At 49.0% G+C, this 46277-nt stretch carries 36 protein-coding genes, 1 pseudogene and 2 riboswitches; of the genes and pseudogenes, 17 read left to right on the forward strand and 20 right to left on the reverse strand.

What is annotated here, in order from left to right:
- Positions 1-296 precede the first annotated feature (296 nt).
- Positions 297-677: a glycine cleavage system protein GcvH gene (gene gcvH, locus NK638_RS03345; RefSeq protein WP_075101105.1), complete on the reverse strand. Its 381-nt coding sequence runs from the start codon at positions 675-677 to the stop codon at positions 297-299.
- A 67-nt stretch (positions 678-744) separates the two neighbouring features.
- Positions 745-1929: a glycine cleavage system aminomethyltransferase GcvT gene (gene gcvT, locus NK638_RS03350; protein ID WP_274631941.1), complete on the reverse strand. Its 1185-nt coding sequence runs from the start codon at positions 1927-1929 to the stop codon at positions 745-747.
- A gap of 178 nt (positions 1930-2107) precedes the next feature.
- Positions 2108-2265: riboswitch (glycine riboswitch) on the reverse strand.
- A 50-nt stretch (positions 2266-2315) separates the two neighbouring features.
- Positions 2316-2494, reverse strand: a riboswitch (glycine riboswitch).
- Between the two features lie 248 nt (positions 2495-2742).
- On the opposite strand from gcvT, the gene NK638_RS03355 reads away from it, so the two are divergent.
- The 5 genes from NK638_RS03355 to NK638_RS03375 all read left to right on the forward strand — a co-directional run bounded on the left by NK638_RS03355 (position 2743) and on the right by NK638_RS03375 (position 7900).
- Entirely contained in the window at positions 2743-3063 is a 321-nt protein-coding gene (locus NK638_RS03355) for a YcgL domain-containing protein (RefSeq protein WP_274631942.1), read from the forward strand.
- A 243-nt stretch (positions 3064-3306) separates the two neighbouring features.
- Complete coding sequence (locus NK638_RS03360; protein WP_227526412.1) at positions 3307-3957, forward strand: hypothetical protein; 651 nt, start codon at positions 3307-3309, stop codon at positions 3955-3957.
- 257 nt (positions 3958-4214) lie between these two features.
- Positions 4215-5069: an AAA family ATPase gene (locus tag NK638_RS03365; protein WP_105245130.1), complete on the forward strand. Its 855-nt coding sequence runs from the start codon at positions 4215-4217 to the stop codon at positions 5067-5069.
- A gap of 92 nt (positions 5070-5161) precedes the next feature.
- Positions 5162-6364 (forward strand): vWA domain-containing protein, encoded by a 1203-nt coding sequence (locus NK638_RS03370; RefSeq protein WP_274631943.1) that lies wholly within the window; start codon positions 5162-5164, stop codon positions 6362-6364.
- Positions 6365-6691: 327 nt separating this feature from the next.
- Positions 6692-7900, forward strand: a complete 1209-nt coding sequence (locus tag NK638_RS03375; protein WP_192992978.1) for a globin domain-containing protein — start codon at positions 6692-6694, stop codon at positions 7898-7900.
- A 187-nt stretch (positions 7901-8087) separates the two neighbouring features.
- Here NK638_RS03375 and NK638_RS03380 read toward each other — a convergent pair whose 3' ends face one another.
- The 3 genes from NK638_RS03380 to NK638_RS03390 all read right to left on the reverse strand — a co-directional run bounded on the left by NK638_RS03380 (position 8088) and on the right by NK638_RS03390 (position 11831).
- Positions 8088-8900 (reverse strand): phosphodiester glycosidase family protein, encoded by an 813-nt coding sequence (locus tag NK638_RS03380; RefSeq protein ID WP_274631944.1) that lies wholly within the window; start codon positions 8898-8900, stop codon positions 8088-8090.
- Between the two features lie 57 nt (positions 8901-8957).
- Entirely contained in the window at positions 8958-10760 is a 1803-nt protein-coding gene (locus tag NK638_RS03385) for an FMN-binding glutamate synthase family protein (protein ID WP_274631945.1), read from the reverse strand.
- Between the two features lie 243 nt (positions 10761-11003).
- Entirely contained in the window at positions 11004-11831 is an 828-nt protein-coding gene (locus NK638_RS03390; protein ID WP_274631946.1) for an IclR family transcriptional regulator, read from the reverse strand.
- Positions 11832-12019: 188 nt separating this feature from the next.
- Between NK638_RS03390 and NK638_RS03395 the strand changes: the two genes are divergently transcribed.
- Both NK638_RS03395 and NK638_RS03400 read left to right on the forward strand, forming a co-directional pair.
- Positions 12020-13204 (forward strand): acyl-CoA dehydrogenase, encoded by a 1185-nt coding sequence (locus NK638_RS03395; RefSeq protein WP_274631947.1) that lies wholly within the window; start codon positions 12020-12022, stop codon positions 13202-13204.
- A gap of 182 nt (positions 13205-13386) precedes the next feature.
- Positions 13387-14586, forward strand: coding sequence for a CaiB/BaiF CoA transferase family protein (locus tag NK638_RS03400; RefSeq protein ID WP_446739804.1), 1200 nt, complete (start codon positions 13387-13389; stop codon positions 14584-14586).
- A gap of 61 nt (positions 14587-14647) precedes the next feature.
- On the opposite strand, the gene NK638_RS03405 is transcribed toward NK638_RS03400, so the two are convergent.
- Entirely contained in the window at positions 14648-15418 is a 771-nt protein-coding gene (locus NK638_RS03405; protein WP_274631949.1) for an IclR family transcriptional regulator, read from the reverse strand.
- A 284-nt stretch (positions 15419-15702) separates the two neighbouring features.
- On the opposite strand from NK638_RS03405, the gene NK638_RS03410 reads away from it, so the two are divergent.
- From NK638_RS03410 to NK638_RS03420, 3 genes are all read left to right on the forward strand, one after another.
- Entirely contained in the window at positions 15703-17178 is a 1476-nt protein-coding gene (locus tag NK638_RS03410) for an NAD-dependent succinate-semialdehyde dehydrogenase (protein WP_274631950.1), read from the forward strand.
- Between the two features lie 179 nt (positions 17179-17357).
- Positions 17358-18587 (forward strand): aspartate aminotransferase family protein, encoded by a 1230-nt coding sequence (locus NK638_RS03415; protein ID WP_274631951.1) that lies wholly within the window; start codon positions 17358-17360, stop codon positions 18585-18587.
- 344 nt (positions 18588-18931) lie between these two features.
- Entirely contained in the window at positions 18932-20374 is a 1443-nt protein-coding gene (locus tag NK638_RS03420) for an APC family permease (protein ID WP_274631952.1), read from the forward strand.
- A gap of 128 nt (positions 20375-20502) precedes the next feature.
- Here NK638_RS03420 and NK638_RS03425 read toward each other — a convergent pair whose 3' ends face one another.
- The 6 genes from NK638_RS03425 to NK638_RS03450 form a co-directional block, all read right to left on the reverse strand.
- A complete protein-coding gene (locus NK638_RS03425) occupies positions 20503-21876 on the reverse strand; it encodes an NAD-dependent succinate-semialdehyde dehydrogenase (protein ID WP_274631953.1) in 1374 nt (457 codons plus the stop codon).
- A gap of 65 nt (positions 21877-21941) precedes the next feature.
- Complete coding sequence (gene aguA / locus NK638_RS03430; protein ID WP_274631954.1) at positions 21942-23057, reverse strand: agmatine deiminase; 1116 nt, start codon at positions 23055-23057, stop codon at positions 21942-21944.
- A gap of 68 nt (positions 23058-23125) precedes the next feature.
- Complete coding sequence (aguB, locus tag NK638_RS03435; RefSeq protein ID WP_274631955.1) at positions 23126-23995, reverse strand: N-carbamoylputrescine amidase; 870 nt, start codon at positions 23993-23995, stop codon at positions 23126-23128.
- A gap of 237 nt (positions 23996-24232) precedes the next feature.
- Positions 24233-25726, reverse strand: a complete 1494-nt coding sequence (locus tag NK638_RS03440; protein ID WP_274631956.1) for a Na+/H+ antiporter NhaC family protein — start codon at positions 25724-25726, stop codon at positions 24233-24235.
- A gap of 234 nt (positions 25727-25960) precedes the next feature.
- Positions 25961-27325, reverse strand: a complete 1365-nt coding sequence (locus tag NK638_RS03445; RefSeq protein WP_274631957.1) for an NAD(P)/FAD-dependent oxidoreductase — start codon at positions 27323-27325, stop codon at positions 25961-25963.
- Position 27326: 1 nt separating this feature from the next.
- Positions 27327-28670 carry a glutamine synthetase family protein gene (locus tag NK638_RS03450; protein WP_274631958.1) on the reverse strand — a complete coding sequence of 448 codons (1344 nt, stop codon included), beginning with the start codon at positions 28668-28670 and terminating at the stop codon, positions 27327-27329.
- Positions 28671-28917: 247 nt separating this feature from the next.
- On the opposite strand from NK638_RS03450, the gene NK638_RS03455 reads away from it, so the two are divergent.
- Together NK638_RS03455 and NK638_RS03460 are read left to right on the forward strand one after the other, a co-directional pair.
- Positions 28918-29658, forward strand: a complete 741-nt coding sequence (locus NK638_RS03455; protein ID WP_274631959.1) for a gamma-glutamyl-gamma-aminobutyrate hydrolase family protein — start codon at positions 28918-28920, stop codon at positions 29656-29658.
- Entirely contained in the window at positions 29633-30424 is a 792-nt protein-coding gene (locus NK638_RS03460) for a cupin domain-containing protein (protein ID WP_274631960.1), read from the forward strand. Before NK638_RS03455 ends, NK638_RS03460 begins: the two co-directional genes overlap by 26 nt.
- Before the next feature lie 13 nt (positions 30425-30437).
- Here the strand turns inward: NK638_RS03460 and NK638_RS03465 are convergent, their stop codons facing one another.
- From NK638_RS03465 to carA, 7 genes and pseudogenes are all read right to left on the reverse strand, one after another.
- Positions 30438-31904 carry a glycosyltransferase gene (locus NK638_RS03465; RefSeq protein WP_274631961.1) on the reverse strand — a complete coding sequence of 489 codons (1467 nt, stop codon included), beginning with the start codon at positions 31902-31904 and terminating at the stop codon, positions 30438-30440.
- Positions 31905-31944: 40 nt separating this feature from the next.
- Positions 31945-32817 carry a TIGR03915 family putative DNA repair protein gene (locus tag NK638_RS03470; RefSeq protein ID WP_274631962.1) on the reverse strand — a complete coding sequence of 291 codons (873 nt, stop codon included), beginning with the start codon at positions 32815-32817 and terminating at the stop codon, positions 31945-31947.
- 12 nt (positions 32818-32829) lie between these two features.
- On the reverse strand, positions 32830-34098 hold the full coding sequence (locus NK638_RS03475) for a putative DNA modification/repair radical SAM protein (RefSeq protein WP_105245142.1): 1269 nt from the start codon (positions 34096-34098) through the stop codon (positions 32830-32832).
- A 206-nt stretch (positions 34099-34304) separates the two neighbouring features.
- Entirely contained in the window at positions 34305-35171 is an 867-nt protein-coding gene (locus tag NK638_RS03480; RefSeq protein ID WP_274631963.1) for a hypothetical protein, read from the reverse strand.
- Positions 35172-35582: 411 nt separating this feature from the next.
- Positions 35583-36062, reverse strand: coding sequence for a transcription elongation factor GreA (gene greA, locus NK638_RS03485; protein ID WP_274631964.1), 480 nt, complete (start codon positions 36060-36062; stop codon positions 35583-35585).
- Positions 36063-36470: 408 nt separating this feature from the next.
- On the reverse strand, positions 36471-39734 hold the full coding sequence (carB, locus tag NK638_RS03490) for a carbamoyl-phosphate synthase large subunit (RefSeq protein WP_274631965.1): 3264 nt from the start codon (positions 39732-39734) through the stop codon (positions 36471-36473).
- A 167-nt stretch (positions 39735-39901) separates the two neighbouring features.
- Positions 39902-41069: pseudogene (gene carA / locus NK638_RS03495) on the reverse strand (glutamine-hydrolyzing carbamoyl-phosphate synthase small subunit).
- Between the two features lie 466 nt (positions 41070-41535).
- On the opposite strand from carA, the gene NK638_RS03500 reads away from it, so the two are divergent.
- A complete protein-coding gene (locus NK638_RS03500) occupies positions 41536-42072 on the forward strand; it encodes a gamma carbonic anhydrase family protein (RefSeq protein WP_274631966.1) in 537 nt (178 codons plus the stop codon).
- Between the two features lie 98 nt (positions 42073-42170).
- On the opposite strand, the gene NK638_RS03505 is transcribed toward NK638_RS03500, so the two are convergent.
- Positions 42171-42617: a hypothetical protein gene (locus tag NK638_RS03505; protein WP_153045425.1), complete on the reverse strand. Its 447-nt coding sequence runs from the start codon at positions 42615-42617 to the stop codon at positions 42171-42173.
- A 153-nt stretch (positions 42618-42770) separates the two neighbouring features.
- On the opposite strand from NK638_RS03505, the gene NK638_RS03510 reads away from it, so the two are divergent.
- The 4 genes from NK638_RS03510 to NK638_RS03525 all read left to right on the forward strand — a co-directional run.
- The gene (locus NK638_RS03510) at positions 42771-43478 is read left to right on the forward strand and encodes an HAD family hydrolase (RefSeq protein WP_075101135.1); all 708 of its coding nucleotides are present in this window, start codon (positions 42771-42773) and stop codon (positions 43476-43478) included.
- Positions 43479-43583: 105 nt separating this feature from the next.
- A protein-coding gene (prfB, locus tag NK638_RS03515; protein ID WP_201586389.1) for a peptide chain release factor 2 occupies positions 43584-44679 on the forward strand; the annotation gives its coding sequence in 2 pieces (ribosomal slippage) (positions 43584-43655 and positions 43657-44679; 1095 coding nt in all).
- 43 nt (positions 44680-44722) lie between these two features.
- Entirely contained in the window at positions 44723-45007 is a 285-nt protein-coding gene (ppnP, locus tag NK638_RS03520; protein WP_274631967.1) for a pyrimidine/purine nucleoside phosphorylase, read from the forward strand.
- Positions 45008-45197: 190 nt separating this feature from the next.
- Positions 45198-46277 (forward strand): DNA topoisomerase IB (locus NK638_RS03525; protein WP_274631968.1); only part of this gene is annotated, 1080 nt, incomplete at its 3' end.

Genomic DNA, 46277 nt, shown 5'->3' on the forward strand with positions numbered 1-46277 from the left:
TGTCCTCAATTCAATCGATAGCCATCTAAATGGGCTAAAAATGGCCAAATCTGGTCAAACGGTATCAAATAGCTGATTAATATCTCGATATTATCTGCGCTATTTTCCTTGTTTGGCGGTGATTTATCTCATTTTTATCGCCATTTTTAACATGAGGACACACTCTAGCAGTCGTGTTTTTGCCGCTGTGTTTTTCAAAGCGGCTTAAAAACGGCCTAACAGTAGGATAAACAGATACCTGCTGCCGCCAGTATCCGCCGTGTTGCTTATATAAATTTAAACAAAGACTGAGTAGATTACAGCTCGTTTTCGTACTCTTCAGCGGTCATCAATGCTTCGTAATCGGCGATGTTGTCTGGTTTGATTTTAAAGAACCAGCCTTCGCCGTACGGGTCAGAGTTGATGATTTCTGGATCATCTTCTAGTGCTTCGTTGATCGCAACCACTTCACCTGAGATAGGCGCATAGACGTCAGAGGCTGCTTTTACAGACTCGACCACAGAGATTTCGTCGTCGACGGCGAGGATATCGCCAACGTCTGGCAATTCGACAAATACCACGTCGCCGAGTAGGTCTTGAGCATGGTCAGTGATACCAACAGTGATCGTACCGTCTTCTTCTAAACGCAGCCACTCGTGACTGGCGATGTATTTTAGTTCTGCTGGGATGTTGCTCATGGGGTCTCTCCTAAGTGAGGATGGTGAATAAAATAATGGATGTTAATGATAAAATTTATCAGGGATATCAGTCAAACTGCTGTTTGCCGTTACGGACAAAAGGGAGTTTTACGACGCGCACATCGACGAACTTGCCTTTGCCGCGCAGGTCGACCTGTACGCTATCTTCATCTGATAAGCTGGCAGGCACGCGTGCAATTGCGATCGAGTTTTTTAGGCTAGGGGAGAAGGTACCGCTGGTGATGATACCGGTTTGCTCATTGTCTGTGCCTTGGTTGATGGTCACGGTCATGCCCTCACGCAAGACACCGCGGGTGGTCAGTAGTAAGCCGACTTGTTTCATGGCGGTGTTGTCGTCTTTTGCTTGTTGACGCTTACTGACTAAGGCATCACGACCGACAAAGGCACGATCGTCTTTTAGCCCCAGCGTCCAGCCCATGTTGCACTCATACGGGCTGGTTTCTTCGTCCATGTCGTGACCGTAGAGGTTCATGCCCGCTTCCATACGTAGTGTATCGCGCGCGCCGAGGCCAGCAGGCTTAATACCATTAGCTTTTAATTGCTCAAAGAACGCTGGCGCATTATCGCCATGCATGATGACTTCGACGCCATCCTCGCCTGTATAACCGGTACGAGCGACAAACCAATCTGTGCCTTCGATGTCGGTCAAATCAGCACCGACAAAAGGCTTAAGACCTGATAGTGTCTCTGACCAGCTTGGCTTGGCTTTGGCTAGTTTTTCAACCGCTTTTGGACCTTGTACCGCAATCATGGCAAGCTCTGGGCGCTCGGTGATGCTGATGTCAAAACCTGCTGCGACTTTATTAAACTGTGCTAAGTCTTTGTCACGAGTGGCGGCGTTAGAGACGATGCGGTACTCAGTTTCGGCCTCATTCATTAGATAGACGATTAAATCATCAATAATACCGCCTTGCTCATTTAGCATCGGCGAGTACAGCGCTTTACCCGCGGTTTTGAGTTTAGCAACATCATTCGCCAGCAGCTTTTGTAGCCACGCTTTAGCGTCAGCGCCGCTGATATCGACGACGACCATGTGTGAGACGTCAAACATACCGGCATCGGTACGTACCGCTTCGTGCTCTTCGATTTGTGAGCCATAATGGATGGGCAGCTCCCAACCAGAAAAATCCACCAGCTTACCATCGCTATCGACGTGAGACTGATAAAGGGGCGTGTGTTTGGGGGCTGCGGTGTTTGTGCTTGGAGTGCTGGTATTGTGAGTATCGGTCATAACAAATCCTTATGGAACATCAGCCGCATTTGATAATCAGTCATAACTTATCAAAGTTGCAGGGCAGAGGTACATTATCATAGTGAGTAGCGATATTGCAGGGCGCAAGTATCGCAACCAAGGGTGGTACAAAAAATAGAGCAATCAGCCAAACAGACGCCAAACGTCGGTTTAAGCAAAAGCCCTATCTGTCCTGTCACCTGAGATTTTCAATACGGCACATCGTCGTGGTCTCTAAAGCCTTTGCTTTACTCTTGCCATCACGATGCTGTCGCATTTTCTCCCCTTCGGTGGGTAAGGCGTCGTCCGTCCTTACCGCTCTCCAGATTTGTTATGCCTTATGTTTGTAGGCCACGCGTTAGGTGTCGCCGCAAAACAATCATGACATGTGTTTTTCAGTCCTTTTACCTGAGCGATTGGCAGGGTGGATGCGCCTTCGGTGGTCTGTGGATAATGCTCAATAGGACATTACCACGATGGGCTGATACGTATCGTTGCCGGTCTTTTATTTCAATGACCTGATAGCAGATAGGCACGCCTACAGACTCTCTCCTGAAAAACGTTTTTATTATGAAAGGTTCACCGCGCTTTTACAAGCCATCTGCGCCATTAAAGTCGATAATTTTGGCAAAAAGTCTTTTTTGTCCCAGCGATTGTCAGTAGTAAGGCATGGTGGCAGCGTTATATTGGTGTTTGTCCTCTTGAGTGCGTTGTTAGTTTTTAGTCGGTTTACCATAGCAGAACGTAAAGCGACTACTGATGTTTGCCCGAAATATGCTAACCTATGGCGATAGATTTTGATAGGTTGTTTTTATGCATTGCGATATTTATAAGTTTCCCAAACATGATGATATGTACATCTACATTGCGCGTCCTGATTATCCAGATGATACCGATGAGATTAAAGACTGGCTGGGGGTGTTGCCCAAAGAGTTTCGTGCGGGGCTAGGGCGTAGTCAGTTTGTCATGCATCTGGATTTGGCCGCCACCTCGAAGCTGGCTCGCGTCGATAAAGAAGAGGTGCTGGCAAAGCTCCAAGCACAAGGGTACTTTGTGCAATTGCCGCCGCAAGATGTCATGCGCCGCCAAGCAGAGCTACGCGCCCGCGAAGCACAAGATAGTATTTATGAATGATGGCATTCAAAGCTAATGGCACTTAAGGCTAAAGGCATGCAAGACTCAGACGCTTGTCTTTGCCTTTATCGTGTCGATTGAGGACATATCCTAGGAAGTCGTGATAAACTGATCTTCTGTTAAGTGCAGATGTCTATTATATATTTTGTCATATTGAGGACACGCCCTAGTACGGCAAAACTTACCCACTACCACTAGACGCTGCTGGCGCTACTGGTGATAAACGCAGGTAATAAAACACGCATGGACTGGTTAAAAAACATATTGCATCGCTTACCGCTTGAGAGTATCAGTGATATCTTAGGAGAGATTGCTATTTGGTGGGGACAGCTGGTAAAAGATGTCCCACCCGCCGATCTGCCCATGTATGCCTATCTGGGGGGAACGGTGATCGTACTGATATTATGGCTGCTGGTGGCGCGCATGTTGCCGCGTCCACTCGGCGGTATGAGCTGGATGGTGTTGTTTGCCGTATTGCTCGCGCCCGGTACCGCGCTCGATGACCCTAGCGAGATTGCTCCTGCCAGTATCAGTGTGGTGTATGCGATTATGATGAAAGACTACACAAGTGCCATTGCCAATATGTTGCCCATTATGGTGGTGCTGGTGGTGGGCTTGTTTGTTGGGTTTGTCTGGCAGCTGATACGCGGTGCTTTTGAGTCGAGCCTAGACAAAGCGCGGAGCCGCACCGCCGCAGATACGCAGGCGACCATGCAGCTGACCACAGGCAATTATCTGGCCGAAAACACTGATATAACTGAGCATGCGAAGGTTCATGCTCCCGCACCAGTAGCTGAGACTGACGAAACGCTGGATCTCAAAAAGCGCGGTGCCAAAAATGAGGGCATACTGTCTAAACAGGCCAATCCCAACGATACGATAGACAAAGGGTGAAGAGATGGGCGTCAATAGCGGCATGGTTTAATTTGCTCAATGACTATAAAGTGACTATAAAAAAGACACCATGTGTGTCTTTTTTTATGGCTAATCATTATGCACCATATTTAGGGCGTAAGAAGCGCTGATCGGAAGGATGACGAACGCATGAGTATTTTGGCAATCCATCAGCCTATGCTACTCTAATTTGTGAGTGCTATTTTATAAAATACTTTATTGATAACGATAACTGAGACTTTACTATGACGACCAAGATGGACAAGACTAACCATACCTTTACCGGCACGCAAAGCTATATCGCCACCGATGATTTACAACTGGCAGTCAATGCAGCGATGACACTACAAAAACCGCTACTGATCAAAGGTGAGCCTGGCACTGGTAAAACGCTGCTAGCCGAGGAGGTGGCGCAGAGTTTGGGGATGCCGCTGATTACTTGGCATATCAAGTCAACCACCAAAGCTGAGCAAGGGCTGTATGAGTATGATGCGGTCTCACGCTTGCGCGACTCGCAGCTCGGTGACGACAAGGTGTATGAGATTGGCAATTATATCAAACCCGGTAAGCTTTGGGAGGCTTTTACCAGTCAAGAGCGCAGTGTTCTATTGATTGATGAGATCGACAAAGCCGATATCGAGTTCCCCAATGACTTGCTGCATGAGCTTGATAAAATGTCGTTTTATGTTTATGAGACAGGCGAGACCATCACCGCCGAGCAGCGCCCAGTGGTAATTATTACCTCAAACAACGAAAAAGAGCTGCCCGATGCATTTTTGCGCCGCTGCTTTTTTCACTACATCGACTTCCCTGATGAGCATACCATGCGTCAAATCATTGAGGTGCATTTCCCCAATATCCAAGAAAAACTGGTCAATGATGCGCTGGATATCTTTTATAAGCTGCGCGGTATTCAAGGGCTTAAAAAACCACCATCAACGTCGGAATTGGTCGATTGGTTAACGTTATTGCTTGCCGATGATATGGCGCAACAAGAGCTAGAAGAAAACTTGCGCGGTGAAAAATCGATCCCGCCGCTATACGGCGCGCTACTCAAAAACGAAGCGGATGTGAGCTTGTTGCAGCGTTTTGCCAACATGATGCGTCGTTAGGCGTATGGACTGACAGCGTTGTCTGGTGTCATATCGCTGTCAGCATGATGGTGCCAATCAAATCTTATCAGCCAATAAGTGATGCGTATTTTATGTTTATCAAATTATTCTACACCCTGCGGACTTACGGCGTGCCAGTCAGCACGCGCGAGCTGCTCGATCTAAACGCTGCGCTCGAGCAGGGGCTGATGATGCAGCCGCATCCTGAAAACCCAGCGCTGTCTACCTTTGCCAGTCGCGAGGATATGTACCGACTGATTCGCCTCTGTATGGTCAAAGATGAGCGTCATTTTGATAAGTTTGACCGTGCCATGGCTGATTATTTTGAAGGTATCGATAGCCTAGATATCGATGAGCTGATGAGCAAGCTGACAGATATCCCAAAAGAGTGGCTCGATCTCAAGCTAGATCCCAAAAATTTGACCGAAGCGCAGCGGCGTTTGCTCAAAAAATACGGCTCGCTTGAGGAGTTGATGAAGGCACTTGAGGAGCGTCTAAAGGAGCAAAAAGAGCGTCATCAGGGCGGAAGCAAATGGGTTGGCACTGGCGGCACCTCACCGTTTGGCGCTTATGGTGATCATCCTGAAGGGGTGCGCGTCGGCGGTGAGTCGCGTAAACGCAGTGCGGTCAAAGTTTGGGAGCAGCGCAAATATCGTAACCTCGATGACGACAATCAGCTGGGTACGCGTCAGATTCAGATGGCGCTACGCAACCTGCGCCAGTTTGCCCGTACTGGTAGCGCCGATGAGCTCGATATCCATGAGACCATCAAGCGCACGGCCAAAAAAGGCGTACTCGATATTCATATGCAAGCTGAACGCCGCAATCGCGTTAAAGTATTGATGCTGTTCGATGTCGGCGGTAGTCTAGAAAAACTGTTTTCGGCGGCAAAAAACGAATTTAAGACCTTAGAGTTTTTTTATTTTCATAACTGTCTGTATGACTACGTCTGGAAGGACAATAACCGTCGGCACAGTGCCCCGATACCGACTTTTGAGCTGCTCAATACCTATGGCCGTGAGTATCGCGTCATCTTTGTCGGCGATGCGTCGATGTCACCCTATGAGCTGTTTTCGGTAGGCGGTAGCGTCGAGTATATGAATAACGAAGCGGGGGTGGTATGGCTAAAACGTGTACTTGAGCACTTTGATAAAGTGGCGTGGCTCAACCCAGAAAACCCCGCGTACTGGCAATATACTCAGACCATCGGTGAAATCAAAAAGCTATTTGAGCATAAAATGTATCCGATGACGCTGCATGGGGTTGAAGAAATGACCGACTATATGGCGCGTTGATTTTATAGTAGGGTGTTGATATATATGGTTTTTTAAAGATAGTGAGCGGCTTTCAATGCTGATATTTGTCTTTATAAATCATTAGTATAGCTGGAATTAGTGTTTTTTCATAAGCAGTCATTGATATCATCATGGCTGCTTTTTTTTGCTTAAAAAACGGCTGAATAGCGATAGCGCATTGGTATACGTAATAAAATGTGTTAACATTCATTTAAAATGAATCTTATAAAGTAAGTCAAGCAATCTTTAATCACTTTATAAACATTTGTGAAAAGACTCATTTATCAGTAGCAACCTTTTTATATAGCAATCACTAAGAGAGTTATCATGGCTTCACCAAAAACCCTAGAAATCGTCACCGCCACCGTACCTGTACTCGAAGAGCATGGCACCGCCATCACCACGGTGTTTTATAAAAACATGTTTGCTGAGCATCCTGAGCTGCTGGATATCTTTAATGAAACCAATCAAAAGCTTGGGCGTCAGCAGACGGCGCTGGCGATGACAGTGCTGGCGGCAGCAAAGCATCTGGACAAGCTGGCAATGCTACTGCCGCAAGTCACCCAAATCAGCCATAAGCATCGAGCCCTGCAGATTTTACCTGAGCATTATCCTATCGTTGGCAAGCATCTCATCGGCGCGATAAAAGAAGTGCTGGGTGAGGCGGCAACGGATGAGATTATCCATGCTTGGACAGAGGCTTATGATGAGATTGCTTCGGTGTTTATCCAAATCGAGCAAGACATGTATGAGTCTGCGCTGTGGCAAGGCTTTGCGCCATTTACCGTAACAAAAAAGACCGCGGTGGCGACGGATATTGCCGCCTTTACCGCGGTGCCCAGCAATGAGTATAAAGACGGCGATACGGCAAACCATCAAGCGATTGATTTACATAAAATGCGTTTGAGTGCTGGACAATACATCACTGTAAAAACAGAACCCAAAGACAGCGATCACACCGCTTTGCGTCACTATTCTCTGTACTCAGCAAATACCGAAGAGGGCATCAAGTTTGCAGTCAGACGCGACAATCGCAACGCGCATCATGGTTTGGTCTCAAACCATCTGCATGACCACATAAACGTCGGTGATACGATTTTGTTATCTGCACCAGCTGGCGACTTTGTGCTTGAGCAACACCTGATGACCCAAAACGAGGTGCCACTGGTACTGATGAGCGCGGGCGTAGGGGTGACGCCTGTACTGGCTATGTTGGAGGCGCAGATTATGGCCAATCCAAAGCGGCCGATCATCTGGGTATATGCCTGCCAAAACAAAGCCCATCACGCCTTTGCAGACAAGGTCGAGGCACTGCTAGCGAAAGCTGAAACGGTAGAGAGGCATGTTTTTTACTTTGAGTCAGGACAGCTATTGGACGCCGCATGGCTTGCCAACCTACCTAAGCCTGCGGACATTTATGTCTGTGGCTCAATGCCATTTATGGAGAGTATGATCGATGGGCTCATGACGCTCGATCATGGCGTGGATAGTGTACATTATGAGCCGTTTGGCCCCAAAATGAGTTTGGGTAGCTAATCCTGCATCGACTTTGACCAGTGGCGGCTTGGTCAATAAAATGTTAACGTCCAGCGCAGTCATGGGCGTGTCACATACAAAAGCACCTAAATATTTTTATTATTTAGGTGCTTTTTTGCGTTTGTAGTTTAGGTGTATCCTCATTTAGATGGCTAGCGATTGAATTGAGGATACGCCCTAATAGGGTCTAGTCAGAGCTGTCGACCAGTCCAATCATCACACCCATCTGTTTTTTATCGTGCCGATTGATGCTGGGCGCGTATAGAGCCGAGGCCACGCCGCCATCTAAAAACAAGGCATTCGGGCAGCCCAAGTATTCCTTAAACAAGGTCGCAAATTGATAAAAGGTCACAGGCTCGTCGCTATGGACAAACCGAATGCGACCATCACGACAAACGCCAGCCCCGTTTCTGATTTTAGCGGATTGGCTTTCGGGGTTAAACTTTGGGTGTATTTGATCTTGAATCACCAGCATCGGCCCTGATTGAGTGGCATACCATGGCTGCACTTGCCCGCCGTTTAGCTGCTCGCTGAATGCTTGAGATTCTGTGATCTGCACCTTGCCGTCACGCTCCCACCACAGTACACCATTGGGCAATAAATGAAAATTGCCACCGCCTGACTTTAGGTTTAAAGCGCGCTTTTCTACCCCTTCGATGACAGTATAGCCAATAGGGGCAAAGCGCTTATTATACATGCCAGCATTCATGGCAAAGCTGAGAGTCTGGCCGGCTGGTAGCGCCGCCAACAACTCATCAAAGCTGAGTAAAGGCTGCGTACTATCAGACTTTTGCCAAAATAGCTGTAGCACATGCCGCTTATCACCCAGCGCTGACGCCTCAATCGCACAGGCGCTATAAGCAAATGGCGCCTGCTGTATCTGACAGGCCCACTGCGATGAGTCGCTAGCAGCGTCAGTGGCCGCAGGGGAGCAGGCGCTGAGGCTCAGCGCGAGTAGGGCCACGCTTGCTAGCGTGGCGAGTGAGGTGGCACTTGGCATCAGTCGGCGGCCTTTATTTGTGAGTACAGGATACCGCAGGTCAGCGGTGATACGCGACTAGTCATGATCAGGCGGTAAGTCGCGAAAGGTATTGTTGACGTTACCGATGAGCATGCCACCATCGATGATGTCCTCGGCGATAGCTGTGGTTTTTTCAGTTGGCGCATTGGTCTCTTTGCCTTTATCACGCGAGTCTTTGTTATAAGCGATAAGGGCGTCGTTGTTGGCCAAGAAGCTATCAGGATTGGCCATCACCCACATCTGATTAAAGACATCGGCACGCGCATTTTGTTCTAGCAAAGCCCCTTGGTCAGCAAAGTAAAAGAACTTTGAGAGAAGTTTGATTTGACCATCATCGAGGCGGCGCGCGATATGATACGGCTGCAATTGGCTTGGGTGCTGCAGACCGACTGCGCCGACGATACTGGCTAGGGACTTGAGGGTGTTTTTATGGAAGTTTGCCACGCGCTCAGCTTTGCTCGGTACATCCAGCGCTTTTTGACGATAAGGGTCTTGCGTTGCCACGCCGACAGGGCAAGTGTTGGTATGGCATGAGCGCGACTGAATACAGCCAACCGCAAACATAAAGCCACGGGCAGAGTTACACCAGTCAGCACCAAGGGCAATCATACGGGCAATATCAAATCCTGAGACAATCTTACCACTGACACCGAGCTTGATTTTGTCACGGATGCCTGCACCGACCAAGGTATTATGCACCAACAAAAACCCTTCGACCATGGGCATACCGACGTTGTCCATAAACTCAACAGGTGCGGCGCCTGTCCCGCCTTCTGCGCCATCGATGACAATAAAATCAGGATAGTTGTCGGTTTCGATCATGGCTTTGACAATCGCCATAAACTGCCAAGGCTGACCCACGCAGAGCTTAAAGCCAACTGGCTTGCCGCCCGATAGTTCACGCAGCTGCTGCCAAAATGCGACCAGCTCACGCGGCGTGCTAAACGCGCTATGTGATGAAGGCGATACGCAGTCTTGACCCATGGGTACTTGGCGGGTTTGGGCAATCTCTGCGGTGATTTTTTCGCTTGGCAAGACGCCGCCTTTACCTGGCTTGGCACCTTGTGAGAGTTTAATTTCGATCATTTTTACTTGGGGATCGACGGCTTTTTCGGCAAAAGACTGTGGGTCAAAGTTGCCATGGTCATCACGGCAGCCAAAATACCCCGTGCCAATCTCCCAAATCAAGTCGCCGCCAAACTTACGGTGATAAGGGCTGATGGCACCTTCTCCCGTATCATGGGTGAACCCGCCCATCTTGGCACCTTGGTTAAGTGCCATGGTGGCGTTGGCAGACAAGCTGCCAAAACTCATCGCCGAGATATTAAATACCGACATATCGTGTGGCTGCAGACAGCGCTCGCCGCCCACGATGATACGGAAGTCTTTGTTTTCTAAAGGTTGGCTGACCGCTGATTGCAAAAACCACTCTTTGCCTTGCGTATATAGATTGTCCAAAGTACCAAAAGCATTGGTATCGCTGACGTTTTTGGCGCGTTGATACACAAGGGCGCGCTGCTGACGCGAAAACGGCACTTGTTCTTTGTCGTCTTCTAACAAATACTGGCGAATCTCAGGACGAAAATCCTCTAGCACATAGCGAATGTGACCTGCCACAGGGTAGTTGCTCAAGATAGAGTGATTGGACTGAATCAAATCATAAACGCCAAGTGCCACGCCAAAACCACCAAAAAATATGAGCCACCAGTTGACTAGTAATAGCCCCGCCAAAAAAATCAAAATAGCAGCGCCAAAGGTGCTATAGCGCAGCAGCAAGCCCATCAAATAAGGTGAGCCGGTCTTGGGTTCTGGGTTCAAATTGGTACGAGATTGGGGCATAACGACACTCAACAGTAATACATAGATATTAAAAAAAGCGATAACAATTCACAGAGACGGCCGACAAAAAACCACTCTGTTATTATCATCGCTATTAGATGTAGATAAAACGCTCAAACTGCTCGCTTATATTATGCGCCTATGATATCACTGCTGGGTGTTAATTGGGTAACAGAGTGCTAATAACTGGCAGTTTAGTGCGTATCTTTTTCTGGGTGCGCATGTGAACCAATCCTTTGCGTCTCACTCGCCGCGGCCGATCTTGAGCGCCAGTGCTTGTAGTTTTGGTACGACCATCTTTGCATACTCATCAGCATCCCAGTTGGCTCTGGGCACGCTAGCATTTAGCGAATAAGCGTATCGCCCAGTAGCGACGTCAAATACTCCAACCGCGACCGCCAATATATCGGTAGAAAATTCTCCGTCAGATAATGTATAGCCGTGCGCATCATAATGTGCCACAGCGGCATCCAGCGCCGTTTGTGCGTGCTGATAGTCTGTGTCGGACAAATGCGCGTGTAGGTTGTCTTTGATGACAGCTTGCCGAGCTTTGGTGCTGACGGCATAAAACGCGCGTCCAATCGCCGTACGAGCCACAGGCACGGCAGAGCCGACTTGTAGATTGACAGACAGGCGGGCAGGGCTACGACAGCAAGCGTGATAGCGCATCTCTCCTTCGACTTCGGTGGCCAGATTCACCGATACTTCATTGCTACTGGCAAACTGCCGTAGCAGCGGCTCGGCGGTCGCCACCATATCGTGACGACTCCATGCCGTTGCACTCAGACGCACGGCACTACTGCCTAGCTCATACTGTCCGTGCGCTGTCGTGCGCAAAAACCCAAGGGTGAGAAGCGTATGGATCAGGCGAGTCACCGTGGCTTTTGGTAGATGAGTCATCTGACAAAGCTGCTGATGGCTCAGCTGCTCGTGCTGCTCAAATGCGGCCAGTAGTATCAGCCCGCGGCCAAGCGCGGTGACAAATTGACGGTCATTGTCGTCTTTGCTTTGGGTGAGAGCGTTACTCATACGCGTCAGTAAAGAGGGGGCGGCTGTTAAAGAAGTAGACATTTTTGCCTCATTTATTTGATAAAGGTTTACAGCATGACAAAATTTTGCTTAAATAGTTTGTATTATGAAACTAAATTTCGCACAGCGGAATTGAAAAGTCAATAATTGGTTGAGTCCGGTTATCAGCGTTATTACCATCCATTTATTATTACTCATCGATCAGGACGATCGATATCAAGGAGACCCACATGGCAACATCTACGCGTCCAAGTTTTGATTGGCAAGATCCGTTTTTATTGCGCGACCAGCTCACTGACGAAGAACGTATGGTGACAGACAGTGCGCGTCAGTTTTTTCAAAAAGAGCTGATGCCAAATATCATCGACGCCAACCGCAATGAGCATTTTGACCGCAACATCATGCGCCAGATGGGCGAGATGGGGCTGCTGGGTGTCACCATCGAAGGCTATGGCTGTGCAGGTCTGTCGAGCGTCGCTTATGGTTTGATTGCCAAGGAAGTAGAGGCGGTGGACTCAGGCTACCGCTCGGCGATGAGCGTACAGTCAAGCCTTGTCATGCATCCTATCCATGCGTATGGCACAGAGGAGCAAAGAGAGAAGTATCTACCAAAACTGGCAACGGGCGAGTATGTCGGCTGCTTTGGTTTGACCGAGCCGGATTCAGGCTCAGACCCTGCGTCTATGTCGACGCGAGCGCGTGCGGTTGAGGGCGGCTATGAGCTGACAGGCAATAAAATGTGGATCACCAACAGTCCCATCGCCGATGTGTTTGTCGTTTGGGCAAAAGACGATGCAGGCGACATTCGTGGCTTTATCTTAGACAAAGGCATGAAAGGCTTATCAGCACCAAAGATCGAAGGCAAGTTCTCACTACGTGCTTCAGTGACAGGCGAGATTGTCATGGATAAGGTGTTTGTCCCTGAAGCCAATGCTTTCCCAGATATCCGCGGACTCAAAGGGCCTTTCGGCTGCTTAAACAAAGCCCGTTATGGTATCGCGTGGGGCTCGATGGGCGCAGCTGAGTTTTGCTGGCAAGCGGCGCGTCAGTACACGCTAGATCGTAAGCAGTTTGGCCGTCCACTGGCCGCAACGCAGTTGGTGCAGCTCAAACTTGCCAATATGCAAACAGATATCGCCCTTGGTTTGCAAGCGGCACTGCGCGTTGGCCGTTTGATGGATGAAGACAACGCTGCCCCTGAGATGATTTCACTGATCAAGCGCAATAACTGCGGTAAAGCGCTAGATATCGCTCGTGTGGCACGTGACATGCATGGCGGCAATGGTATCTCTGATGAGTTTCATATCATTCGCCACGTCATGAACCTAGAGGCGGTCAACACCTACGAAGGCACGCACGATGTTCATGCGCTGATCTTAGGACGTGCACAGACTGGCATTCAAGCGTTTTATTAATCAGTACCGCTGATTTTATGTATGTTACTGCTTGGCCTAGTGCTTGCTGAGCAGTGGCGTACATTTTTTAGTTGCGATGCGTCATTTTTTTATCTGGAGTGATAGATCATGAGATGACGCATCACAATTGTATGTATATAAAAAATAGCGTATACGCGCACACCAAATGATAAGGGATGATTATGACTGAGATGGCAAAAGGGGCATTGCACGGTATCAAGGTGCTCGATTTATCAAGAGTATTGGCAGGTCCTTCTTGTACGCAGGTACTTGCGGATTTGGGTGCTGAGGTCATCAAGGTCGAGCGTCCCAATGTCGGTGATGAGACACGGCACTGGGCACCGCCTAAGTTCAGCGACGGCACATCAGCCTACTACGCCACCATCAATCGTAATAAAAAATCCCTAACGGTCGATATCACCACCACTGCTGGTCAAACCATCATTAAGCAGTTGGCTGCTGACAGCGATATCGTCGTTGAAAACTTTAAGGTAGGCGGCCTAAAAAAGTACGGCTTAGATTATGACAGTCTCAAGCATGGCAATCCGCGCTTGATTTATGCATCCTTGACAGGATTTGGGCAGACAGGGCCTGATGCCAAGCGTCCGGGTTATGACTATATCATTCAAGGGCTATCAGGGCTGATGAGCATCACAGGGCCAAGTGATGGCGAGCCGCACAAAGTCGGGGTGGCGGTGGTGGATCTGTTTGCAGGACTGCAGCTGACCATTGGTATCCAAGCGGCACTACTGGCGCGTCAGCGTACCGGTTTTGGTCAGCATGTCGATGTGGCCCTGTTAGACAGCGCCTTAGCCATGCTGGCAAACGTCGGCATGAATCATTTGGCGTCGAACCAAATCCCACCAAGGCTCGGCAACCAGCACCCCAATATCGTCCCCTATCAGGTGTTTGCGGGGGCAGGCGATGCGCACTTTATCTTGGCATGTGGTAACGACAGTCAGTTTGCCAAGCTCTGCGCGCTACTCGGTGTGGATTGGCATACAGATAGCCGCTATATGACCAACCCTGCCCGTGTGACGCACCGTGACGAGCTATGTGAGGCGCTGGCCGAGAAGTTTGCACAGCAGCCGCGCGCATATTGGTTGGCGGCTTTGGAGCAGGCAGGCATTCCTTGCGGGGCGATCCATAATATCAGCGAAGCTCTAGCCATGCCGCAAGCGCTGGCCCGCGAGATGGTGGTCGATTTTAGCGAGCAAGGCAGTCCTGTGCGCGCGCTTGGTAGCCCGATCAAGCTGTCTGCGTCGCCGGTCAGTTATCGTACGCCGCCGCCGCGCCTGAGCGAACATACCGATAGTACGCTTGCAGAGTTGGGCTATGACAGCGAGATGATCACCAAACTAAAAGCTGATGGGGTTGTTTAAGCTAGCCCCTTCTCTTAATTAAGAATAGAAGCAAGTGATTATGGAAGTAACTAAGTAGCTACTATGCTGAATGCTTCGCTTTAAAGCCCAAACGCTGCTCAATCTGTTCGGCCAGCTCAATCAGCACGGCACTGACGTCAGCGCGCTTGGACTCGTACTCTGCTTGCAAAAAACTAACCGCCATGCCAGCGATAGCATGGCCTGAGGCGTTACGGATATAGGTGCCAAGACAATACATGCCCTCACGCAGTTGCCCATCATCAAGTGAGATACGGCTGTCTTTGATGGCGGACAGCTCGGTCGACAAATCGGTAAAGTTATCGACGCCATGCGGCGTGATAGGTTTAGGAAAGCCGCTGGCATAGATGGATTGAATGCTGTCCATCGACAAGGTAGAGAGCATGGCTTTGCCTGTGGCCGAAAACACTGCAGGCACGCGAACGCCCGCGCGAAAGGTAAAACCAAGTGGCGCAGGCGCTTCATGACAAGCTAGAAATACCACTTCTCCCAAGTCGAGTTTAGATAACGTGACGGTATGCTGGAGCAAGATGGGGTAGTGCATGATAAGGTCTTTGAATAACTGAATAACGCCTTGCTGCTGCTCGTATTTACCCGCCCAGTACATCAGATATGAGCCTAAATGAAAGCGGTTGTCGCTGTCTTTATAGATGACGTGCTTGGCAAGCAAGCTTTGCAGGATATTGTGAGTGGAGCTGCGCGGTAGATCCAGCGCCTTAGCAATATGAGCGGCCGTCAGTGGTTGGCTACTATCAGTGATCAAATCTAGTATTTGAAAGGTTTTGTCCAAGGCAGGGACGGCGGCTGTGCTCATAAGTAACCTATAAAAGTCAGTAAAATAAAGGTGATAAAAAAATAACACCATAAATTATCACGAAAATGATAATAGGGGTTGCAAATGGTTGGACATCGTTCTTATAATGATGTCTCATATATAGAATTATTGTTCAGTATATTGAACAATAAATCAGTTATCAATCATTATTTATATAGACTCTTTTTATATAGATCATATAAACCCTGTTATCGACCATTATTTATGTACCGCGATAGAGTTGCAGCGTTATCTGCACTCTATCACTGACAAGGAGCGTCACAATGTCACAACAGCCACATACGTTACCACTCTCCAACCCAGATTTGCTCAAACAACAGTGCTTGATTAAAGACGGCTGGCATATCGCAAGCAGCGAAGAGACGCTGGATGTGAGCAATCCGTTTAATGGCGAGCTTATCGGTACGGTACCAAGCTTGACCACTGAAGATGTCAACGATGCCGTGGCCGCCGCTCACGACGCCCAAATCGCTTGGGCTGCCAAAACTGCACAAGAGCGTGCCACCTTATTGCAAAAGTGGGCTGACCTGATTGATGCCAATAAAGAAGATTTGGCCATCATCATGACCGCAGAGCAAGGCAAGCCCTTGACTGAGTCACGCGGTGAGGTGGGTTATGCCAACAGCTTTATCCGCTGGTTTGCCGAAGAAGGCAAACGCGTCTACGGTGATGTCATTCCTGCCAACCAAGCAAAATTGCGCCATGTTATTTTGAAGCAGCCCGTCGGCGTCTGCGCGGCCATCACCCCTTGGAACTTTCCAGCGGCGATGATTACCCGCAAAGCGGCACCGGCGCTCGCAGCAGGCTGCACCATGATCATCAAGCCTGCAACCGAAACGCCATTTTCGGCGCTAGCCCTTGGCGCATTGGCCGAGCAAGCAGGTATCCCAGCAGGCGTTATCCAAGTGGTGACGGGCAAATCTTCCACCATCGGCGATATTCTCACCGGTGATGCACGCATTCATAAGCTATCGTTTACTGGCTCTACGGAAGTGGGCCGTACCTTGATGGCACAGTGCGCGCCAACCATCAAAAAACTGTCGCTCGAGCTGGGTGGTAATGCCCCATTTATCGTTTTTGATGATGCTGATTTAGAAGCCGCCGCTGATGGCTTAATCGCCTCTAAATATCGCAACGCCGGTCAAACCTGTGTCTGTGCCAACCGCGTCTATGTACAAGAGAGCATCAAAGACAAGTTTCTTGACGTGTTTGTCAAAAAAGTCGCTGAGCTCAACGTCGGCAACGGTATGGACGAAGGCGTGGATATCGGCCCGTTGATCAACAAACAAGCTTTGGAGAAAGTGCAAGCGCTGCTAAAAGACGCTTTAGACAAAGGCGCGACGCTTATCACTGGCGGCAGCACCAACGGTGCTTCAGAGCTGTCTTACAATCCAACCGTCATCACTGATATCAGCGCTGAGATGGATATCGCCTCTGAAGAGATCTTTGGCCCCATCGCCACCATCTTTACCTTTGACGACGAAGCAGATGTCATCCGTCAAGCAAATGACACCATCTACGGCTTGGCCGCTTATTTTTATAGTGGCAGCTATGCGCGCTCATGGCGTGTCACAGAAGGGCTGGAGTACGGCATCATCGGTCATAATACCGGCCTTATCTCCACGGAAGTTGCTCCATTTGGCGGTGTCAAGCAATCAGGTTTTGGCCGCGAAGGCTCAAAGTACGGCATCGAAGAGTATGTAGTGACCAAGTACTGGTGCTCTGATGTCAGTGCCTAATCGCACCTAGCATACGCTGCTTTTTATTTAACCATTTCATTTTAATGCGGCATCGTCGCAGCTCAAGGGACTCAGACGCTCGTCAGAGTGATGCGTCCCATCTATCGTTTGTACTGATCCCATAAACCGCCATGACGCAACTGGCACCTACGCAAAAAAGAAAGAAAAAGGACCTTCTTATGACAATCACCAATCAATCATTACTCGAGCGCCGTAAAGCTATTCTACCAACTGGACTTGGTGTGGCCTTTCCTGTCTTTGCAGAAAAAGCCAAAAACTCAGAAGTTTGGGATGTAGAAGGCAATCGCTATATCGACTTTATCGGCGGTATCTCTGTACTCAACACCGGCCACAGCCATCCCAAAATCACCCAGCGCGTCCATGAGCAGCTAGACAAGTTTACCCATACCGCCGCGCAAATCATGAACTACGAGTGCTATGTCGATCTGGCCGAAAAGCTCTGCGAAAAAGCGCCCATCAGCGGTGACAAAAAAGCCTTGTTTTTGACCACTGGCGCAGAGGCGGTCGAAAACTGCGTCAAGATTGCTCGTGCCAAAACTGGGCGTCCAGGTATCATCTCTTTTGTCGGTGGCTGGCATGGCCGCACCTCCATGTGCATGAGCTTGACAGGTAAAGTATTGCCATACAAAAAGAACTTCGGTCCGATGCCAGGCCCTGTGTTTCATGCTTTATTTCCAGCAGAAGAGCTGAACGTCACCGAAGCCCAATCCCTGCATAGCCTTGAGATGATTTTTCAAGCAGACATCGACCCTAGCGAAGTGGCGGCTTTTCACCAAGTGACGCCGTCATTTGCCAAAGCGCTGCGCGAGATTTGTGATGAGCATGGCATCGTTCTTATCTTTGATGAAGTGCAGTGCGGTTTTGCTCGTACAGGCACCTTGTTTGCTGGTGAGCAATTGGGCGTTGAGCCAGATCTTATGACCAGTGCCAAGAGTTTGGCAGGTGGTTATCCTATCTCTGCGGTCATCGGCCGTGCTGATATCATGGATGCGCCGCAAGTTGGCGGTTTGGGCGGCACATACTCTGGCAACCCGCTTGCCTGTGTGGCCGCTTTGGCCGTGATGGAAGTCATCGAAGAAGAAAACCTACTGGTGCGTAGTGTGGAGATTGGCGATAAAATAGCAACTTTCTTAAAAGGCTTAAATGTAAGTACTATCGGTCATATCCGCTACAAAGGCGCGATGTTGGCATTTGAATTGATCGATAGTGATGGCAAGCCGGATGCCGCAGCAACTGCTGATCTAAAAGCCAAAGCCTTTGAGCAAGGCTTGCTGCTTGCCTCTTGCGGTATGTACGGCAATGCCATCCGTGTGATGGTGCCGCTGACAGTCGAAGATGAAGTACTCCAAGAAGGCCTAGATATCATCAAAAATATCTTAACCGCCTAGTTTATGTTTTTAACTCAATCGGTGGTCATCTACCTTGGCTTGCGATTGAATCCTGTATGGTGTGATGTACCCTTGTCAATCAAGCGGTGTTCTTGGTTGGCAGGGTTAGGTTTATACAGCAAGATTGCCCATGATGGCACTCGCTTTGAGTACATTTTTTCTAACGGCGTCTTGCAAGTCAAGACGCCGTTGCTGTTTTTGTCGTTTGCCTATTAAGCAAGATGCAAACGACGGCATGGACAAAAAGGGATATATGATAATTATGAAGGGTACTATCCCGCTAAACAAAAGATAGTGTAACCATCAAAGGTTCACACGGATGACACACAGACAAGGAGCAGGTTATGTCTGAATTAAAAAAATCGTTAGGGACGCTAGATATTATAGCCTTAGCATTCGGTGCTATGGTTGGCTGGGGCTGGGTAGTCTTGGCTGGTGGTTGGATTTTGTCTGCAGGAACGTGGGGCGCAATGCTGGCGTTTTTGATAGGCGGTTTGGCCGTGATACTAATTGGTGTGACGTATGCTGAGCTGGCCGCTTCTATGCCGATTACAGGCGGCGAGCATACTTATACGCATCGGGCGCTGGGGGTAAATGTCTCCTTTATCTGCTCATGGAGCATTTTATTTGGGTATTTTTCGGTGGTGGCGTTTGAAGCGGTCGCCCTGCCAACGGTGGTCGAGTATTTTATTCCCAATTACAACCAAGGCTATCTTTGGACCATCGCCGGCTGGGATGTCTATGCCACCTGGGTAGGCGTCGGTATGCTGGGTTCGATTATTGTCACTTGGCTAAATATTCGTGGTATGGAAGTCAGTGCATGGTTCCAAAAAACAGCGGTACTGGGTATTTTATTTGTCGGTACGCTACTGTTTATCGGTGCGGTACTGTTTAATCCTGAAAATACAAACTCTGTACAAGCCCCCGCCTTTATCGCTGGTATCGGCGGTATTATGGCCGTCATCGTGATGGTGCCCTTTATGTTTGTCGGGTTTGATGTCATCCCGCAGGCAGCAGAAGAGATTGACCTGACGCGTCCCAATATTGGCAAGTTTTTGATTGTCTCTATCATTGTGGCGGTGTTGTGGTATGTGGGTATTGCGTGGAGTGTGGGCACCACTTTACCGCTGATACAAGCAGAGAATTCAACGCTTGCGACCGCAGATGCGATGACCAATGCTTGGCAGGGCAAGTGGGCTGGTATCTTATTGGTTATCGGCGGTGTACTGGGTATTTTATCCAGCTGGAATGCTTTTTTGATCGGTGGCAGCCGTCTACTTTATGCCATGTCAAAAGCACATATGTTGCCAGCGTTTTTGGGCAAGCTGCATCCTAAATATAACACACCCGCCAATGCGATCTTATTAATCGGAGGTCTTGCGACGCTTGCGCCATTATTTGGTCGCAAGATGCTAGTATGGATCGTCGATGCAGGCGGTTTTGGGATTGTCATCGCTTATAGCTGTGTGGCGATCTCCTTTTTGGTGCTGCGTTACCGCGAGCCTGATATGGTACGTCCATTTAAGATACCGGCAGGTAAGCTGGTCGGTATGGTGACGATTGCGCTGAGCATTGGTCTGTTGATGCTATATATGCCAGGCATGCCATCAGCACTGACCGCAGTTGAGTGGTGGATCTTCCTTGGCTGGACGGTGCTGGGCATTGTGTTATATAGCTATGCACGTATCAAATACCCTGGTATCAGTGAGTCGATCATGACAGAAGAGTTGCGTCAATTAAAGATTGTCAACCAACTGTGGCTCAAGGACAACCCGCCTAAACGCTAAGATCGGTAAAGAGAGCCGCTCTGAAAATAGAAAGAAAGCTTAAAACCGCGGGCTTCTCATCGCCCAAAACAGCAGCCTGACAGTTCATGTTAGGCTGCTATTTTGTCATTGGGCGTGGCCAAGGTGCATTAAGACTTGTCACGAATCAGCTTATGGTTTAAAAACTCAGTGATACCCAGCGTGCCAAGCTCGCGGCCAAACCCTGAGCGTTTGACCCCGCCAAATGGCGTATTTGCCTCGCTACCAGAAGGGGCGTTGATGGTCACCATACCGACATCTAGCTTGTCGGCGATATCAGCAGCCAAGTCAGCATCTTGCGTCTGAATAGAAGCGCCAAGACCAAATGGCACGTCGTTGGCGATCTGGATAGCATGCTCGATATCACGCGCCTTATAGACGACGGCCACAGGACCAAACAACTCCTCACGGTAGACATCCATCGACTCATCGACATCAGTCAGAACGGCAGGCGCAAACCATGCGCCGGGTTTGTCTTTGATCATCCCACCCTCAACCAGTACCGTGGCACCGGCTTTGATGGCGCTGTCTAACTGTGCTTGTAAGTTGGTCGCGGCGGCTTTTGAGGACATTGGGCCGATAAAGGTGCGCTCATCAAGGGGGTCTGCCAGTGTCATGTCACGGACGGCATTGGTAAAGCCCTCAACGAACTTGTCAAAGACCGACTCGATGATGATCAGGCGCTTGGCTGCATTACAGGCTTGTCCGGTATTGCCAAACCGCCCTGAGATTGCCCCTTTGACGGCTTGCTCGATATCGGCATCGGCCGCGACAATAAACGCATCTGAGCCGCCAAGCTCTAAGACGACTTTTTTGAGCGCGCCGCCAGCTATTTTGGCGACCGCTTGGCCTGCGCGCTCAGAGCCTGTCAGCGAGACGCCTTGTACGCGCTCGTCTTCAATAATAGTGGCGGCTTGCTCGTTGGTGGCAAACACATTGTTGTAGACGCCCTTAGGCAAGCCTGCGTCCTTTAGAATGTCGACGATGGCTTCTGCGGTTTTGGGGCACTGCGGCGCGTGCTTTAGGATAATGGTGTTGCCCGCCATGAGATTTGGTGCGGCAAATCGCGCGACCTGATAATGAGGGTAGTTCCACGGCATGATGCCAAGTAACGCCCCGACAGGGTGCTTCTCGACGGAGGCGTGACCGCTATCGACCTCGATGATACTTGGCGCAAGTAGCTGCTCGGCATTATCGGCATAGTAGCGATAAATCTCAGCCACCAAACCAATCTCACCTTTGGCCTGCGCTACGGGTTTGCCCATCTCTGTGGCGACGATGCGCGCCAGCGTATCTTGGCGCTCAAGATACAGATCAGCGACCTTGTGCAATAAAGCGCTGCGCTCGTCAAATGACACTTGATGCCAGTCTTTATAAGCGTTATCGGCTTGCTCAATGGCGTTTTGGATGTCTTGCTCAGAGGCGGCCGGATAAGTGGCTTCTACTTCGCCCGTGGCTGGGTTATTTACTTGATAGTCGCTCATATATATTCCTTAGTTAGCGTTAAAATCCGTTTAGGTTTTTTGCCTAGTCGCTTAAGTTTATCTGTTTAAGCAAGGCATTTGGGTTGCTGCTGGGTAATACAGTGGATATTACCACCACCATAGACAATCTCTTTGGTACGTACGCCTACTACCTGATGCTGCGGAAAGATTTTTTCAAGCTGAGTAATGGCCAAGCTGTCATGTACATCATCATATTGCGGCACGATAATGGCATCATTGCAGATCAAAAAATTGGCATACGAGGCGATACAGACATCGCCTGCATGGCGCGCTTTGGCATCGTCAGATTGCTCAATCTCATAGTCATCGGGTAGGGTGACAGGTACTTTGGTGCAGCACAGCTGATGTACCGTCAAGCGTCGGCCTTTGGCATCCGTCATCGTAGATAGCTGCTGATAGGCTTTTTGGGTCGCCTCATAAAAGGGGTGCTCAGGGTCGTCGGTGTATAGACAAACCACCTCACCGGGACGGGCAAAGCACGCGATATCGTCGATATGGCCGGTGGTCTCGTCGGGGTCGATACCGTCATCGAGCCACAGCACTTTTTGTACATTCAGATATGCTTTTAGCTGGTCTTCGATTTGTCGCTCGCTGAGCTGCGGATTGCGTCCAGCGCTCAGCAAGCACATACGAGTCGTCAAGAGCGTGCCTTCACCATCGACATGAAACGCGCCGCCCTCCATCACAAATCCCTCAGTACGATAGCGCTGGATATCTAGATACTCGCACAGGCGTGCGGCCAGTTTGTCATCGTCATCCCAAGGTGAGTATAGACCGTCATAGTCACCGCCCCAAGCATTAAAGGTCCAATCACAAGCGCGCAGCTCACCTTTATCGTTGAGCAAAAACGTCGGCACGATATCACGCGCCCATGCGTCGTTGCTGGGCATAGCGATGACCTCGATATCGGCGGGTAAGCGTGCGCGGCAGGCGAGATAGTCAGTAGGACTGACCAATACGCCGACGTCACAAAATTTACGAATCGCCTGCGCGACATCGGCATACGCGGCCTTCGCCGGAGCCGCGTTTTGCCGCCAGTTATCGGCCCTGTATGGCCAGATTATCCAGACTTTTTTTATCGGCGCAAACTCTGCTGGCATAAAAAAGCCGTCTTGCTGCGGCATAGAGTCTGTGATTAGTAAATTGGAAGATAATGACATATAAACGTACCTCGGGTTCAGGCAAATCAGTTTGCAATCTTATGACAGTCTTATGAGCCAGTATGCCATTAGCCATGTGTGAGCAAGGTGGCGTACATCGATGGGCGGCGGTCACGAAACACGCCCCATTGCCGGCGATCGATTGCCAGCTTATCTAAGTCAAAAGTTGCTGTGATGACCTCTTGGTTATCTGTTGATGCTTCTTGGATAATCTCGCCGCGCCCATCGGTGATAAATGAGCTACCATAAAATTGCAGAGTGCTGTCATGAGTATTTTGGCGAATGGTCTCTGTGCCGATACGATTTGCGGCCACCACAGGCATTAGGTTGGCCGCCGCATGCCCCTGCATACAGCGTTGCCAATGCCCTTTTGAGTCAATGCCCAGTGTGGGCTCATCACCAATCGCTGTCGGATAAAACAAAATCTCGGCACCCATCAGCGCCATACTGCGCGCGCATTCAGGAAACCACTGATCCCAGCAGATACCGACGCCTATCTTGGCGTACTTGGTTTCCCAGACTTTAAAACCTGTATCTCCAGGCGTGAAGTAAAATTTTTCGGCATAAGGGATACCGTCTGGTATGTGGGTTTTGCGATAGGTGCCCAGTATCTCGCCATCGGCATCGATGATGGTGACGCTATTAAAAAAAGTATTGCCCGATTTTTCATAAAAGCTAATCGGTAGCACCACTTCTAACGCTTTGGCCAGTTTTTTAAAATGCGTGATAGCGGCGTTATCTTCGACTGAGCTTGCCAGTTTAAAATAATCAAAGTCATGTACTTGGCAAAAATAAGGCGTCTCAAATAGCTCTTGTAGCAAGATAATATTGGCGCCAGCGTTGGCCGCTTTGGTCACCAAATCGGTGGCGGCGGCGATGTTTTGTTGTATATCCCAGCCGCAAGTCATCTGAGTGGCCGCAACGGTAACAGTACGCATATTTTTATTCCTTGTTAGTATCCAATTAGATTAGTATCAAATCTAGCCATTTTGGGCCCATGTCGCTAGGCAGCGCTTACCTCGAGGGCCAATCCTAACGGCAGAGTGGTAAATAATGGGCAATGACCTAAGCGTCCTTGCCCACTTGTCCGTTATTTGCCGAGCAGTCTGCATCGCGCAGTACTTAACATGGTATCGTCCGGTATCGCTCGTATATTGCCTGCTCGGCAGCCAAGCTTACGCCATCATAATGCCCAAACCTAAGAAGGTAATGACAGATAATACCGCGCCGAGCATCGCATAAGGGAACTGGGTAAATGCATGCTGCATGGGTGAGCAGCCAGCGCCTTGGGCGGCGAGTAATGAGGAGTCACTAAAGAAACAAGCATGACTACCAAATGATGAGGCAGACAGCAGCGCGCCGATCATAAGCGGAGTGTTGACGCCTAAGGCCAATGAGATCGGAAAAACAATTGGCATGGCAAGGACGTATAGACCCCAGCTTGATGAGGTGGCAAAGGTCAAAAACGCCATAACCGCAAAGATAACCGCAGGGAAAATAACAACCGTCATATAAGGGGTGATGGCCTCAATCACATACGTGGTCATGCCAAGCTCATCGTTGATGGCTTTTAGAAAAAACCCGCCAATGACGGTCGAGAGAGGGTAGAGCATGACTTTAAAGCCTTTAAATACCGCCTCCATCTGGGTCTCAAAGCTCAAAATACCCTGCACCCAGTAGAGAATAACGGTCACAAAACAAGTCAATAATGCCCCGCGCAGCAGATCAATCTCAAAATAAACGGTCGAGATAATCAGCAAAATCATGGGAAAGGCAAAGTTCATGATATTGGCTTTAAATGATAGCTTGCGCTTGGCTTTGACGTTTGAGACCAGCTGCTCTTCTACAAAATCCTCTGGGACAGGCTTGCCTGCTTTGGCACGCGCCTCGGCTTTTTTCATCGGTCCCCAATTGCCAAGGACACCATACGCCACCAAAAACACGATAAGTAAGGCAAACCAAGCATAGGCCATATACGGAATTGCACTGATATAAAGCCCAATGCCTTTGCCATCTCCTGCCACACCATTTTCTTCTAATAGACCCGCAAAATATACCGCCCACGTAGAGATAGGGACGATGATACACATGGGCGCAGCGGTTGAGTCGACGATATAAGCCAGTTTTTCGCGTGAGACGCTATAGGCGTCGGTCAGTTTTTTGACTGATGTCGATACTGCCAGACAGTTGAGATAATCATCAATAAAAACAATCACCCCAAGGGCAAAGGTGGCAAGCAAAGACTGCCGCCGCGATTTGATGATTTTTTGGAGCCATTCGCTAAAGCCATCGAGACAGCCGCTGATCTCAAGGAGCTGAATCAGCCCGCCCATCAAGCCGCAAACTAAGATAATCCAAATAATGGTCTCATTACCCAAGACCATCGACATATTATCAGCAAACGGCGATACCAGATCGAAGGGGTTGAGCATCACAAGACCTGCGACACAGCCTGCGATCATGGATTCAAATGGCCGTCTAGAGACGATAGCGGTGATGAGTACCAACAAGGTGGGTAATAAAGACAACGCGCCCCAAGACTCGCCTGGGTCGTGGTTGGACGATAACCAAGCAAACGCCAGATAGATGGCGACTGCGGCGATGACGGTAATAAAGACTCGTTTGTTATGATATTGCCCCTCGACAGCATCATTGAGTTTCATGTTCATACTTACGCTCCCTGTAAAACTTTGTTTGATAGAACAAGCTCTATTTTATGATTGACGCCCAGTAGACAGCAGGCAAACCCACTTTCTACCAAGCCTTATCACAACAATCCGTTGTTATGATAAGGGGGTGTAGCAATAGACCAAACGCGAAAACGGGTGACTCAAAAAGCGAGACTGACGCTTGATAAGTACCTCGTCTTGAGGCGCTGAGTACACGTCAAGGGATTGATACCATCATAAGCCTGTGGTGTCTTTTAGCGCATACCACCAAGAGCCCATCACAGAGTAGGGCACACGTAGGGCGCGGCCACCAGGAAAGGGAATCCAAGGTATTTTGGCAAAAGTATCAAACTCTTTGGTTTTGCCATTGATGGCGTCGGCGAGTATTTGTCCAAACAGATGCGAGCCTGTGACGCCATGTCCACTATAGCCATGAGCAAAAAATACCCGCTCATGTAGTTTGCCCATCTGCGGCACTCGCGAAAACGACAAGGCAAAGTTGCCGCTCCACGCATAGTCAATCTTGACATCGCGTAACTCTGGGAAGATTTTGTTCATATTTGGGCGGATTTTGGCGGTGATATCGGCGGGGTCTTGGCCGCCATAGACCGTGCCGCCTCCAAACAGCATGCGTTTGTCCGCTGAGAGGCGATAGTAGTCAAGAATATAGCGCACATCCTCGACACAGACATCGGTCGGTAGCAGCTGATCGGCCAGCTCTCCTAGCGGTTCGGTGGCGATAATCTGCGTCGAGACCGGCATGACGCGGTCCGTCAACTTTGGAATGACTTTATTTAGATAGGCATTGCCGCACAGTACCGCCTGCTGACAGGTCACTGAGCCAAACTCGGTGATGACTTTGATGTGGTCATCGGCATACTCAATATCCACCACTAGGGTGTTTTCGTAGATGGTGCCGCCGCCTTGTTCGATTGCTGCCGCCTCACCGAGGGCGAGGTTGAGTGGATGCAAATGGCCGCCTGAGTGGTCGATGACACCGCCGACATAGGCATCAGTTTTGATATGCTGTTGAATGCCGTTTTTGTCTAGCATTTCACGATCATGCATACCGTGGCGCTCCCAAAGGGCATGCGTCTCTTGTAAGTCTTTTAGCTGGCCTCTATTGAGGGCGGCAAAGATGTTTTTTTCTTTTAAATCGCAGTCAATATTATAATCAGTGACAAACCGGCGAATGATTTGGCCACCGCGAGTCACCAGCTGACCGACGAAGTCAGCATTTTGTTGGCCATAGGATTTTTTGATTTTTTGTAGGCTGGCGTTTAGGCCATTGACGATCTGACCGCCGTTGCGCCCTGAGGCACCCCAACCGATTTGCGCGCCTTCGAGGACGACGACTTCATGTTCGGTCTCGATGAGGTGCAGCGCTGTTGATAGGCCACTATAGCCGCCGCCCACCACACAAATTTCTGCTTGAATGTCGTTTTTGAGCGTCGGTCTGTCCGGCTTTGGGTTGCGACTGGCGGCATAATAGCTGTCAGGGTATTGGCCTTGATTTGAATAATGCGGAATATTGCGCGCGTTGTTGGATGGCAAGTTTTGTGGCATTGCTGCATGAGCATTTAAGTTGCTATTTGACATATCAGACATCCTGTAAATAGGTGAGGTATTCAAGGTTGGTGACTTGCTGGGCGAAGCGTTTGGCTTCTTGCTTTTTGACCGCGATTAATAGTTCGATCATCTCGCGTGGAAACAAAGAGTCGATGATATCGCTACTTTCAAACTTACGAATGGCTGATAACCAATCTAGGGGTAGGGTCTTGAGCTCCGTATCGTCATAGGTGATGCTGTTGATAGACTCAGGCGCGGCCAGCTTGTTTTCGATACCATAGAGCATCCCTGCGAGCACGGCACTACAAACCAGATAAGGATTGGCATCAGCGCCAGAGACGCGGTGCTCGATACGGCGCGCTTTTGTATCGCCACCAGGGATACGGACTGCGGCTGTACGGTTTTCGTAGCCCCATGAGATATTGTTGGGGGCAAGGGTGCCGGGGGTGAAGCGGCGATAAGAGTTGACGTGCGGGGCAAAGAGCAGGGTACAGTCGGCCATGGTTTTGAGCAGGCCTGCGACCGCATGACGCAACATGTCAGAGCCTTCATCTGTGCCATCGTCAAAGATATTATTACCGTCCTTGTCCAACAAGCTGCAATGTACATGAAACCCATTGCCGGACTGTAGGCCAAACGGTTTTGCCATGAAGGTTGCTGTCAGCTGACGGCGGGCGGCGACAGCTTTGACCACTTGTTTAAACAATATCGCATCATCAGCGGCCTTTAATGGGTCGTCGACGTGTAGTAGGTTTATCTCAAACTGACCACAGCCGTTTTCGGCCAAGGCGGCATCGACAGGGATATCAAGCTTTTTGCACTGGGCATAGACTTCATCTAAAAACTCATCAAACTGCAACAAATCATTGATACTGAGGATGGAGGTTTTGTTGAGACGTAGGCCGCTTTTGGGTCTGATAGGCGGTCTGGGGGTTTCGCCTTCGGTATAGTCGACCAAATAAAATTCTAGCTCTGTCGCCATCACCGGCGTCAGGCCCAGCGCTTTGAATTTTTTGCTGATGTGATCGAGTACATGTCTGGCGTCACCATAATAAGGCTCATTGTCTTCGGTGTATAGCCAGACGGGTAGTAGCGCTGACGGGGCGCTGGTGTTGAGTAACGGGTAGGCGGCGCGGCCGGTAGGACGAGCAATGGCGTCTATATCGCCGTTGCACTGAGAGGATTCGATGACATCAGCACCCCAGATATCGACGCCTAAGATCGACAGCGGTAAGCGTATCGCACCATTTTCTGCTTTTTCCATCTGATTAAAAGGAATGCGTTTCCCGCGAAGTAAACCATTAATGTCACCAGCGGCCACATAAACGTATTCGGTGTTATTGTCAGATTCGACCATTCCATTGGTTGTCGTCATGTCTATTCTTCCTATGAATTTTATTGTTACTGCGGTTGTGATTACTCCGTTGCTGATGACTTCCAATATATGTATGAAAACTATAGTTGTTCAATAATTTTGATGGTTTTTATATTAATACATCCTATATTGAGTTTTATAGTTTACATTTTATGAGAAGTTGTGTTAGATTTTAGCTAAACAAAGGATTGCATCAGGCAAGAGAGCGTATCTGCCTAGATAAAGCGACGGACAAAGGAACGCAATTATGAAAAACGCCAAACCGATTATCGCCATCGTGTCATGCTACAAAATGATCGACGGTCAGCCCTCACAAGCGGTATATCAAAAATACATCGATGCGGTAAACTTCTACGGCGGCAACCCCATCTTACTTCCCAATACCGCAGCGGACAGCAGCAACTTTGAGGCGTTATTGGCTATGGTCGATGGGATCTTATTGACGGGCAGTTATAGCAATGTGGCGCCGACGCGGTACGGAGCGACGCACCGTGAAGCCAAGCAAGATCTTGGGCGCGATGAGCTGAGTTTTAAGCTGCTCGCCTACGCCGACAAGACAAACACGCCGCTGCTAGCAGTGTGCCGTGGTCTGCAAGAGATGAATGTTCATTTTAAAGGCACACTTCACCCTGATTGGCGCGAGGTAAAAGGGTTTTATGAGCCGCACTTAGAGGACAGCAGTCAGCCGCTCGAAGTGCAGTATCAGCCCGTCCATGACGTCATCATCGAGCCTGCAGGTAGGCTGGCGGCGTTTGGCAAAAAATGGCATGTGAACTCCTTGCATAAACAAGCCATCAATAAAGTCGGTGAGCGCTTGTTGGTAGAGGCGCTGGCACCTGATGGCCTAGTCGAGGCGATAAGCTTATCTGAGCATCCATTTATGATTGGTGTGCAGTGGCATCCTGAGTTAAACTATGAAAAAGACAGCTTGTCCAAGTTTCTATTCACGGAATTTATTCACTATGCCAGCAAACAACGCACTGAATAACGAAGAAGATAATAGAGATACCAACACCCCTGATGCCAGCTGTGACGCCAGTACCGATACCGATAATGAGGCGAATAACGATGTCGATACCAGTAAAGGAGTCAATAATGAAGGTGATGATAAGGGGGGCGATGACGACAGTGTTTGCAGCGATGATGACGCAGGAGACGATAGTCTGCCGAGCGCCACGCCCGCCGAGACAGAGGCGTCTGTTGAAGAAGATATCGGCAAAAAAATCAACCAATTACGCTTGGCCAAAGGCTACTCACAGCGCAAGCTGGCCAAGCTGGCAGGGCTGACCAATACTTCTATCAGCTCTATAGAGCGCAACAAAGTTAGCCCAGCGGTCAATACGCTAAAGGCGATTTTGACTGTGCTTGGCTCTGATCTGACCACGTTTTTTAGTGATGAGTGGAAAGAGCCAAAAGCCCGTGTGGTGGTCACACCAAAAGACTTGCTAGAGCTGAGTGAGGCGGGTAGTCGGGTGTCGCTAAAACAAGTGTATAACTGCAGCACCACAAAAAACTTGGGGTTTTTGATTGAGACTTATCAGCCTAATAGTTCGACAGAAGAAAAAATCGCCCACGAGGGCGAGGAGATCGGCACGGTTATTGAAGGCAAGATTTTGATCCGTGTCGAAGAGACCACCTATCTGCTCAATCAAGGCGACAGCTATGTGATCGATACGATGAAGCCGCATACTTTTATTAACCCAAGCGACAGTATCACCCGTATCGTCAGTGCGCACACGCCGACGACTTACTAAGTCAGTGCTGCTATCATGGTGGGTTGTTGTTTGATACTGTGTCGTCTGCTGCCTTAGCGCTTGAAGTGTCTGAACGTAAAGTGTCTGAGTCTAAAGTGGTCGGCTCTGATTCTGGCTGTGACTGTGACGGTGTTTCTGATTTCGGCTTGGGTTTTTCTTTACTCAGCTTAATTTTTGTATGGCTATCGATTGGGTCGATTTTTACATAAGTAGACTCAGGAATGGATTTTGCTACTTGCTTAAGGCTTTTATTGGTTCGTTTGACCGCTGCGGCGTCCTGTGCCGCTTGCTCCTCAGCCAGTGATGCGTCATACAGTGATTGATAAACCTCAAGAGTCGCCTCAATCATCTCACGCATGGTAAATTTGGAGGTCATCTCAGGGCGCGTGACACTCTCTAGCTGATTGCGAACCGCTTTACAAAGTGCCTTGGCATTGTACTTTTTGACCAGCCCTTGGGGATATAACGGCTGTAATATCTCACTGAATGCCGCTTGATCCCAGCCAATGACGGGGGTGCCTAGGTGAATCGCTTGTAGGGCGTTGATACCAATGGACTCAGGCTCATTGGCGAGCGCCATGACGATATTGGCCGCTGATAGCCACTCGCGCATGTCATTGCGCTTGCTACCCACGTAGGTGATGCGCTCGGCCAGCCCAAGTGTATTGGTACGCTGCCGAAAGTCCTCGTGTACCACGTCACCATCTCTATAATCATCGTCCATGATGATGACATGAATATTGGGAAATTGCTCCTGCAAATTGCCCAAAATATCAATCAGCCACTCTTGACCATATTCATTACCAATGACGGTGGGAAATACCAGCCATTTTTTGTGCTCAAGCTCAGGATACTCGGCAAAGGTATGCCGTAGCCAATAGACAGATGGATTGTGCCGATAAGGGTAACGGCGGGTGTCGACGCCGCGGTAAATACGTTTGATGACCTTGGGTCCTGCGTCTTCTCGGCGCAGGCCTTTTTTTAGGTAGTTGGTGACACTATCGGAGACAGTAATGATGATGTCGACATCGAGCAGCGCTTGGGAATATTTATTGATGGGATAAAAGCCGTACATGGTCGACACCAGCTTGGGCATGCGCTTTAGGCGCGCGCGGCGCAAGGCAAGATGTAGTATCCATGCAGGCGTACGCGAATGCAAATGTATCACATCGGGGTCGTATTTTTCGATCAGATGGCGTAGGGCGTTGACGCGCAGCAACGACAGCCACGATTTTTTGTTCATGTGCAGCTGATGATAATGGTTGCCATCACGCTTGAGACGTTTGACCAGATCGTTTTCTTCATCGGCGCTTGAGACGATGATAGAGGTGTGACCGTTTTTGACCAAGGCGCGGCCAAGATGAAAAATACCGCGCTCGGATTCATCATGCTTTAAAGACGATAATAAGCGCATCACTTTCATAGCAGCGAGGGTCACCAAATCAAATATTAAGTTGCTATTGTCAGTTAAAAGTGGCAAAAACTCAACCACGAAGATAAAGGATGGGAACGAAAAAACATTAGCGCCGCTTTTGGATATGCTCGGCATTGGGTAGTATTTGTTTTTCGCTCAAGTATTTCCAGTAGCGCTGCGGTAAGTATTGCCGATGCAGGCGTGGGTTTTTGCGCTCAGTTATATTGACGTTGGTAAAATAGCCTTGCCAAAACTGCTGATAGCGCCGCTCATCTGCGCTATGAATGCTGGCAGGGCGGCGCAGGACGGCATCATCTAGATCAGTGATGGTCTGCAAAGCGGCAGGGCGCGTGGCTGTACTGTTGCTTTTGTCGTAATAAATGCCGTAGCCGCGCGTTATATCATAAATCGCCCAATGCTGGTCTTGATAGCGTTGCCGAAAATGCTCACCTATGAGTGGCAACACATTAAAGTCCGGCTCCACGCGAGCGAAGTAAATATCATCGGTGGTGTGCTCAAAGCGCACAAAGGCTTCCATGCGGTGTTTTTCACGGCCGACAGATTTGACCGTTTGCACCAGCTCGAGCACATGCAAATTGCCGACATCCTGCATGATATGGCGATTGGGATAATCGATGGCGTATTTGACCACCCAAAATAATGTTGTGCCGATGTGCTCTTTTTCTGATAAAAACCCCCACAGCAAGTTGCGCATACCTGAGCGGCCGAGCAGCTGGTTTAGCTTGACTAGCACGCGCTCAGCATGTTCCTCATTAGGCACAACGCTGGTTGCTTGAGCAATCAATGAGGGTACATAACAGTCTTGGGCAATTAATTGTAGTGCTTCATCGTCATGTAATTTATTAGCATAAACATAGAAGACAGCACTTAACCACCCTTCAAAACTTGGCTCATAAAGCACAATACTGGGTGTCAATTGACCAACAGGGTACGCGGTGTTTAGGGCCAGCTCTAGCATATATGCTCCTTTTTAAAATAGTGCTAATTGCCCACTACGCTGATCCTTATATTTGGTCTGTGTTTGCGCCAGCACATATTGGCGGAAGTTCTCACGGGTCAGATGGGCGAGATGCTCGTTTTTACCAGTGGTGGCGATGAAATATTTGGCACGATTGACCGCCGCGCCCATTTTTTTGAGATGATAAAGGGTCAACTGATTAAACTTACGCGCTGTCACAATCTTTTTGGCGGTTTTGGTACCGATACCTGGGATGCGTACAATCATCTCGTAGCTTGCCGTTTGGATATTGACAGGGAAATGCTCGCGATGACGGATAGCCCAAGCGAGCTTTGGATCACAGTCTAAATCGAGAAATGGCGACTCAGGCTCTACGATTTCATGCGCGCCAAAACCATAAAAACGCATTAGCCAATCCGCTTGATAAAGGCGGTTTTCGCGCACCATGGGCACCGGCGTGCCTATCGCTGGCAGGCGATTGTCAGAGAGCATCGGCACGTACCCTGAGTAGTAGACGCGTTTGAGATCATAAGTTTGATAAAAATGACTCGATAGCTGAATCACTTGTAAGTCTGTTTCGTTACTAGCCCCAACTATCATTTGACTGGTTTGACCCGCTGGGGTAAATTTGGGGGCTTTTTTATGGGTTTTACGGCTCTCACGAATCGTGACGATTTCTTCTTTTACCGTCTGCATCGGCGCTTTTAGCTCGTCGTGAGATTTTTCTGGAGCGAGCAACGCCAGCCCTGATTTGGTAGGAATCTCGATATTGACGCTCAAGCGGTCTGCATAAAGCCCCGCTTCTAACAATAGCTCTTTTGACGCGCCAGGGATGGTTTTTAGATGAATATAACCGTTAAAGCGCTCACGAGTACGCAGTATCTTGGCGACCTCGACCAGTCGCTCCATGGTGTAGTCGCCATTTTTAAAGATGCCTGAGCTGAGAAACAGCCCCTCGATATAGTTACGGCGATAAAACTGCATGGTCAAATCCACCACTTCTTCCACTGTAAAGGCGGCGCGCGGGGTGTCATTGCTTTTACGTGACGTACAATAAGCACAGTCGTATATACAGTGATTGGTCAGCAGAATTTTGAGCAAGCTGACGCAGCGACCGTCTTCGGTATAGCTGTGGCAAATGCCTGTCTTTGAGGCATCACCGAGGCCACCGCCTTGATTTTTGCGCGTGCCAGCGGAGGAGGAACAAGAGACATCGTATTTTGCCGCGTCCGCTAAAATATTAAGCTTGCCTTGCAATCGTTCATAATTGATGGCTGCCATAAGCGTGATCTACCAAATCATTTATAGGTATGTATTTTAGCAAAATCAGGCTTAAGTCGTTGTATTTATAGGATAATATACAAAACAACACGTCAGATAGTGTCGCAAGATACGTCATAAAAAGGTCTTGCTGACTATAAAACGAACCGGCAAGACCTTTTGTTATTTTCAGAGTGATCAAATAACCAGACTCTAAAATATAATCTTTACTGAACCTTTGCTCGTATGACAACGGTCTGAGCAGCATTTGGGCTTAGGTCAGACAAATTCCACTTAAGACCAGAATAGTTTTCTTTGATGACCACGGTATTGCCAACTTGCTGGATGGTCTGATAGCTGTCGCCGCCAGTGGTGGCCTGCGTGGGTAGCGGGCTATTTAAGGACAGCAATTGCACGCCATTTGGCAGCGATACCATGGCATTGATGTCAGTAACGGGTTGTGCGGTGGTATTGGTATAGGTGGTGTGATATTCAATCACATCGCCTGGGGCGATATGGTTGGCAGGTACGGCTATTTCGCGGCCGTCGCTGTTTTTTAATATCTTCATGACCTTGGTTTGTGCATTGACAATGCCAGGCGTGCTAAAAGTTGGCGTCAATTGCAAGGTATCTACAGAGGTGGATACGATTTGCGTCGTTGCTGGCGGGTTTGTCACGACGGTGGTCGTAGGAGCGGTGATGACATCGACGCGGCTGGTTTTTTGGGTCAGCTGCTCGGTGACAGGTACGCTAGTGACCGTGGTGCGGCCTTGGGTCACGACCGTATCGTTGCCACTTTGGTGCACCGTATAGCGTGGCACTGTGGTCACTTGCGTGACCGCATAGGGCATACCGTCTTTCATCGTAATACCGTTGGGCGTTGCCGTAATAGTGGCTGTTTTGCCATCAGCATACTGCTCAACGACGGTCGTGCTACTGCCAGCAGATGCGTTGATGGTCACTTCAGGCGCAGCATGTACTAAGTTGGCCGCAAGCAATGCGCCGGTAAAAAAAAGAGAAACCGCCATCGCTGCAGATGCTTTTTGGGGGATGGTTTTGTGGGTAGTAACCACAGGTATCGATGTCAAGCTCATAAAAGACTCCTTAAAAAATAACAGTCAATATCACCAATCATAAAGCGGCAAAAGGTAACGGCCTAAACAAAACCCCCGCTAAATGACACGGTAATACATGCCAAATAACGGGGGTATTGAGTACTGATGACAGTCAATTATAATCACGCTTTAACTGCGCTATTTAACTATCAAGCCGTCATTATTTTGAATAATAGTGCATCAATGAGCCACTTTACTTGAGATTTGCACGCAAACTTGTCATGATTATGCGGCAAAACAAATTGAGTATAAAAGTGGTATTGTGTAACTGCTATAAAAAAGGTGTCTATAATACCTGCTACTTATTAGGGCATGTTGAGCATTCACAAATAGTCTCTGTCAGTGCTATGTTTGTATTTTCAACACGCCCTAAGCAGATAAAAATGGGCGCTATTGGTCATAGATGACTTTCATGATTTCGTACTCCACCATACCTTTTGGCGTTTCGATACGTACTTCATCACCTTCAAACCTGCCAATCAAACCGCGAGCGATGGGTGAGTTGACAGAGATTTTGCCTGCTTTAAAATCCGCTTCATCGTCACCGACGATTTTGTATTGTTTTTCTTCTTCGGTATCCATGTTTTCGATGACTACGCTCACACCAAATACCACTCGGCCATCGTTTGGCAAGGTCGTCGGGTCAATGACCTGTGCGGCGCCGAGCTTGGCTTCGATGTCGCGAATACGCGCTTCACAAAACCCTTGCTGCTCGCGTGCCGCATGGTATTCAGCGTTTTCTTTTAGATCACCGTGCTCGCGGGCTTCGGCGATGGCGGCGGTGATACGAGGGCGATCGACACTTTTTAGCTGTTTTAGTTCGGCTTCTAGCGCCGCGTGTCCTTGGGGAGTCATGGGGTAACGTTGCATGTTTTTTCCTTAAACCAATAACACCACACCACCTCAGATGAGATGGTGTCTGTGTTGTTGCAATGGGTTTGATATATAAAGAGTTATATTGTATCAAGCATAAAGATACTAGGAGCGGTGGCAAACGCAGCGCAGGCTACGACGGGTAGTCCTTGCTCATGTCTGACTGGCTCTGCTGATCTTTATACATGGTACGAAAAGGCTAAAAAGATCATGGGTCGGCGCATTTACCAACGGGCAGATGCGCGTGTGATCTTACATAATAAAAAGCATAGTCGCAGTTTAGCCACTATGCTTTTGGGTCTATCTTGGTAAACGTCTTCTCAAGCATTATTGTCGTATCAAAACGCTTGACACGTTTTGTCGCTGCGTTTTATTTGCTTGACGATAATGCTTAATCTACTGAAATTATTGGGCCGCGTCAACCACCTTTGCTTGCTCGTGCAAATCTTGTAGCTTATAGACATCAAATGGCAAGTCGATGGCATAAGATTTACAGACAGCATCCGCTGCACCTAAGGTCGTGACATAAAACACTTTATTCTGTAGCGCGCTGCGGCGGATAGAGAATGAATCCTCTTGCGCCTGCTTGCCCTCGGTAGTATTTATAATAAGGTCGATTTTGCCGTTTTTCAAGGCATCAACGATATGCGGACGACCTTCGGTGACTTTGTTGATCTGAGTGCTGGCAATACCGGCTTCGCTGAGCACCTTTTGCGTGCCCGTCGTTGAGACGATATTAAAGCCAAAATCAGCAAGCTGACGCGCGATAGGGGCGATTTGTGCCTTGTCGCTATCACGAACCGAGATAAAGGCCGTTTTGATTTCGCCTTCAACAGGGAGGCCTGGCAGGCGCTCGTTACTACCGATAATGGCCTTATAAAACGCTTCGCCAAAGGTTTTACCAACGCCCATGACCTCACCAGTCGATTTCATCTCAGGGCTCAAGATAGGATCTACCCCCGGGAACTTGGCAAACGGGAAGACCGCTTCTTTTACTGCGTAAAACGAAGGAACAATCTCGGTAGTAAAGCCTTGATCTTTTAATGAAGTGCCAGCCATACAGCGCGCTGCCACTTGCGCCAATGAGGTGCCAATGCACTTAGAGACAAACGGCACGGTACGGGCGGCACGTGGGTTCACTTCTAGAATGTAAACGGTGTTACCTTTTACCGCGAATTGGACGTTCATTAGGCCGACCACGCCAAGCTCTTTTGCCATCGCTACCGTCTGCGCACGCATGGTATCGCAAAGCTCATCCGATAATGAGTAAGGCGGTAATGAACATGCCGAGTCGCCAGAGTGGACGCCTGCTTGTTCGATATGCTGCATGATACCGCCGATCACCACATCAGTGCCGTCACAAACACAGTCGACATCGACCTCAATGGCATCATCTAAAAAGCGGTCTAATAGGACGGGCGCTTCGTTTGATGCTTGTACAGCGGTACGCAAATAGTGTTTTAGCTCGTCTTCGTTATAGACAATTTCCATGGCGCGGCCACCCAAGACGTATGATGGGCGAACGACTAACGGATAGCCGACGTCTTTGGCTTTCACCAAGCCATCTTCTAGGCTGGTCGCTAGCGCGTTTGATGGCTGCACGAGGTTTAGCTGCTGAATCATGTGCTGGAAGCGCTCACGGTCTTCAGCGCGGTCGATGGCATCAGGGCTGGTACCGATGATTTTTACGCCAGCAGATTCTAACGCGCGCGCCAGTTTCAATGGTGTCTGTCCGCCAAACTGCACGATGACGCCGTCTGGGTTTTCGATACGGACGATCTCTAGCACGTCTTCTAGCGTGATTGGCTCAAAGTAGAGGCGGTCTGAGGTGTCATAATCGGTCGAGACGGTTTCTGGGTTACAGTTGACCATGATGGTTTCATAGCCGTCTTCGCGCATAGCGAGGGCAGCATGGACACAGCAATAGTCAAACTCAATCCCTTGACCGATACGGTTAGGACCACCGCCGATCACCATGATTTTTTTCTTATCGGTTGGGTTGGCCTCGCATTCGCTGTCATAAGTTGAGTACATGTAGGCGGTGCTGGTGGCAAATTCTGCCGCACAGGTATCGACGCGCTTGTAGACTGGATAAATGGCTAAATCCCAGCGTTTTTTGCGTAATTGCTTTTGTGATATGCCGAGCAGCTTGGCCAAACGCAGGTCTGATAAGCCTTTACGCTTAAAGCTACGCATATTTTGTTCAGTTAAGCCGCCAAAGCCTAAGGTTTTAACCTGTGCTTCAGTTTTGACGATGTCTTCGATTTGTACCAAAAACCATGGATCAATTTTGGTGTAATTAAAGACGTCATCGACACTCATACCGACGCGGAAGGCATCAGCCAGATAATAAATGCGCTCAGGCGTTGGGATGGTTAGACGGTTGATAATCTCAGAACGCGCTTTGTCAGCCGGTACTTTTGTCAAATCGATTTGCTCATCAAAGCCGTCTGAGCCTGTTTCCATGCCGCGCAGGGCTTTTTGCATGGACTCTTGGAAGTTACGGCCGATTGCCATGACTTCACCGACTGACTTCATTTGCGTCGAGAGGATATTGTCCGATTGTGGGAATTTTTCAAAGTTAAAACGCGGGATTTTGGTGACGACATAGTCAAGCGCCGGCTCAAAGCTAGCTGGCGTTTTGCCGCCTGTGATGTCATTTTGCAATTCGTCTAGGGTATAACCAACGGCTAACTTTGCAGCGATTTTGGCAATCGGAAAACCCGTGGCTTTTGAGGCAAGGGCAGACGAGCGTGATACGCGAGGGTTCATCTCGATGACGACCATACGGCCCGTGTCTGGGTTAATACCGAACTGCACGTTTGAGCCGCCAGTTTCGACGCCAATCTCACGCAGTACCGCAAGCGAGGCATTACGCATGATTTGGTATTCTTTATCGGTCAAAGTCTGCGCAGGCGCGACAGTGATAGAGTCGCCCGTGTGTACGCCCATGGGGTCAAAGTTCTCAATCGCACAAATGATGATGCAGTTGTCGTTTTTGTCACGCACCACTTCCATCTCATACTCTTTCCAGCCGATGAGTGATTCATCGATAAGCAGCTGATGGTTGGGTGATAAATCAAAACCGCGCTCGCAGATTTCGATAAATTCATCGCGGTTGTAGGCGATACCGCCGCCTGAGCCGCCCATGGTGAATGACGGACGAATGATACACGGGTAGCCCATTTTTTCTTGGGTAGCAAAGGCTTCTTCCATGGTTTCAGCGGTTTCGGCGCGTGGGCACTCAAGGCCGATACGCTTCATGGCTTGGTCAAACAGCTCACGATCCTCTGCCATCTCAATTGCGTCTTTGGTCGCGCCAATCAGCTCGCAGTTATATTTGGTAAGGATGCCGTGCTTGTCCAAATCCAGCGCGCAGTTCAGCGCCGTTTGGCCGCCCATCGTCGGCAAAATAGCATCAGGGCGCTCTTTGGCGATGATTTGCTCGACTGTTTGCCAAGTAATTGGCTCGATATAGGTGGCATCGGCCATCACAGGGTCGGTCATGATGGTCGCAGGGTTTGAATTGACCAAGATGACGCGGTAGCCTTCCTCGCGTAGCGCCTTACACGCCTGCGCGCCTGAGTAGTCAAACTCACATGCTTGGCCGATGACGATAGGGCCTGCGCCAATGATAAGAATGCTTTTTATGTCGGTACGTTTTGGCATAGTTAGGGCTACCTTCGTTTGGGTGATATTTTGAGTAATCTATAATATAACGATATTGTCAGTTCAGCTTATCGTGTTTGATATGGTGTAGCTTGAACCACCCTCGGTGCTTCAAGCGTTATATTTATTATTTATGGGTCAATATCCATTATTTAAGCTTTGGCCGCTTAAGATTTAGCAGCTGCCATCATCTCAGCGAACTTATCAAACAGCGGCGCAGCATCATGCGGGCCAGGGCTGGCCTCTGGGTGACCTTGGAAGCTAAATACTGGCTTGTCGGTCAGCTCAATACCTTGGTTGGTACCATCAAACAGTGAACGGTGAGTCGATTTGACGTTGTCAGGTAGCGTGTCTTCATCGACAGCAAAACCATGGTTTTGACTGGTAATCATCACCGTCCCTGTAGCCAAATCTTGTACAGGATGGTTGGCACCGTGATGACCAGTTTTCATCTTAATGGTGCTAGCGCCGCTGGCCAGACCAATCAGCTGATGGCCTAGGCAGATACCAAAGGTCGGAATATCTGTCTCGGTGATGATGTGACGTACCGCGTCGATAGCATAGTCACAGGCGGCAGGGTCGCCGGGGCCATTGGATAAAAAGATGCCGTCTGGATTCATCGCCAGTACGTCTGCAATCGGCGTTTGCGCTGGTACCACCGTCACATGACAGCCGCGGTCGACCAGCATACGCAGGATGTTGGTTTTACTACCGAAGTCATAAAAAGCCGCCTGTACCGCTATCATGGCTACCGGGTGCATCACGGTTTAGCAGTGTGTCAGACAAATCCCACGTCCCCGCTGTCCATTCGAAGTTTTCTTTAGTGCAGCACTCTTTTGCCAAGTCCATGCCTTTGATACCGGCAAACTCTTGTGCCAGTTTAATGGCTTGTTGCTCGTCATCAGGGGTGATGGTGTTGCCTTCGGTTGGAGTCATGATGCAGCCATGCTGCGCCCCTTGATCACGTAGGATGCGCGTCAGCTTACGGGTGTCGATATCGGCAATCGCGACCGTATCATTGCGCGTGAGGTAATCGGTTAATGATTCGGTATTACGAAAGCTTGAGGTTGCCATAGTGGCATCACGGATAATCAGACCTTCTGCCCATACTTTATGGGTGTTGCCAGATTCGCTGTCTTCACTGTTGGTGCCAGTGTTACCAATGTGCGGATAGGTCAAGGTGACCAGCTGGCGCGCGTAGCTTGGGTCAGTTAGGATTTCTTGATACCCTGTCATGGCTGTATTAAACACCACCTCACCGACATGATGACCAAGGCTACCGATACTGACACCGCGAAAGATCGTACCGTCTGCTAGTGCCAAAATTGCTTGTATTTCTGCCGATGAATTCAAGGTTTGCCTCCGCTATTATTTGTGAGTTCTGTGACGATGCTTGTGGTTGGCTGTCGGTGTAAAGCCTTTGTTTTTAAGGTCTTGGGAATAATAAACCTCAAGAAAAATATAGGCTGCACACAAAAGTTGCCCACAAAAAAGCGAGAAGACATTATCGATGGAAACTACAAAACTCACTAGGTAGTGAATAGGTAACTTGCATCATGTCCGCTCGCTTAGGCACAGATTTTGCGCATTATATACAATATAGACACAGATAGCCAGCTGATTTTTAACACAGCACAAGCGCTGTGCCAAGTTGTCAGAATTAAGTTGGCCAGATGGGCGAGCGGCTACGATGAATAGCGCTGGATTTCTACAGTTGTCTTTGCCACAATGAGTCGTAACATCATGAACCGCAACATCGACCAATTAACCGAAGCGTTTTTTAGTAGGACAAGGAACCGTTATGATTTACCAGTATATAGACAAAACCCCTGAATTTGCTAGCCCCTTTCATGGCTGGGTAGCTGATAGCGCACAAGTGATTGGTGATGTGTATTTGGGCCATCAAGCCAGCGTCTGGTTTGGGGCGGTGATTCGCGGTGACAACGAGCGCATTCATATCGGTGACTATAGTAATGTACAAGAAAACAGCGTCATCCATACCGATGCAGGTATAGAAGTCAAAATAGGTAACTATGTGACGATTGGGCATTTGGCAATGTTGCACGGCTGCGAGATTGGCGATAATAGTTTAATCGGAATCGGCGCGGTGGTGCTCAATCATGCCAAAATCGGTAAAAACTGCATCATCGGTGCCAAAGCCTTAGTCACAGAAGGTAAGGAAATCCCAGACAACTCACTGGTCATGGGCGCACCGGCCAAAGTGGTGAAAACCCTAACGGATGAGCAAGCAGCGACGTTAAAACTATCGGCCATGCAATATAGTGAGCGCTGTCAGAAGTTTAAAACTGGCCTCAAAGAAATAGCCATGCCTGAATGATAAGAAGTAATAAACGGCGGATATGAGTGGCTCATTTTGTCGTTTCTCATTTTATCCGTTGTTCGTCTTATCGTCGCTGATATTGTGGTTGCGCGTATTTACGTCATGAGCATCATGACCAGCCAAATAACCGCAAAGATAGCAATCCCGATCATCAGACCTCGAAAGATATCATGGCGTATAGAGTAGTCGTCGAGATACGCGTTATTGCCAGCTTGCGGATTGTGTAAGGCATTGACACTCTCGGCACCGGCGTTTTTGCCGACAAAAAAACCAATAATGGCACCCAAAACCAGCAGGATAGGCGTAAACAACCAAAAAATATCGCCCGTGCCTAGATTGAATAAAGAGCGAATCACGACGATAGCAAGATCGATAAACAACCCGCCAGCGCCATACAGCAAAGCTGTCAAGAGCGCGTATAATATACGTGCCATCGGAGACTGATAATCCTCTCCTCGTTGCCGCCGCCTAATCTCTTTGATAGAGCGGGCAGGGCGTCTCGGTCGACGAGCGGTGGTGGACTGGGGATTGGGCGTTTTCATAAGCTTCTCTGTTTTTATTATAAAGTTAGCATAATTTTGTTTGCTAAACAGTCGTATTCACGAAATATTACCGAATCATGGAAGATAGGATGTCACCAACTTTTAACCCTTCTTTACCAATCATCGTTTTATCACTCACCATAAGGTTTTATTATGCAGGCAGCACAACCGATAGCAAAAGAACTGGCGCTTTTTGATTTGGATCATACTTTGCTCGATGTCGATAGCGACTATCTTTGGGGCGAGTATATCGTCAAGCACAATCTGGTCGATGAGGCCGAATATCGTACAGCCAATCAAAAGTTTTATCAGGACTATATCGAAGGCACGCTCGATGCTACTGAGTACAATGAGTTTGTCGCCCAGTTTTTGAGCAGTTTACCGATGGAGAGGCTACACGCGTTACGCGAAGACTATATCAAGTCTGAGATTGAGCCGCACATCCGCCCAAAAGCGATGGAGGTGCTCTGTCAGCATGTGGAAAAAGGGCATGATGTGGTGATAATCTCTGCGACCAATGATTTTGTGGTGTCTGCCATCGCAAAGCGTTTTGGGGTTGAGGCTGGCAATGTATTATCGACGCCGCTTGAGATAAAGGACGCCCGCTATACCGGCAAGCTCACCGACAAGCCAAACTTTAAAGAAGGTAAGATTTATCACCTCGATAAGTGGCTAAATAAGCAGCAGCTCGCTGGCGTTCGCTTTGAAAAAACTTATGCGTATTCAGATTCTAAAAATGACATCCCGCTGCTAGAATGGGCGGACGTCGCAGTCTGCGTGTCTCCTGATGACGCGCTGCATGCTCATGCGCTGGCGCATCGCTGGGCGGTCGAAGATTGGTCGATTGAGGCAGGTCAATGAACCGCTACCAGTCAGCGCACAATTAATTCATTATGTAACCGAAATCTCATTTAAAATAGCGCCCGAGTGCGACCTTTATTTTTTAGCAAAAAAACAGGACTGTTTATGGAAATCAATCCGTATCAAGAAAAAATCAAAGACTTATCTGAGCGAGGACAGGATCTTCGGAGGTATCTTTGACTTCGATGGTAAGCAAGAGCGCCTAGAAGAAATCAATTTGGAATTAGAAAATCCCGAGCTATGGAACGATCCTGAGCGCGCGACCAAGATTAATAAAGAAAAAAGTCAGCTTGATGGTGTCATCGACGTGGTGATATCGCTTGAGACTACCTTGGCAGATGCGTCTGCCATGCTCGAGCTGGCGGTCGAGGCAGAGGACGAGTCACTGCTGGCGGACGTGCAAAGCGAGCTAGATAGTGCCGAGACGCGTGTGGCGGACTTGGAGTTTCGCCGTATGTTTAGCGGCGAGATGGACCCAAACAACTGCTACTTAGACATTCAGTCGGGTAGTGGCGGCACCGAAGCACAAGACTGGGCTGAGATGCTGCTGCGGATGTATACGCGCTGGGCGGAGTCGCATGGCTTTAAGGTCGAGGTCATCGAAGTGTCGTCTGGTAGTGTCGCTGGGATTAAGTCAGCGACGATCGAGATCAAAGGCGACTATGCGTTTGGCTGGCTGCGTACCGAGATTGGTGTGCATCGCCTAGTGCGTAAGTCACCATTTGATAGCAACAATGGCCGTCATACGTCATTTGCCGCTGTTTTTGTTTCGCCTGAGATTGACGACAACGTCGAGATTGATATTAATCCGGCCGATCTGCGTATCGATACCTACCGCTCATCGGGCGCAGGTGGTCAGCACGTCAACACCACTGATTCTGCGGTGCGTATTACCCACGAGCCAACTGGCGTGGTGGTCACGTGCCAAAACGAGCGTAGCCAGCATGGCAACAAAGCCACTGCCATGAAAATGCTGCGCGCCAAGCTTTATGAGCTTGAGATGCAAAAACGTATGGAAAAACAGCAAGCGGTCGAAGACAATAAGTCTGACGTCGGCTGGGGCAGTCAAATTCGCTCGTATGTGCTCGATGACTCACGTATCAAGGACTTGCGTACTGGCGTTGAGACGTTTAATACCAGCGCGGTACTCGATGGTGATCTCGATCAATTCATCGAAGCCAGCCTTAAAGCAGGACTGTAAGGTTTATCAACACATTTTAAATACCATTACTTAAGGAAAATTTATGCCAAGCGTAAATAGTTATTTTGACGATAAAGTCACGTCGATCGCCTTTCAGACAGCCACTCTGCCAGCGACTGTCGGCGTGATGGAGATTGGGGAGTATGAATTTGGCACCAGCGAATTTGAGACCATGAGTGTGGTGAGCGGCGCGTTGACCGTTAAACTACCAGATAGTAGCGAATGGCAGACCTTTGATGCTGGCGAGTCATTTACCGTTGAAGCCAATCAGAAGTTTGGCGTAAAGGTAGAGGTTGAGACCGCTTATTTATGCACTTATGGTAAATAAAGCTTTTTAGATTTGTCGTCGTCATATTGACACTAGCCATAAAAAACGCCAAGTATTAAATGCTTGGCGTTTTTTATGGTAATTGGACGGCTATTTACACAGTATTACACTTTGCTTGTGGCAAACAAACAGCAAAAAAAACCGCCATTCATTATGCTAAAGCGTCTATTTTATCAATCGAGTATTTTTTATGGCGAAGTTAGACCAGCAAATAACCCCACAAGATGTACGCCATGATTATGAACATTTAGCACGCTTGGCAAACCTGCGTTATGTTAGCGATGATGAACCTGGGTTTACCCGTCGGCGTTGGGGTCGCGGCTTTACCTATCGTGATGCGGCAGGCAAGACGGTAAAAGACAAGGCGCTGCGTCAGCGCTTTGATGCGCTGGTGATACCGCCAATGTGGTCAGAGGTGTGGATATGCCAAGACGAAAAAGGCCATCTGCAATCGACAGGCCGCGATGACAAAGCGCGCAAGCAGTACCTGTATCATCCGGAGTGGAACCGCGTACGCGATCACGCCAAGTTTGCCGCGATGATCGGGTTTGCGACCGCGTTGCCCACGCTGCGCGCGCAAGTCGAAAAAGATCTAGAAGCTGCGCCGTTATCACGCGCCAATGTATTAGCCGCCGTGGTCAAGTTATTGGAAACTACCCTCATTCGTATCGGTAATAGTCGCTACGCAAAGATGAATAAAAGCTATGGCCTGAGTACGCTGCGCAGTAAGCACGTGAGCGAGACGGATAACGGTCTGGCGTTTGACTTTGTCGGCAAAAGTGCCAAAGAGCACCATATCGAGCTGCAAGACGTGCGCTTGATTGAAATTGTGCAAGCTTGTAGTGAGCTGCCAGGGTATCAGATTTTTAAATATTTAGATGAAAATGGTGACAAGCAAGTTGTGGATAGCAGCGATGTCAATGACTACTTACGCCGTCATCTGTGTGCAGCTACAGAGGCGCACAAACAGCCGAGCAGCGAGGACTTGGAGGGTCTTGCATCGGGCAGATTGTACAGTGCAAAGGACTTTCGTACTTGGATGGCCAGTGTGCTGGCAGCGAGCTATCTGTATGATGAGCTGCAGACCTCGGCAGGCCGGACAATCTTAGCCAGCGCGCCTGCTAGCAAGGCGCGTCAGCAGCTGGTTACCGATATGGTGAAGAGCGTGGCCGAAGAGCTTGGCAATACGCCAGCGGTATGCCGTGCTTCTTATATTCATCCGATGCTTATCGAACGGTTTTTGGCAGGTCAGTTTTTTGAAACATACAAA

The sequence above is a fragment of the Psychrobacter sp. A3 genome, from assembly GCF_028823565.1.
Lineage (GTDB): Bacteria > Pseudomonadota > Gammaproteobacteria > Pseudomonadales > Moraxellaceae > Psychrobacter > Psychrobacter celer.

Excerpts from the sequence above, each read along its gene's own strand:
- NK638_RS03400 (WP_446739804.1), top strand. The coding sequence starts at position 13,387 with ATGACTGAGATGGCAAAAGGGGCATTGCACGGTATCAAGGTGCTCGAT.
- NK638_RS03445 (WP_274631957.1), bottom strand. The coding sequence starts at position 27,325 with ATGTCAAATAGCAACTTAAATGCTCATGCAGCAATGCCACAAAACTTG.
- NK638_RS03480 (WP_274631963.1), bottom strand. The coding sequence starts at position 35,171 with ATGAGCTTGACATCGATACCTGTGGTTACTACCCACAAAACCATCCCC.
- NK638_RS03425 (WP_274631953.1), bottom strand. The coding sequence starts at position 21,876 with ATGAGCGACTATCAAGTAAATAACCCAGCCACGGGCGAAGTAGAAGCC.
- NK638_RS03475 (WP_105245142.1), bottom strand. The coding sequence starts at position 34,098 with ATGGCAGCCATCAATTATGAACGATTGCAAGGCAAGCTTAATATTTTA.
- NK638_RS03390 (WP_274631946.1), bottom strand. The coding sequence starts at position 11,831 with ATGTCTACTTCTTTAACAGCCGCCCCCTCTTTACTGACGCGTATGAGT.
- NK638_RS03365 (WP_105245130.1), top strand. The coding sequence starts at position 4,215 with ATGGACAAGACTAACCATACCTTTACCGGCACGCAAAGCTATATCGCC.
- NK638_RS03370 (WP_274631943.1), top strand. The coding sequence starts at position 5,162 with ATGTTTATCAAATTATTCTACACCCTGCGGACTTACGGCGTGCCAGTC.
- NK638_RS03440 (WP_274631956.1), bottom strand. The coding sequence starts at position 25,726 with ATGAACATGAAACTCAATGATGCTGTCGAGGGGCAATATCATAACAAA.
- NK638_RS03510 (WP_075101135.1), top strand. The coding sequence starts at position 42,771 with ATGCAGGCAGCACAACCGATAGCAAAAGAACTGGCGCTTTTTGATTTG.
- aguA (WP_274631954.1), bottom strand. The coding sequence starts at position 23,057 with ATGTCATTATCTTCCAATTTACTAATCACAGACTCTATGCCGCAGCAA.
- NK638_RS03355 (WP_274631942.1), top strand. The coding sequence starts at position 2,743 with ATGCATTGCGATATTTATAAGTTTCCCAAACATGATGATATGTACATC.
- NK638_RS03395 (WP_274631947.1), top strand. The coding sequence starts at position 12,020 with ATGGCAACATCTACGCGTCCAAGTTTTGATTGGCAAGATCCGTTTTTA.
- ppnP (WP_274631967.1), top strand. The coding sequence starts at position 44,723 with ATGCCAAGCGTAAATAGTTATTTTGACGATAAAGTCACGTCGATCGCC.
- NK638_RS03385 (WP_274631945.1), bottom strand. The coding sequence starts at position 10,760 with ATGCCCCAATCTCGTACCAATTTGAACCCAGAACCCAAGACCGGCTCA.
- NK638_RS03420 (WP_274631952.1), top strand. The coding sequence starts at position 18,932 with ATGTCTGAATTAAAAAAATCGTTAGGGACGCTAGATATTATAGCCTTA.
- NK638_RS03375 (WP_192992978.1), top strand. The coding sequence starts at position 6,692 with ATGGCTTCACCAAAAACCCTAGAAATCGTCACCGCCACCGTACCTGTA.
- NK638_RS03470 (WP_274631962.1), bottom strand. The coding sequence starts at position 32,817 with ATGCTAGAGCTGGCCCTAAACACCGCGTACCCTGTTGGTCAATTGACA.
- NK638_RS03450 (WP_274631958.1), bottom strand. The coding sequence starts at position 28,670 with ATGACGACAACCAATGGAATGGTCGAATCTGACAATAACACCGAATAC.
- NK638_RS03500 (WP_274631966.1), top strand. The coding sequence starts at position 41,536 with ATGATTTACCAGTATATAGACAAAACCCCTGAATTTGCTAGCCCCTTT.
- carB (WP_274631965.1), bottom strand. The coding sequence starts at position 39,734 with ATGCCAAAACGTACCGACATAAAAAGCATTCTTATCATTGGCGCAGGC.
- NK638_RS03360 (WP_227526412.1), top strand. The coding sequence starts at position 3,307 with ATGGACTGGTTAAAAAACATATTGCATCGCTTACCGCTTGAGAGTATC.
- gcvH (WP_075101105.1), bottom strand. The coding sequence starts at position 677 with ATGAGCAACATCCCAGCAGAACTAAAATACATCGCCAGTCACGAGTGG.
- greA (WP_274631964.1), bottom strand. The coding sequence starts at position 36,062 with ATGCAACGTTACCCCATGACTCCCCAAGGACACGCGGCGCTAGAAGCC.
- NK638_RS03415 (WP_274631951.1), top strand. The coding sequence starts at position 17,358 with ATGACAATCACCAATCAATCATTACTCGAGCGCCGTAAAGCTATTCTA.
- aguB (WP_274631955.1), bottom strand. The coding sequence starts at position 23,995 with ATGCGTACTGTTACCGTTGCGGCCACTCAGATGACTTGCGGCTGGGAT.
- NK638_RS03505 (WP_153045425.1), bottom strand. The coding sequence starts at position 42,617 with ATGAAAACGCCCAATCCCCAGTCCACCACCGCTCGTCGACCGAGACGC.
- NK638_RS03405 (WP_274631949.1), bottom strand. The coding sequence starts at position 15,418 with ATGAGCACAGCCGCCGTCCCTGCCTTGGACAAAACCTTTCAAATACTA.
- NK638_RS03410 (WP_274631950.1), top strand. The coding sequence starts at position 15,703 with ATGTCACAACAGCCACATACGTTACCACTCTCCAACCCAGATTTGCTC.
- NK638_RS03460 (WP_274631960.1), top strand. The coding sequence starts at position 29,633 with ATGCCAGCAAACAACGCACTGAATAACGAAGAAGATAATAGAGATACC.
- gcvT (WP_274631941.1), bottom strand. The coding sequence starts at position 1,929 with ATGACCGATACTCACAATACCAGCACTCCAAGCACAAACACCGCAGCC.
- NK638_RS03455 (WP_274631959.1), top strand. The coding sequence starts at position 28,918 with ATGAAAAACGCCAAACCGATTATCGCCATCGTGTCATGCTACAAAATG.
- NK638_RS03380 (WP_274631944.1), bottom strand. The coding sequence starts at position 8,900 with ATGCCAAGTGCCACCTCACTCGCCACGCTAGCAAGCGTGGCCCTACTC.